The organism is Calyptranema fuscum S582, assembly GCF_055793305.1.
This window is the reverse complement of sequence record NZ_JBSLYH010000023.1, coordinates 57672-110324: the sequence shown is the minus strand read 5'-3', so window position 1 is coordinate 110324 and position 52653 is coordinate 57672. Positions and strand designations below refer to the sequence as shown.

The 52653-nt window shown below is 47.9% G+C and carries 40 protein-coding genes and 1 tRNA gene; 26 read left to right on the top strand and 15 right to left on the bottom strand.

Annotation, left to right across the window (positions count from 1 at the left end; all coding sequences use genetic code 11):
* The 8 genes from ACR6Z4_RS16840 to ACR6Z4_RS16805 form a co-directional block, all read left to right on the top strand.
* Positions 1 to 2345: NACHT domain-containing protein (locus tag ACR6Z4_RS16840; protein WP_479718456.1), on the top strand; the 2345-nt coding region annotated here is incomplete at its 5' end.
* A 77-nt stretch (positions 2346 to 2422) separates the two neighbouring features.
* Positions 2423 to 3970 (top strand): type I restriction-modification system subunit M, encoded by a 1548-nt coding sequence (locus tag ACR6Z4_RS16835; RefSeq protein ID WP_479718455.1) that lies wholly within the window; start codon positions 2423 to 2425, stop codon positions 3968 to 3970.
* 9 nt (positions 3971 to 3979) lie between these two features.
* The gene (locus tag ACR6Z4_RS16830; RefSeq protein ID WP_479718454.1) at positions 3980 to 5125 is read left to right on the top strand and encodes a hypothetical protein; all 1146 of its coding nucleotides are present in this window, start codon (positions 3980 to 3982) and stop codon (positions 5123 to 5125) included.
* Between the two features lie 23 nt (positions 5126 to 5148).
* Complete coding sequence (locus tag ACR6Z4_RS16825) at positions 5149 to 5715, top strand: Uma2 family endonuclease (protein WP_479718453.1); 567 nt, start codon at positions 5149 to 5151, stop codon at positions 5713 to 5715.
* 9 nt (positions 5716 to 5724) lie between these two features.
* Positions 5725 to 5991, top strand: a complete 267-nt coding sequence (locus tag ACR6Z4_RS16820) for a hypothetical protein (RefSeq protein WP_479718452.1) — start codon at positions 5725 to 5727, stop codon at positions 5989 to 5991.
* Positions 5988 to 6341 (top strand): type II toxin-antitoxin system PemK/MazF family toxin, encoded by a 354-nt coding sequence (locus ACR6Z4_RS16815; RefSeq protein WP_479718451.1) that lies wholly within the window; start codon positions 5988 to 5990, stop codon positions 6339 to 6341. The genes ACR6Z4_RS16820 and ACR6Z4_RS16815 overlap by 4 nt, the downstream gene beginning before the upstream one ends.
* 33 nt (positions 6342 to 6374) lie before the next feature.
* On the top strand, positions 6375 to 6548 hold the full coding sequence (locus ACR6Z4_RS16810) for a hypothetical protein (protein ID WP_479718450.1): 174 nt from the start codon (positions 6375 to 6377) through the stop codon (positions 6546 to 6548).
* Entirely contained in the window at positions 6541 to 7134 is a 594-nt protein-coding gene (locus ACR6Z4_RS16805; protein ID WP_479718449.1) for a restriction endonuclease subunit S, read from the top strand. The genes ACR6Z4_RS16810 and ACR6Z4_RS16805 overlap by 8 nt, the downstream gene beginning before the upstream one ends.
* Positions 7135 to 7139: 5 nt before the next feature.
* Here ACR6Z4_RS16805 and ACR6Z4_RS16800 read toward each other — a convergent pair whose 3' ends face one another.
* The 4 genes from ACR6Z4_RS16800 to ACR6Z4_RS16785 form a co-directional block, all read right to left on the bottom strand.
* Positions 7140 to 8354, bottom strand: coding sequence for an IS256 family transposase (locus tag ACR6Z4_RS16800; protein ID WP_479718460.1), 1215 nt, complete (start codon positions 8352 to 8354; stop codon positions 7140 to 7142).
* Between the two features lie 103 nt (positions 8355 to 8457).
* A complete protein-coding gene (locus ACR6Z4_RS16795) occupies positions 8458 to 10407 on the bottom strand; it encodes a transposase (RefSeq protein WP_479718448.1) in 1950 nt (649 codons plus the stop codon).
* A 311-nt stretch (positions 10408 to 10718) separates the two neighbouring features.
* The gene (locus ACR6Z4_RS16790) at positions 10719 to 11432 is read right to left on the bottom strand and encodes a hypothetical protein (protein ID WP_479718447.1); all 714 of its coding nucleotides are present in this window, start codon (positions 11430 to 11432) and stop codon (positions 10719 to 10721) included.
* Entirely contained in the window at positions 11351 to 12787 is a 1437-nt protein-coding gene (locus ACR6Z4_RS16785) for a pentapeptide repeat-containing protein (RefSeq protein WP_479718446.1), read from the bottom strand. Before ACR6Z4_RS16785 ends, ACR6Z4_RS16790 begins: the two co-directional genes overlap by 82 nt.
* Positions 12788 to 13079: 292 nt before the next feature.
* Here ACR6Z4_RS16785 and ACR6Z4_RS16780 point away from each other — a divergent pair, with 292 nt between their 5' ends.
* Positions 13080 to 18833, top strand: coding sequence for a LamG-like jellyroll fold domain-containing protein (locus ACR6Z4_RS16780; protein ID WP_479718445.1), 5754 nt, complete (start codon positions 13080 to 13082; stop codon positions 18831 to 18833).
* 34 nt (positions 18834 to 18867) lie between these two features.
* Here ACR6Z4_RS16780 and ACR6Z4_RS16775 read toward each other — a convergent pair whose 3' ends face one another.
* Positions 18868 to 20328, bottom strand: coding sequence for a TIR domain-containing protein (locus ACR6Z4_RS16775; RefSeq protein ID WP_479718444.1), 1461 nt, complete (start codon positions 20326 to 20328; stop codon positions 18868 to 18870).
* Between the two features lie 249 nt (positions 20329 to 20577).
* On the opposite strand from ACR6Z4_RS16775, the gene ACR6Z4_RS16770 reads away from it, so the two are divergent.
* Complete coding sequence (locus tag ACR6Z4_RS16770) at positions 20578 to 24036, top strand: two-partner secretion domain-containing protein (RefSeq protein ID WP_479718443.1); 3459 nt, start codon at positions 20578 to 20580, stop codon at positions 24034 to 24036.
* A gap of 86 nt (positions 24037 to 24122) precedes the next feature.
* Here the strand turns inward: ACR6Z4_RS16770 and ACR6Z4_RS16765 are convergent, their stop codons facing one another.
* From ACR6Z4_RS16765 to ACR6Z4_RS16750, 4 genes are all read right to left on the bottom strand, one after another.
* Complete coding sequence (locus ACR6Z4_RS16765) at positions 24123 to 25289, bottom strand: zinc-dependent alcohol dehydrogenase (protein ID WP_479718442.1); 1167 nt, start codon at positions 25287 to 25289, stop codon at positions 24123 to 24125.
* A gap of 413 nt (positions 25290 to 25702) precedes the next feature.
* Complete coding sequence (locus ACR6Z4_RS16760; RefSeq protein ID WP_479718459.1) at positions 25703 to 26425, bottom strand: SRPBCC family protein; 723 nt, start codon at positions 26423 to 26425, stop codon at positions 25703 to 25705.
* A gap of 71 nt (positions 26426 to 26496) precedes the next feature.
* Positions 26497 to 27597 carry a DJ-1/PfpI/YhbO family deglycase/protease gene (locus ACR6Z4_RS16755; RefSeq protein ID WP_479718441.1) on the bottom strand — a complete coding sequence of 367 codons (1101 nt, stop codon included), beginning with the start codon at positions 27595 to 27597 and terminating at the stop codon, positions 26497 to 26499.
* 271 nt (positions 27598 to 27868) lie between these two features.
* Positions 27869 to 28402 carry a hypothetical protein gene (locus ACR6Z4_RS16750; protein ID WP_479718440.1) on the bottom strand — a complete coding sequence of 178 codons (534 nt, stop codon included), beginning with the start codon at positions 28400 to 28402 and terminating at the stop codon, positions 27869 to 27871.
* A 58-nt stretch (positions 28403 to 28460) separates the two neighbouring features.
* Between ACR6Z4_RS16750 and ACR6Z4_RS16745 the strand changes: the two genes are divergently transcribed.
* Positions 28461 to 28604: a hypothetical protein gene (locus ACR6Z4_RS16745; RefSeq protein ID WP_479718439.1), complete on the top strand. Its 144-nt coding sequence runs from the start codon at positions 28461 to 28463 to the stop codon at positions 28602 to 28604.
* Positions 28605 to 29084: 480 nt separating this feature from the next.
* Positions 29085 to 30083 (top strand): alpha/beta hydrolase, encoded by a 999-nt coding sequence (locus ACR6Z4_RS16740; protein ID WP_479718438.1) that lies wholly within the window; start codon positions 29085 to 29087, stop codon positions 30081 to 30083.
* A gap of 484 nt (positions 30084 to 30567) precedes the next feature.
* Here ACR6Z4_RS16740 and pntB read toward each other — a convergent pair whose 3' ends face one another.
* Together pntB and pntA are read right to left on the bottom strand one after the other, a co-directional pair.
* Positions 30568 to 32007, bottom strand: a complete 1440-nt coding sequence (gene pntB / locus ACR6Z4_RS16735) for a Re/Si-specific NAD(P)(+) transhydrogenase subunit beta (protein ID WP_479718437.1) — start codon at positions 32005 to 32007, stop codon at positions 30568 to 30570.
* A gap of 46 nt (positions 32008 to 32053) precedes the next feature.
* Positions 32054 to 33679, bottom strand: a complete 1626-nt coding sequence (gene pntA / locus ACR6Z4_RS16730; protein ID WP_479718436.1) for a Re/Si-specific NAD(P)(+) transhydrogenase subunit alpha — start codon at positions 33677 to 33679, stop codon at positions 32054 to 32056.
* Between the two features lie 725 nt (positions 33680 to 34404).
* Here pntA and ACR6Z4_RS16725 point away from each other — a divergent pair.
* Positions 34405 to 35649 (top strand): MFS transporter, encoded by a 1245-nt coding sequence (locus ACR6Z4_RS16725; RefSeq protein WP_479718435.1) that lies wholly within the window; start codon positions 34405 to 34407, stop codon positions 35647 to 35649.
* 138 nt (positions 35650 to 35787) lie between these two features.
* Here ACR6Z4_RS16725 and ACR6Z4_RS16720 read toward each other — a convergent pair.
* Positions 35788 to 35861 (bottom strand) — tRNA-Arg (locus tag ACR6Z4_RS16720).
* 34 nt (positions 35862 to 35895) lie between these two features.
* On the opposite strand from ACR6Z4_RS16720, the gene moaC reads away from it, so the two are divergent.
* Both moaC and msrP read left to right on the top strand, forming a co-directional pair.
* Positions 35896 to 36450, top strand: a complete 555-nt coding sequence (moaC, locus tag ACR6Z4_RS16715; protein ID WP_479718434.1) for a cyclic pyranopterin monophosphate synthase MoaC — start codon at positions 35896 to 35898, stop codon at positions 36448 to 36450.
* Positions 36451 to 36690: 240 nt separating this feature from the next.
* On the top strand, positions 36691 to 37665 hold the full coding sequence (msrP, locus tag ACR6Z4_RS16710; protein ID WP_479718433.1) for a protein-methionine-sulfoxide reductase catalytic subunit MsrP: 975 nt from the start codon (positions 36691 to 36693) through the stop codon (positions 37663 to 37665).
* A gap of 207 nt (positions 37666 to 37872) precedes the next feature.
* Here the strand turns inward: msrP and ACR6Z4_RS16705 are convergent, their stop codons facing one another.
* Positions 37873 to 43182, bottom strand: a complete 5310-nt coding sequence (locus ACR6Z4_RS16705) for an nSTAND1 domain-containing NTPase (protein ID WP_479718432.1) — start codon at positions 43180 to 43182, stop codon at positions 37873 to 37875.
* Positions 43183 to 43510: 328 nt separating this feature from the next.
* On the opposite strand from ACR6Z4_RS16705, the gene ACR6Z4_RS16700 reads away from it, so the two are divergent.
* The 9 genes from ACR6Z4_RS16700 (at position 43511) to ACR6Z4_RS16660 (ending at position 48643) form a co-directional block, all read left to right on the top strand.
* Positions 43511 to 43633 (top strand): DUF6888 family protein, encoded by a 123-nt coding sequence (locus tag ACR6Z4_RS16700; protein ID WP_479718431.1) that lies wholly within the window; start codon positions 43511 to 43513, stop codon positions 43631 to 43633.
* 70 nt (positions 43634 to 43703) lie between these two features.
* Positions 43704 to 43922: a DUF6887 family protein gene (locus ACR6Z4_RS16695; RefSeq protein WP_479718430.1), complete on the top strand. Its 219-nt coding sequence runs from the start codon at positions 43704 to 43706 to the stop codon at positions 43920 to 43922.
* A 505-nt stretch (positions 43923 to 44427) separates the two neighbouring features.
* Positions 44428 to 45627 carry a glycosyl hydrolase family 28-related protein gene (locus tag ACR6Z4_RS16690; protein ID WP_479718429.1) on the top strand — a complete coding sequence of 400 codons (1200 nt, stop codon included), beginning with the start codon at positions 44428 to 44430 and terminating at the stop codon, positions 45625 to 45627.
* 236 nt (positions 45628 to 45863) lie between these two features.
* The gene (locus ACR6Z4_RS16685) at positions 45864 to 46181 is read left to right on the top strand and encodes a DUF433 domain-containing protein (protein WP_479718428.1); all 318 of its coding nucleotides are present in this window, start codon (positions 45864 to 45866) and stop codon (positions 46179 to 46181) included.
* Positions 46182 to 46189: 8 nt separating this feature from the next.
* The gene (locus ACR6Z4_RS16680; protein WP_479718427.1) at positions 46190 to 46540 is read left to right on the top strand and encodes a DUF5615 family PIN-like protein; all 351 of its coding nucleotides are present in this window, start codon (positions 46190 to 46192) and stop codon (positions 46538 to 46540) included.
* Between the two features lie 117 nt (positions 46541 to 46657).
* Positions 46658 to 47320, top strand: coding sequence for a competence protein CoiA (locus tag ACR6Z4_RS16675; RefSeq protein WP_479718426.1), 663 nt, complete (start codon positions 46658 to 46660; stop codon positions 47318 to 47320).
* A gap of 184 nt (positions 47321 to 47504) precedes the next feature.
* Positions 47505 to 47777: a hypothetical protein gene (locus ACR6Z4_RS16670; RefSeq protein ID WP_479718425.1), complete on the top strand. Its 273-nt coding sequence runs from the start codon at positions 47505 to 47507 to the stop codon at positions 47775 to 47777.
* Positions 47778 to 47954: 177 nt separating this feature from the next.
* Complete coding sequence (locus tag ACR6Z4_RS16665) at positions 47955 to 48287, top strand: DUF433 domain-containing protein (RefSeq protein WP_479718424.1); 333 nt, start codon at positions 47955 to 47957, stop codon at positions 48285 to 48287.
* A 5-nt stretch (positions 48288 to 48292) separates the two neighbouring features.
* Positions 48293 to 48643 carry a DUF5615 family PIN-like protein gene (locus tag ACR6Z4_RS16660; protein WP_479718423.1) on the top strand — a complete coding sequence of 117 codons (351 nt, stop codon included), beginning with the start codon at positions 48293 to 48295 and terminating at the stop codon, positions 48641 to 48643.
* A 206-nt stretch (positions 48644 to 48849) separates the two neighbouring features.
* On the opposite strand, the gene ACR6Z4_RS16655 is transcribed toward ACR6Z4_RS16660, so the two are convergent.
* A complete protein-coding gene (locus ACR6Z4_RS16655; RefSeq protein WP_479718422.1) occupies positions 48850 to 49323 on the bottom strand; it encodes a hypothetical protein in 474 nt (157 codons plus the stop codon).
* Between the two features lie 243 nt (positions 49324 to 49566).
* Positions 49567 to 49788 carry a hypothetical protein gene (locus ACR6Z4_RS16650; protein ID WP_479718421.1) on the bottom strand — a complete coding sequence of 74 codons (222 nt, stop codon included), beginning with the start codon at positions 49786 to 49788 and terminating at the stop codon, positions 49567 to 49569.
* On the opposite strand from ACR6Z4_RS16650, the gene ACR6Z4_RS16645 reads away from it, so the two are divergent.
* On the top strand, positions 49787 to 51112 hold the full coding sequence (locus tag ACR6Z4_RS16645; protein ID WP_479718420.1) for a glutamine synthetase family protein: 1326 nt from the start codon (positions 49787 to 49789) through the stop codon (positions 51110 to 51112). The two genes, ACR6Z4_RS16650 and ACR6Z4_RS16645, sit on opposite strands and share 2 nt — an antisense overlap.
* A gap of 53 nt (positions 51113 to 51165) precedes the next feature.
* Entirely contained in the window at positions 51166 to 52305 is a 1140-nt protein-coding gene (locus ACR6Z4_RS16640) for an amidohydrolase family protein (protein WP_479718419.1), read from the top strand.
* Positions 52306 to 52653 lie beyond the last annotated feature (348 nt).

The window sequence follows — 52653 nt, the reverse complement described above, 5'->3', positions numbered from 1 at the left end:
TCAAAGCTGATGCCGAATTGCGATCGCTTCTTGACACCGAGCTTTTAGAAGAAATCGCCCGGAACACAACCCAACTGTCACCGGGTTTCGATGTTGCTAAATACCGAAACAGTTTGCAGTGCAGCTATGGCTATCTGAAGCTGTACATCCTCGACAGCACGGATCGCGCCGATACCATCAAGCTGTGGAACATGTTCATTGAGCAGACGGTGAGAGAGGCATTGCCACCGATGCGCTATGAACTACCTTTGGACTTGAAGCGACAACTGCAAGAACAGGGACAACTGGATGATTTATCGCCTGAAGCATTAGAACACTATCGACGTGAGTATTTTGAACAGCCAGCCCGGAAGGTATTAGAGGCAGTCGCAGAGGCTCAACATGCGGTAATTCTGGGTGATCCGGGAGCAGGGAAGTCTACTCTGTTGCAGTATCTTGCATTGGATTGGGTGGAGGGCAAAACGGAAACCTTGCCGTTATTGATTGAGTTACGGGAATATGTGCTGGCTCAATCGGCAAACTTTCTGGAGTTTCTGCATCGTGGGCGTGGGGCAGACTGGCAGTTTGACCAGCAGCAGCTCCATCAGCATTTGTTGGAGAACCCCACGCTTTTTATGTTTGATGGGCTGGATGAGGTGTTCGATCGCCCCACTCAATCTACAGTGATCGATGACATTATTCGCTTTGCCCAACAGTATCCCCAAGCCAGGGTTTTAGTTACCTCGCGGATCATTGGCTACAACCCAGAACGCTTTCAACATGCTGGGTTCCGTCAATTTACCATCCAATCCCTTGATGAAACCGAGATTCATGAGTTTATCGATCGCTGGTATGACCTGGCAATGGGCAGTGATTTGGATAAGGCACGATTGAAGCAGCGATTGAAGAATGCGATCGCCAATTCCAAAGCCATTGAAAACCTTGCCGACAATCCTCTGCTATTAACGATGATGGCAATCCTGAATCGACGGCAGGAGTTACCGCGCGATCGAGCAGATCTCTATGACCAGGCTTCACGGGTGTTGTTATACCACTGGGATGTGGATCATAAGCGGTTACAGTTGCCGATGGATGCGATCGGGCGGCGAGAAAAGCAGGAGATGCTGCGCCTGATTGCCTATGAAATGCAGGCAGGGGAGGAGGGACTGAAGGGAAATTTAATTGGTGTCGATCGGTTGACGCGGATTCTGACGGATCATCTACGCGATCAGGGCTTTAGTGAACCTCGTGAGAAGGCTGATCGGTTGATTCAACAATTACGAGAGCGTAACTTTATTCTCTGCTATCGAGGTGCGGATACTTACGGATTTGTCCATCGCGCATTTTTGGAATATTTCTGTGCTTCGGAGATTGTAAATCGATTTGAGAAACAGCGATTGATCAGCTTTGAACAGTTACGGGATGAGGTGTTTGGGAAACACTGGCAGGACGAAACTTGGCATGAAGTACTACGGTTAATCTGTGGAATGATTGATGCGAAATTTGTGGGGGCAATCGTCGAATTTTTAAGATGGCATCATTTGGGAGAGAAAAGAGGTTTTGCTAACCTATTTCTAGCAGCTTACTGTCTTGGAGAAGCCGGTAATTGCTTAGATATTCAAGATATCTCACGAAAGCTTCTAAAGCATCTACAGTGGATGCGTATGTACATCAATCAATATGTGAAGGATACGTATACTCTCTTTTATGAGGGAGATGAGGAAGACATAGATTACGATAGATTAGAGTGGGCATCGAACACTATTATTGAGTTTATTGAAATCATTGCTGAAATATGGAGAGGAGATTCGGAAGCTTATTTTTGGTTAAAAGATTGCATTTATTATGATTATTATGATGGACTCAGTTCGGTTGATCAGTTCGCAGGATCGAAGTGGACAGCTGTGCAAATGCTTGGGAAGTATCATTCCAACCATCCCGACTTACTACCGTTTCTAAAAAAATTACAGCGAGATGCCTATACCTATTTACGAGAAGTAGCTATTTGGGTAATGGCTGAGAATTACCAAGATGATCCTGAAACTTTACTTCTACTCAAAAATTGTTTGAAGAATGAGCATGAGCATAGCGATATTAAAGTGGTATCTGTGAGTGCATTAGCTCACTTTTTTTCAAGTGATCCCGAAGTATTTGAGCTACTACATAGCGCTGCTAAAAATGACTCATTTATTTCCGAAAAAGATGGAGAAGATAATCCGCGTAAAACTGTACTAGAGTCTTTGCTCAGAAATTATCCTACCTACCCAAAAACGATCGAACTCTTACACGATCGCGCCATCAACGATCCCGACGAGCAATTGCGGGAATGGGCACAGGAGCAGATTAAGAAGCTGGAGCAATCTTGAAGAATTTTGATAGATGGAGGTTTTGGGCGATCGCCTATGCTTAATTGGAAAGGTTAGAAGCGGCTACGTTAGGGAAAATGGCGAAACTCACACTTCCTCAACTGGAACGGCATCTATTTGCGGCGGCGGATATTCTGCGGGGCAAGATGGATGCTTCGGATTTCAAGGAGTACATTTTTGGGATGCTGTTCCTGAAGCGGGCTTCTGATGTGTTTGAGAAGCGGTATCAGGAGATCATTCAGGAGAATTTGACACGGGGACGCAGTGAGGAAGAAGCCAGGAAGCGGGCAGAGAGTGCTTTGAGCTATCGAGAGACGTTTTTTGTGCCAGAGAAGGCACGGTGGGCATATATCCGGGATGAGGTGGGACAGCGATCGTCTGGGGTAAGTGATGGGCTGAACAAGGCTCTGGAGGCTTTGGAGGAAGCGAATCAGTCCTTGGCTGGGGTGTTGGGGCATATTGACTTTAATCGCCAGATGGGAAAGAGCCGCATTTCCGACCTGAATTTGAAGAAGCTGATCAAGCATTTCAACAAATATCGTCTGCGAAATGAGGATTTTGTTTTCCCAGATTTGTTGGGGGCGGCATACGAGTATTTGATTGCGGAGTTTGCCGACTCGGCAGGTAAGAAGGGCGGAGAGTTTTATACGCCGCGTGAAGTGGTGCAGTTGATGGTACGGCTGGTGAAGCCGAGGGAAGGGATGTCGGTGTATGATCCCTGTGTCGGGTCGGGTGGAATGCTGATCCAGTCGAAGCAATCTGTGGAGGAGTGTGGCGGTAATTCTGGCAATTTAGCCCTGTATGGGCAGGATAATAATGGCGGGGTTTGGGCAATCTGTAAGATCAATATGCTGTTGCATGGGATCCGGGATGCCCAAATTGAGAATGATGACACCTTAGCCAATCCCCTGCATGTGTCAGATGGGGAGTTGATGCGGTTCGATCGCGTCCTCAGTAATCCGCCCTTTTCCCAGAACTACAGCCAGGAGGGCATGGAGTTCCAGAACCGCTTCACCCACGGATGGTGCCCGGAGAGCGGCAAGAAGGCAGACCTGATGTTTGCCCAGCATATGCTATCGGTACTGAAGTCGGATGGGATGATGGCAACGGTGATGCCGCATGGGGTGCTGTTTCGGGGTGGGGAGGAGAAGAAGATCCGCCAGAGCTTGATTGAGCAGGATCATCTGGAAGCGGTGATTGGCTTGCCGCCAAATCTGTTCTATGGCACGGGAATTCCGGCTTGCATTCTGGTAATGCGTCCGAAAGGGGCGAAGGCAGCAGAGCGGCAGGGGAAGGTGCTGTTTATCAATGCGGATGCTGAGTTTCATGCGGGTCGTGCCCAGAATTATCTGCGTCCAGAACATATCGAGAAGATGGTCTATGCGTTTGAGCAGTTTCAGCCGATTCCGGGCTATGCGGCGGTGGTAGAGAAACAGGACTTGAAGGACAACGACTACAACTGCAATATTCGCCGTTATGCTGACAATGCCCCACCTCCAGAACCGCATAATGTGCGATCGCACCTGTTGGGAGGCATCCCCAAAGCTGAGGTCGAGGCAAAGTGTCAGTTGCTCACGGCACATGGGCTTGACCCGGAACGGATTTTTGTGGAACACGGGTTTTAAAAGAACAAGATGAACGAGTATCTAGATTTCGCCTTAAACATCACCGATCGCGCCCAGATTAAACCCTTGATTGAGACTGATCCGGGAGTACAGGCACAAGAAGGTAAGCTTTATGGGGCGTTTGAACGGTGGTGGACGAATCACTCGTCGGGATTGCAGCTATTGCCAACCAGCCATGCCGTGATGGAGTTACGAACTGAATTGCTGGGTTCATTTGGGCTGGTGTTGGAGCCGATCGGGTTGCTCGATCGCTTCAAGGTGTCGGGGGTGGTGGCGAGTTGGTGGGATGAAGTGAAGTATGAACTACGTACCCTCTCAGAATCGGGCTTTGGTGGTTTGGTGGATAGCTGGGTGGATACGATCGCTGATGCCCTGAAGCCGGAGGAGGATGACGAGGGCACGACGAAAAGCAGTCGAGAGAAGTTTGACCCGTTGAACCACAAGCTGGTGTTGCAGCTTTTGCCCGATTACCTGGAGGAGATTGCCAACGCGGAGGCAACGATCGCGGAGTTGGAGCAGCAAAAAGAGGCGTTTGAGCGGGGTGAGGATGATGAATCTGAGGGCGAAGGGTCGGAGGAGGAAGAGGGCGAAGCGGTGAATGTGGTGAAGGAGTTGGAGCATCGGCGCAAGCAGTTGAAAGCGTCGATTAAGGACTCTCAGCAGCGGATCAAGTGGCTGAAGCGGGGAGCGAGTGTGAAGGATGGCGAGTCGATCGCCGCTCTGAAGAAGTTGGGCAAGGATACGACGGTGTTGGAGCAGGAGTTAGCAGAGTTGGAATTGGGAATTGCTCCGGTGGAGGCAGAGATTGCCGAGATTGAGGCGAAGCTGGAGCCTTACAACGAAATCAAGAAGCAATTGTCAGAGGCGAAGGGTACGCTGAGACGGTTGAAGGAGGAGTTGATCGATCGCCTGAAGCAGAAACGGCAGGCATTGGCGGAGGCAGACTGTCAGGAGACGGTGCTGGTAATTTTCAAGGAGGGGTTGCGATCGGAACTGGAGCGGTATGTGGTGGCGCATCGGCAACAGGTGATTACGGCAGTTGAGAACTGGTGGGATAAGTATCGCGTGACGCTGCGAGACATCGAAACAGAGCGAGATGCAGCTGCGAAACAGCTCGATCGATTTTTGCAAGGGTTGGGATACGCTGAAAGGTAAAGGCATGGATGAGGGACAACGAAATGAGCACAGTCCTGGATTTATCACCCATCACTCAACTGACCCGTGAGCAGTTTTATCAACTGTGCATGGTAAACCGTGATATTCCATTAGAACGATCGCCTAGAGGAGAGTTGATTATCGTGTCCCCAGTTGGTGGAGAAAGTGGTAGTTGGGAAGCCAATTTAATTGGTGATGTGATTATTTGGAATCGTCAAACTCGATTGGGTGTAGTGTTCAGTTCGTCTACCATTTTCAGCTTGCCGGGTGGGGGCGATCGCTCTCCCGATGTGGCTTGGGTGCGGCGCGATCGCTGGGAAGCCCTAACGCCAGAGGAACGGGAAACGTTTCCGCCAATTTGTCCCGATTTTGTGATCGAACTGCGGTCTAGAACCGATCGCATCAAACCTCTTCAGGAGAAGATGCAGGAATATCTGGATAGTGGTTTGCAATTGGGGTGGTTAATTAACCCACAGGAGCAGCAGGTAGAAATTTATCGCCCTGGACAGCCTGCGGAGGCGGTGGCGATGCCTACGGTGTTGTCGGGTGAAGCGGTTTTACCGGGTTTTAGATTAGAAGTGGAGGGATAAGGAGACGCCATGCGATCGATCGAAACTACCGTAACCGTCTCGGCTGATGGCAAACTCACGCTTCAGTTGCCTGCGGATATTCCACCCGGTCAACACCGAGTTGTGCTGGTCATTGATGAGCGAATTGATTCGCCAGTGTCCTCTACCCATGAAATTGACGCTGCCTTTGCCGAGATGGCAGATGATGCAGAGTATCAGGCAGAGGCACGCCAAATTGAAGCAGAATTTGCACCGGCTCAATGGGAGGCATTACAGGCGATCGAGGCTGAGCTATGAAACGGGGAGAGGTCTATGATGCTCGCCTTGATCCAACAGAAGGGTCAGAACAAGCAGGAACCCGTCCAGTGATTGTTGTTAGCCGAGATGCCATCAATGCAGCAAGTTCCGTGATTCTTGCAGTTCCCTGTACAACCTACCGCTCAGGTCGGCGGATTTATCCCAGTCAGGTATTGATTTCCGCACCCGAGGGCGGGTTAGCCAACGATTCGATCGCTCTGGCTGAGCAAGTGCGTGTACTGGCAAAAACTCGGCTGTTACGTCACAGGGGAACATTATCCAGTGAGACACTGGTGCAGCTTAATCAAGCATTGGCGATCGCGTTGGATTTGGCTGGTCACAGTTCCTGAGTAGTAAATCCTTCAAACAGAGGTAGAAATGTGATGGATGAGGAGATGGAACTGGAGCAGTATGGGGTGGCACATCGGCAACAGGTGATTGCGGCAGTTGAGAACTGGTGGGATAAGTATCGGGTGACGCTGCGAGATATTGAGGCAGAGCGGGATGAGTCAGCAAAGCAGTTAGATACGTTTTTGAAGGGGTTGGGGTATGCCTAAGACCCGTAACCAAATTAAAGATTTTAAGAATACGCCTATCGGTGAGTTCCCCTCTGATTGGGATATTGTTTCGATTGATGAGATCGCTGTTCATGTAGGCAGTGGTTTAACTCCTAGAGGAGGAAGCAATGTTTACAAAGAAGAGGGAATTCTTTTTATCCGTAGCCAGAATGTTACTTTCAACGGATTGATTCTGAATGATGTAGCACATATTGATGAACGAACACATGAGAGCATGAGTCGTAGTGAGATTTTTGCTCATGATGTACTGTTGAATATTACAGGTGCATCAATAGGTCGCTGTTGTCCAATGCCAGAAGGGCTTGGCATTGCTAATGTAAATCAGCACGTCTGCGCGATTCGGTTGCCTAATCCCTGCCACGAAGATGCTATTTTCTTATCCTCTGTGCTATCTTCACCAATCGGGCAGTCACAAATAGATAAGCTAAATGCTGGTGGTAATCGTGAGGGACTGAATTATGAGCAATTGCGTGGTTTTCTAATTCCTTTCCCGCAACCAAGTGAACGTGCTGGAATCGCCAATGTTTTTACGATGAGAGTGTTCTATTTTTTGTGTAAGCCTTGAGATCGTCAATAGTTGAAGCGTCCTGGAAATAGGATAGCAAAATGTGACAAGGCTGCCTTCCAATTTTTAATCGGTCGGTTCCATCGCTTGGCAATGTTGTTCATTGCCAAATACATCAACTTGAACACAGACTCCTCATCTGGAAACACTGCTTTAGTCTTAATTACCTTGCGCAACGAGCGATTCAGCGACTCAATCGCATTGGTGGTGTAGATGACTTTGCGAATATCCATTGGATAGTCAAAGATAGGAATAATGTTCTCCCAATGCCGAATCCAAATCTGGCTAATCGCCGGATAAAGGGCATCCCATTTAACCGAAAACGCATCCAGGGCCGCTTCTGCCTCCTCAAGCGTGGCGGCTTGATAAATCGGCTTGAGGTCTGCTGCTACTGCCTTGGAGTCCTTCCAGGGGACGTAGCGCAGGCAGTTGCGAATCAGATGCACGATACACAGTTGCACCTGAGTTTTGGGATACAGTGCCTCAATCGCCTGGGGAAAGCCCACCAGTCCATCACAGCAGGCAATCAGAATATCCTTCAATCCTCTGTTCTTCAAATCTGTCAGTACTTTCAACCAGAACTTGGCTCCTTCGGCTTCGGCCTCTCCAATCCACAACCCCAAAAGCTCCTTGTTGCCCTCGCAGTTGACGCCCAAAACCACGTACACGGCTCGTTTACTGACACGTCCAGAAACTTTGATATTGACGTACAAAGCATCCAGGTAAAGGATGGGGTACACCTCATCTAAAGGACGCACCTGCCAGGCTTTCACTTCGTTGCTGACGGTGTCAGTCACCTCACTGATGAGAGCAGGTGAGATGTTGACACCATAGAGTTCTTCCAACTGAGCACTGATGTCTCGAGTGCTTAACCCTCGCGCATACAGCACCAGAATCTTCTCATCGAGTCCGGCTAACCGTCGTTGGTGCTTGGGTACCAGGACGGGTTCAAACTCGCCGTTACGGTCTCGTGGGATCGCTAAGTCCATCTCACCATGGTCTGACTGGATGGTCTTCTTGGAGTAGCCATTACGGCTATTACTCCGAGGTGGGCTCTCTGGTTCTGGGTCGTCAAGCTCACTGGTCTCGGACTTGAGGTGGTGGTTCAGCTCCCCCGCTAAGGCTCGTTCAATCAGCCGTTTGCTCAGTTGTTTGAGTAAACCCGATTCGCCCAAAATATCCTCTGGAGTCTGGCAGTCTGCCAACAACTCATCAAGCATCTCATCCACGCGATTGGTCTCTTTTTTCTTCCGTGCCCTGATGCGGTCTCCTGAATTACTGGGATTTTAGACCGCTTACACAAAATCTTGAACAGTCTCTAGGCTACCAGTTATCTTCTAAAAGTTGGTTCCAATCGTAAGCAACAACATTCGATGCGATCGCTTGATTCGCTGGTTGATGCATAGACTTTACAACGCTAGTTTCAGGTTCATCGATAGTCAGAGTCGAATCTTCCAGATTATCCGGCTGATTCTCAAGAACAGCATCTTGAACAGTAAGGATTAGATCTTCTAGATTATCCGACTGATTCTCAGGAACAGCATTTTGAGGAAATAGTTCAACCACTTTCGATTCATTAGTCTTTTGATTACGCTGTTCCTGAGCTTTCCTACGACGTTGTCTCTTAGATTTTCGCTTCTTCTCAATACAATCATATAAACCCAGTCGTTCAGCCCAAATGGAGCTATTGTCAACCGCTTGTCCTCGTTCACGCAGTTTTCGCTTCAGCCATTCCAGTTCTTCTAGAGAAACCTGATCATCTTTTACATCTCTTGCACAGACGACACCAATGAACTCTCCTGGTCGATCACGTTTAGAGAGTGTGTAAGCCAAAAGCGCCATGATGTTGCGCTGGTCATATTTGAGAGAAATTTCATCTCCTTCATAGTCTACGAGACAGTCTCCCTGATACACTAACCCTTTAAAACGAACACAGCCATACTTTTCAACTTTGCGATGGGTTACTTTCATTAAACAGATATCGAGTTCACGTTCACTCAATATTTCCGGTTCCATTAGTAGTCTTGCCTTCCACCGCTCAAATCGCTTTTGATTTGCTATCCTCGGATAATCATGTTGATTGTAATGATCGACAAAATATCGCACCAATACTTTTTCTAGCTCATCCAATGTTAGAGAGGCTTGCTTCTCAGCTTCTTTAGGGCGTCCCGCAATGTTCGAACCTGTATAACCTGGAAGATGAGATAGAACCTCTTTATTAATTTTGTCGAAAATAGTTTCAACCAAACCTCCGGCTGAGGGAAAAGCTCGTAAACGTCGCTTGAAGCCGACCTGCATTGAAATTTGCTTCAAGTGATTGGACTTAAATTCTTTCGCTCGATCGGTCAACCAATACTCTGGTACTCCGCAAACATTCCATTCTTCCTGAAGCCCGTATTCTGATCCATAATGCTTAGGCAATATAGCATGACGCAGTGCTAAACCCACTTCATGAGAGCCTGCGGCTTCAAATCCCAAATGAAACCCCGCAACACAACCAGAATAACTATCCATGATCAAAGTGATATAAGGACGACCGATAATATCCTGTGTCTGGTCGTCCCACTGCAAAATCACTTCCCCTTCTCCATCAACCAGCAAAATATCAAGCTTGGTATGGTCACATTGCCAAACCTGATTGCTGTGAGTCAGTTCTATAATTCCTTCAGTAGTTTGAATAACTTGCCCTTCAGCAGGTGAGCCAGGATGACGAACCTTCTTATTTTTTTGTTCAAGATAAAAATTGACAACTTTGTAAACAGTTACATGAGAGGGATGTTTTCCCTTAACTAGATCTTCAAGGACTTCTGGGAAACCTTTGAAGCAATCGGCATATTTCTTACCCTGCAATGCTTCTCTTTGAGACGCCAGAGCGACTAGATGAACATAAACACCATTGATATTAATCCGAGAACCGTCACGCCGTCCCCACTCATAAGTCTTCACAATAAACTTAAACCATTGATCAGAAATGCGGAATTGCCCTTCGTCTTTACGACCAACTCCAAGAGCGGCAACTCCCTCCTCTTTGACCTTATTCATCATTGACCGAATGGTGCGGGTCGTTTTGCCCAACGTCTCAGCAGCATGAAGAATGGCTGCTCTACGTGCTTGTTTATCAGGTGCTTGGAAGATTGCATCGATCAGATCGATCTTCTGCTGGACTTCTGGCGAAACTCCATTGAGGAGAATAGAGGGACTACTCTGTTGCACCTTTAGCAATTCTGAAACTTCAAGGGGGGAGCCAGTTTCTGAGACAGTTAGCGTAGACATAACAACTTTCCTACAGTCGTTCGAGAAAAGTGAAGTAGTTTAATTTAAATAATACAGGAGTACTGGCAAATTTGTGAAGCTATTAAATTTAAGGATTTCTCGGAGAATAAAGCAACAGAGGATAGCCTCGAAATCCTTGCCAAGCAAGGATTTCGAGGTTCTTATTGAGTTCTATAGAAAGTGAAGTTTTTAATTTAAATTGGAAATTAACTATTTAAATGGACAAAAACTATAGCGCTTCGCGCCTATGTAGACCACGTTTACTGAGAGAGAGCCGCGCTCCAAGCGGCTCTCTCTTAGTAACTTATGCTTTACGCCCTTGAGCTTAGTTGTACCAATACAGCTCGAATTGCTGTGGCGATCGCCCCTTTCGGTAAACTTGCCAAAATTTGCTGCCCCTGAAGTAGTAAAAAGGATTTGAAGATAGCATCATCTTCTGCTTCTTTAAGTAAAAGTTGCTGTAATAATTCGACTTGCGTCAAGGCAGTGGTAGCAACCTGGGTTTCTTGAAACTGCTTGATCAACCCCTTTAAACCCTCAATAAATTGGGGTGGATTTTGATTCTTGGCGACGACACTACGAATTTGCTGTGCTGCTTCGGTATAGGTAAGGGTACCAGACCCTGCCAGGTTGGTAATCGTGCCACCCGAAATATAAAAGTTATTACCAAACGGTTGCTTGCTGAGATTCTTTAAAGCTTCGGCTTGCACTTCAGAAATGCCTGCTAATCGTCGAATCAATTGTTCGCTGTCTGCCAAGCGTGCTTTGGTTTCTTTGTATTCTTTGTAAATTGAATCTTTAATGGTAGCTTCTAATTGTTTTTCGCGATCGCTAGCTTGATATGCCTCTGTCAATCGTTGTTCCAATAACTTCTCGATTTCAGGATTAGTGCTGATTACTTTCACAATCCACAAATCACCTCGTTGTTCAATGCCGTTTAATTTCAATTGCAAATCGGGTTCATCCGTCTGCAACTTGTAGAAAGCAAGGCTGAGTGCGTTGTAGTTAAAATCGCCCTTAAACACAGTTCTAATTCATTGGCGGGTTCTTCAAACAGTGCGGCAAACTCACCCGGCTCAAAATCTCGTCCAGTGGGATAGCGCCGCATCGGTTCGCCTGTTTCATCCAGTTCTCGATAGATATAGTCACAAGTAACCTGTTTAAAACACGTCTGCTCATTCACACTCCAATCTTTGATGCAGATACCTGTGAGCCTGGCGTTCGTAAAATTAGTTCCCATGACCAGCGATCGCGCCAAAATTGCACCTCGAAGATCGGCATTGGTCAAATCGGCATCAGTCAAATCTGTATCGATAAAGGACATGCGCCGCAAATCTGCACCCTGGAGGTAGGCACCCCGCAAAACCAATCGATTGAAATTTTGTTCTTTCGAGCATCCATGCGTCAGCAATTTCTGAACCTTCATCTCTTCCAGATCCAGATATTGGCTATCGACCCGAGCACGTTCCAGTCCAATCACACCTTGAAAACAAGTCTGGTGCAGCGTTTTTGCCCGCAGATCCGTATTGGTCAATACTGCCCCTTGCAAGTTGACGTGACTCAAATCTAATCCTCGAAATGAAGTACCCTGCCAGGAACCGATTGCCAGTGCCAGCGTACGAATGAAACTGATTTGTTCTAAAGGTACACCCCGACGAATATTCGTTAGCCATGCACTCCAGGCAATACCCAGGTTTACCATCAAGCCAACCAAAAGGGCTACTGTTTTGATCTGAGCTTGTTGAGGGGCAGGCAAATTAAATAGAGCTTGACCGGCAAGCGAGGCTTTGTCAGAGAGGATAGTGAGTGAACCTAAAATACCTCCCATCCACAGGACAACTATCCCCATGCCTTTAAACAATCGGATAGAACCAAATAAAACATCCATCAGGGCGATCGCAAACCGAGTTATCAATCCGCTGAGATTGCTCAGCAGTAGCCCCAATAGCAGAGTAATGAACAGGGTAATGGCAAAGGCGGAGGTTGGTTGAAACGCTGGCGGTAGGACATGGAACTGCCCCAGAATAAGAGCAACAAGGGTCAATATGCCTGTGCTTACGAGAATCGCGACCAGTGTTTCATACCAGGGCTTATAGATTGACGTGACCGTACCCACTATGACTACGAAGGTCATCAGTACCCATTCCAGAGATGCTAACGAGGCGGTGATGCGGATGTTGAGGTAGGTTGTACTGCCCAGAAAACTGGCAAAAAATCCCGCGATCGCCAGTAGTACTCCAACAAATAACGTTAATGTCAGTTTACCAACTCGCGTATGACCTGCGATCGCACATCGCAGATCGGCAGTGAGCTGATCCTGCCGAAAGCGTTGACCTCTGATATCGTGAGGGCTGGATTGAGAGGATGGATTCGCTTGCATGCTTGATTTAGCCTTTAAGAAATCATGCAAACACTACATTTTGCAACATGGGGTGTGGGCTGCGTTCCTAGCACCTTCCAAACTTTTGATTTGGTGTACTAGGTTGTATGATGCTACGCACTCAAACCCAGGAGGGTAGTGTATTAATGCACAACCCAGCCTGACTCGATTACGTAAGGCTATAGTAAGCCAAATTTTGATTTAGGAAATGGCAAAATGCCATTGTCTAACCCTGCACATTCACCCATAATTAACAGCAACATTGCTCTTAATAGCGGCAGGTGTGCATCCTATGACTCTTCAACCTGATGATGCTGGGCACCGAAGATCCGAATATTGGTTCTATCACGGCAATTTTTCAATTGGTCATTTTCGCGTTTCTACCATTGGTGAGGTGAGCGATCGCCTTGAGACAGCACCAGAAGATATTGCGAAGATCATGGCGATCGTGGATAAGCGGCAACGGGCTCGACAAAACACCTTGGTTAGTGTTGTCATCGATGAACCTGATTTTGAACCCGTCTCTTTTCTGCAACAGGGCAGTCGTCAAGCGTTAGCCGTTTGTCGATTGGCACGAGAGTTTTCTCTCAGCGACTTTTCTAGCTTTATTGAAACAATTCAACTTTCTGAAACGATCAGTCTGGAAAATTTCAATTCGATTGCCAAGCTCAAGGAACTCTTTTCCATTCCAACGGACGTTGCTGATGTCATTTTGGCGGGTGATAGGATTTGGACATCGCTTCAGAAACGGCTTGAAGATTTGACTGACATTGACAAATTGAACCTTTCAATTTTCCCATCCTCTTCTATCTGGTCTCAGGCAATTGATATCATCTCAGACACCACAGCCGACGGCAAAAAAGCAATTAATCCTAAAAAGCTGCATTCTGTTGACACCATAGCCACTGCCCTCAAACAATCCCCACAAGAGATCTGCTTAAACAAGCAGTCAATCAATGAGCAGCAGATCAATGAGCAGCAAATTAATCAATTGGCGAATGAGATTTTTCTCTGGGGATTTTTAGGAGCGCTTAAAAACATTAGCGACAACGATCTGATCAAACTCAATCCGATTCCGATTGGCACTGGTTTTTTGGTTTCTAACTTCTATTTGTTAACTAATAACCATGTGATTCAAAGTCCCAAAATTGCGGAACAGTGTATTGCTCAATTCAACTATGTGCAAGATGAATCGGGTGTAGTTCAGCAATCTGATGATTACCTCCTAGATCCACGCAGTCTCTTTATCACCAATCCATATCTCGATTACACCCTGGTGCAACTGAAATATGACAGATTAAAACGGCATCCGGGATACGAATTTGGCTGGGTGCAACTCATTGAGGATGAGGAAAGCGCCACGCCGGAACTATTCTGGCTGCAAGTCGAAAAGAACCAGCCAGATGCAAACAATACACTGCTCTTTGCTCTGAAATCCTTGCCCAGTAGCAAAGACTATGTGATCAGGCAAGGGCAAACACCGGGTCAGAAAACAGTATTTGTGATTCAACCTTCCAAAGGACGTAAAGCCAGCGAGATCGAGAAACTCAAACAGGAGATTCAGCAATCGAAGGAACTCAAAGATACTTTCAACGAGATATCGGGCGATCCCGTTTTTATTGTCCAACACCCTAAGGGACGACATAAACAGGTAGTTTTAAATGATAATCGAATTATTAATGGTGGGCTATTTAGGGATTTCTTGAGATATCGGGCAGACTCCGATTATGGCTCGTCAGGTAGCCCCGTATTTAACGATAAATGGCAACTCATCGCTCTCCATCACGCCGCCGTAGCCCAAGAAGAACCATCGTCTTCTAGTGCAGGGGTTGTCATTACGGCGCAACAAGGCATCAGAATTCACCGGATTATTGACGATCTGAAGCAAAAACGGTTTGAACAACCCAAACTCAAAGATTTCATCGCTGATTATGTGATCACAAAGGAGCAGCTTAACTATCCACCCTTCCCGTGTGGGTTAGAGTTTGATGGGGTCAGCGCCTACGTCAATGCCGATGCTGGAATTGAGGGGGAAGAAGATGAAATCATTGCCTTTGTCAGCGCCAGCCAGGATGGCATGATTAAAGCCTGGAGTCAGGGTGGCTTAGAGGTCAAATCTTTTGCCGTGGACGATAGTCCTTTGATTTGGGTGGACTACCTTGATAACATCCTGATTTATGCCACAGGTGGATACGGAACGATTGGGTTGATTGACCTGAATGCACCCGATGATAAGACGGGTAGCGCAATTCCAGCCAGCGATATTTGGGTGGAATGGGGAGCTGCGATTACCAGTATCAGCTTTGAACGAGACCACAATATATTAGCGATCGTGAGTGATGGCGAGAGTGAGGATGGGTCGGACTGTAGCGATGTAATACTGTTGCAGATCACTGCCGATAAGCCAAAAGCTGAAAGCCTCAGCGATCGCTACACCAGCAAGGTTTTGTGGCAACAAAGCTACCCGTCTACTGTGCAGAGTGTCGCTTTAAGTCAAAGCTCCAGCAATTATCTTTTCGTGGTGATCGGTCTGCCCGATGGAACCGTTGATATGTTTTATGGCATAGACTCAAAAAACTTAAATAATCTCAAACTCCATAACATCAAACTCCATAACACAACGTCATCAGCCGTAAAGAGTTTGGGTTTTGCCAATTTTGAGAGCAGCAATGGTCAGTCAACGTTACTTTTGGCTTCGGGACACGAAGACGGCACCCTCAACCTTTGGCATCTCAACGATATTAGTGCCAACGATGGGTCGTGGAAGCAACAGGAAACCCGTTATGAGACAACATCTGAAGATCCAGACGTCAACCATATTGCGTTTAATCGGAAGGCCCCTCTGGCGGCGACTGCCCATGAGGATGGTACAGTTCGTCTCTGGCAAGTAGTCGATGGAGATGAACTACCACGGTTATCCCATAACGCGACGCTGCAAGGTTCTATGGATGCCGTTAATCATGTTGAGTTCAGTCCAGATGGTCAGATATTAGCAACCGCCACCAGTGATGGTTTGTTAAAACTTTGGAAAGTCGAAAAAGTCGAAAATGAGAGCTTTTACACGCTGAATCCCATCACGTTTTTAAATCAAGATGGATATTTAAGCAATATTCGGTTTAATCCCTCCATCTCACCACTGTTACGGAAGAATGACCCATTCTCGTTATGGAACGCCACTGCCAGCCTCATTAGCCTTAAGCCACTGACGATTGAGGCTTGGGTCAACCCTCACCCCGATGGAGTAGGGGGCACAATTCTCAGCAAGCTGCACCAAGGAGTAGAAGGCGAGTACATTTTTTACATCACCGATGATAATCGTGTGGCTTTTTCCATTGTTTCGGATGATCCCAATCAAATTTCAGCGCCAGCCGAAACGGAGCAAGTATTGCCTTTTGATGAATTTAGTCATGTTGCGGTTACGATCAATCCTAAAATTCCCTCGGATGCCAAATTCAGTGAAGATTGTAATGTCATAACGATCTATATCAATGGATCAAATGGGTCTGATGATAGTCCTTCTAGTCCTATACCTGTCAGAACCGAACTTAATTCCAATCAACCTGCACCCCCCCTTTTGATTGGAGCATTTTTGGGCGGTATGAACTTTTCAAGTGGGTTATCGCAACACGGCAATTCAGGTAAGAGTAATCAGGAGAGTAGCTTTAAATCTGATTATAGTTCTTCGTTACTGGAAGATAGCTGTGCTGGCTTCTTTAAAGGGGCGATCGCAGAAGTCAGAATTTGGCGAACTGCCCATGAGCAAGCTACCATTCGCAAAAACATGCATCGTCGCCTCAATAGTCAAGACGAGGAGGATCTGATCGGCTATTGGCGGTTTGAAGAAGGCATTGGCAATAAAGTCTATAACCTTGCCGCTAGCAATCTAGCGAACCGCTCGGAGGCTTCAACTCAAGGAAAATTAGTCAGCAAAGACTATGGCATTGTCTCGGGTGCCACCTGGATTACGCAGTATTCGCCAGCCCTACCCTTACCTTTTGCGGTTTACTTTGATGGCGTGGATGATTGGATTGAATGTGGAGACGTTTCAGATCTCACAAACGCGATCACGATTGAAGCCTGGATCAAGCACACGCTGGATAATGGTTGGATCGTCCATCGACTTGATTCCCAACAAGGGGGCTATTGTCTGGAATGGTATGAGGGTAGACTTCGCATTACCCTACAGCAAGCCAATCAAAAGCCCATCATTTTTGATACACAAAATTATGCCCCCAGTGACCAGGCATGGCACCATGTGGCGTGTTGTTGGTCATTGCCTGAACCCTCTAGCAATCAATCGGAAGATTTAACTGGGGAACTGGAAATCTTTATCGATGGCGATCGCCAAAATGTTGTTACGGTGACGGGGCAATCTAAAAGTGTTTTAATTAGCGGACGCTATAAAACGTTTGGTCTGTTTGCAGGACCCCTGGGTACGCCAGAGCAACCGCTCAACATTGGAGGTGGGCATGCTGAAGATGAGGCTGTGCATCCTTGGTTTAATGGCGCGATCGCCGATGTCCGGCTCTGGCAAGTCGCCCGCACCCAAACCCAGATCCGGAAAGCCATGTTTTATCGATTGCAGGGTAATGAGCCAGATCTGGTGGGCTATTGGCGGCTGGATAAAGCATTAGAACCTGTAGGACACGCAACCCAACTGCGCAATCGAGTGACTCAATCTGGTCGAGTAAATGGAGGAGTCACCTGGTTTCCAATTCCGACCCAGGATTCGATAGGGAGCCATTCACCCCTCATTGTGCAACCTACTATCGTATTAACCGACATTCAAGATCATTGGGCACGCGACTTTATCCAGGGGTTGGCTGATTTAGGCTATGTGACTGAACTGCTCAATCCCACAGGTATCACACAGGATCGCTATGAACCAGAGGAAACCGTCAACGCAGCGCAGTTTGCCGCGATGCTGATGACCATCCTCAATCAAGCGGATTTGAGGAAAGCCGCATCACTGGAGGTGAAACAATCAGCTATCGAGTTTTCTGACGTCAAGCCAGCATTTGAATGGGCATATCCGGCGATTCAAAAGGCATATCAATATGGCTTTGTACCGACATCTGAAGATGGCATGGTTTGTCCGGGTCGCACCTTAAACCGGATTGAAGTCTGGCGCAACCTGGTCAATGGCTTTGGCTTTTCTAAGAATGAGACTAATGTTTTGAAGATTTACCGCGATCGCAACCAACTCAAGTCAAGCGATCAGTCTGTGGTAGCTATCGCCACCCATCTTTCCTGGATCGTCAACTATCCCGATGTTCATCAACTCAACCCCAACCAACCGATTACCCGCGCCGAAGTGGCTGCCGTGTTCTACCAGATCTTGGTTAGCTTAAAACAAGCAAAGGCGATCGCGTCTCCCTATATCGTCAGCCCAGCAACTCCTGCGGCTCCTAGTTTTAGCGATATTCAAGGGCATTGGGCATTGGATTTCATCAATGAGCTGGCAGCGTTACAAATCATCCAGGGTAGCCATAACAAAATCTTCCGACCAGACGATCAAACAAACGCAGCAGAATATGCGGCAATGGTATGCAGTGCCATCAAACATACCAATTGGGCGCAAGTCATGGGCATTACCAAACAAATGCCACCCAAATTAATAGATGTCAATGCTCAACATTGGGCACGACAGGCACTTTTAGAAACGTGCCAATATGGGTTTGCCTTTCCTTCTTCTACCCAACATATCTATCCAGACCAGGCACTGACTCGCATTCGGACAATTACCTATCTGGTCAGTGGTCTGCGGCTACCCCTCGAAAGCCCAACCCGTACGGCACAGATCCTCAAGGTTTATCCTGCCGCGTGTGATGTGCATACCTTTGATGCCAGATTTAAGCAAATCGTTGCCACTGCTACAAAGGCTGGGTTGATAGTCAGTTGGCAAGGAATACTACAGATGCAGTTTAAATCAGCTATTAGTCGAGCTGAGTTGGCAGCGATGCTGTATCAAGCACTCTTGCTGAAGCAGGTCACAGGAATTAATAAAATCTCTTGTCCCAATATCATCAAGGAGATAACGTCCTAGCATCAGTACAGCGTTGCCAAACACGGAATTACTCCTATCTTAAAGCTAGTCGCTCAGCTACTTTGCGGATGGCTTTAGCCACATCCACAAAGGCTTCATCTTGATTACTCCAGGTGGTAATGGGTTGAGCATTTTTAGGAAAGGCCTGCAACTTGCCAAATAGACTACTTTGCCAATCAACTGGACGCAAAATGATGGGCATGACAAAAGCTTCTCTGGCTTCATGACGCTCCATTGCTCGTTTCATCTCGATATCAAAGCAATAGTTGGATGCCATAAAATCGGGGCTGATCAGCAACAGAATCAATTGGGCTGAGTTGAGATGGTTATCAATTTCCCCTGCCCATTCCATGCCAGCTCCGATGTCCCGGTCATACCAGGCAGAAATGACTTTCTGGCTTTTTAATAAGCTCAGGTGTTTTGCCAGTTCATCCCGTAGGGCTTCATCTCGATGGGAGTAGGAAAAGAAAACTTCGATCGGTCGTGTGGGTTTGGGTTGTACGGGAGATGAAGGGGATGGAGGGGGTGGGGGAGATGGGGAAGAAACAAGGGTGGGAATGGGGAAATCGAAGTCTGATGAAGGGGCAGAGGTAGGGATGGAAGGTGGTTGAATGTTTTGCACCAGTTGTCGAATTTGATTGGAGGCTTCCTGATAATTCATTGCCCCTGACCCGGCAATATTGCCAATGGTGCCGCCTGAGATCTGGAAGCTGTTAGATGATGCAGGGCTTGGGGCAGAAATCGGTGGCACGGGGACGGGAACGGAGGACAGGGGATAGCGAACGATCGCCATTGTGCCACTGGAGCCAAGTCCAATCGCTTCATATCCAGTGCCCTGCAAGTAAGTGCGAACTGCACTCAAGAGGCGATCGCTTGTAATTACTCCAGTGATATCGGCATTTTCTGGAGCTAAGCTATGGAGAATCGCAGCTGCAAATGGATGGCGATCGCTTGGTAGACCTGATTGGCTGCGACAGACTGCAATCAAGCCATAATTAGGTCGAGTTTGAAACACTGTCAATGTTTGCTCAATCAACGCTCGACTGATTGCATAGATGCCATAGTCAATATCCAAAATCAGAAGCAACTGGTTGACGGTGGCTTTGCGAATTAAATCATTCAAACTATCCAGAGCAATTCCATGCTGTTGCCAGATTAGTTCTGTCCCTTCTGCTTCAACCGTGCAATCAGAAGCGGCTAAATACCCCTTCAGTTCTCCTAAGCTATCGGCAACCGTAATACCGTAGCCGCTGATATAAATTATGGCTTCACCTTGAGGACATTGTTCTAATAACAGGTGTCGTAGTGCTTGCCCCAAGGCTCTGCCAGACAGGTTTTCAGTACCCGAGTCAGGCAATCGTTGCACCTGTGGCACTTGGGCATAGCGTTCAAGCTGATGGGCGATCGCATCTGCATTTAAGATCGCTTTTTCCAACGGGGGTAAGGCGCGATCGGTATAGTTAGAAATGCCAACCACTAAAGCACAACGATTCATAAGGCACCGTCTGGATGCAAGATTTGATGTAAGAACAGTACAACATGTCTCAAGTCAGCAAGGTAAAGCTTATGGTTGGAGAGCTGCGCTCCGCGCAGCTCTCCAACCATAAGCTTGTTTTATCAAAGCATTCAGCACTCTAGTATGAAGTGAGGTATCAACGCTATCCTATCATCGGTAGGATTGAGTGCAACAGGCGATTCTTTAGATCTGCAATGTCGGTCATCACCATACTGGAGAAAAAGCAACATGAACAGATGGCACTCTCATGCCGGGGCTTTGATCGGGTGTACATTGGGCTTTGTGGCTTCCGTCCAACCAATCGCCGCTCAAGTTATTCCTGATGCTACGTTGCCAGCCAGAGAGCGATCGCAAGTTTCTGGCAATCCCCATGTGCAGATTGACGGTGGAGCAAGGCGAGGCGCTAATTTGTTTCATAGCTTCCGCCAGTTTTCAATCCCCACGGGCGGATCGGCTTACTTCAATAATGCGGCGGATGTGCAAACTATTTTTGCTCGTGTCACAGGCAGAACCCGCTCCAACATTAATGGTGTGCTGAGCGCTAATGGTACTGCCAATCTGTTTTTGCTCAATCCCAATGGCATTTTATTTGGACCCAATGGATCACTTAATATAGGAGGTTCGTTTGTAGCGAGTACAGCCAGTAGCATTGAGTTTGCCGATGGCACAGAGTTTAGTGCTGTGCATCCATCCACTTCATCCCTGTTAACCATCAGCGTACCTATCGGCTTGCAGTTTAATGGTTCCGAAGGCAACCTTGTCGCCAGGAGTGGTAGACCGGACTCTGTGCCGCCCAACAACCCGCTTCTAGAAGTGGAAGATGCAGGGCAAACTCTAGACACCAGTCAGAGTGTGAATAGTTCCTCTTCCGGGACAGGCTTCGACGCGATTTCTGGAATGCTGTCTGATGTCAATGATGTGGATATGTACAAACTCTCTCTGACGGCGGGTCAACCCTTTATGGCAACAACTCTGGGTCAGACGGGGGTCGATACCCAGTTATTCATCTTCGATGCCAGAGGGTTTGGTCTTGTCACTAACGACGACACAGGGGGAACCTATCAATCTAGAGTGCCAGTCAATGAGCCATTTATACCGAGTGTATCTGGCACTTACTACCTGGGTATATCCAGTTTTGGCAACGATCCCGTCAGTCCACGCGGTGCCATCTTTTCAAACCTTGGTGAACAGAATAGACCCGGTGTTGAATCACCTTTCAGTGATTGGAGTAACACGGGTGAAGACCTGGGAGATTACACCATCCGTCTGTTTAACTCGCGCAACAGTTTTTCTGGAGGACTCCGGGTTCGAGCGGGTAGAACGCTGGCGTTGATTGGGGGCAGGGTGGACATTGAGGGTGGACAGTTGGTAGCACCAGGGGGTCGGATTGAGGTAGGAGGTATAGCAGCAAACGGCACCGTTGGGCTTACGGTTAGAGGCTCGTCTGTTCGTTCGCACTTCCCGTCGGGGGTATCACGCGCCAATGTTGTTCTTGGCGATAGTACTCTGGTGGATGTCCGGGCAGATAACGGCGGCAGTATCGCCATCACGGCTCGGAATTTGAGGACTGGGTTCGACACGCGGTTGCTAGCGGGAATAGCCCTGGAGAGCGGTTTTGCGGGTGCCAGGGCAGGAGAGATTGACCTGAATGCAACAGGTGCCATGAGGGTTGAAGGTAGTTCGATTGCAAACACGGTGGCGGCTGGAGGTGTGGGCGATGGTGGCGATATCAACATCACCACAGGTTCGCTGTCTGTCACCAGTCTGGCTGAACTGTCTGCCTATACCCGAGGGCGGGGCAATGTGGGCGACGTGAATATCCATGCGCGTGATCGTGTTTTGTTTGATGGCACTTATTTGTATAACAACGTGCGACCTGGCGCGGTGGGTCGGGGTGGCGATATCAACATCACCACAGGCTCACTGTTTGTTACCAATGCGGCTCAATTGGCCGCTGCCAACATCAATGGACGGGGCAATGCGGGCAACATTAATATTCTTGCTCGCGATACCGTTACCGTAGATGGAGAAACGGCATACTTCTTTCCCAGTTCGCTCTGGAGCTTTGTGGGACGAGGTGGGATTGGTAATGGTGGCAGTATCAATATCCAAGCAACACACCTCACCCTGACCTCAAATGCTGCGCTCATCGGTGATGTAGAGCCGACTGCACGCGGACAGGGAGGAGACATTAATCTGGATATTAGCGACACGATTTTGCTGCGGGGTGGAACAACGGCTAGTACTGGAGAATCCGCCAGAATTACTCTGGGAGTGGAGCCAGACGGGATCGGTTCTGGTGGAACCCTTCACATCCGTACAGGATGGTTAGTCTTACAAGATGGCGGTCTGATCAAAGCCAGCACGCAAGGGCAAGGGGATGCCGGGAATCTTGACATTAGAGCAAACGGAGTCGATATTTCGGGTAGCGTTCCCAGCAGTGGGTTGCCCAGTGGGTTGTTTACCAGTAGCGATACCAGCGGTGACGCGGGAAATATTACCATCCAGACTCAAACATTTCGGATTGCCGATGGAGCCGCTTTGAGTGCTCGCAGTCGAGGGAATGGGGTGGGAGGAGACATTACCATTAATGCTGCTCGTACCGTTGAAGTCCTTGACGGTGGACAGCTCATCACTACCTCCTTTGGGCAAGGGGAAGCAGGCAACATCACGGTCAATGCCGGAGAGCAGATTACGATCGCAGGAAGTGACCCTGACTATACCGATCGCATTGCTAGATTTCCGGATCCGATTGCACCTTTCGTTGCCAATGCCATTACTGAAACTGGCCCTGCTAGTGGCTTATTTGCTAATACTGAACCTGGTTCAAGCGGACGCGGCGGTGATATTAGAATCACAACCGGACAATTTAATATTCAAGATCAAGCCGAAGTAACAGTCAGCAGTTCGGGTCGAGGTAGTGCCGGTTCTTTGTTTGTGAATACCGATCTGATCTTGCTCAACAACCAGAGCAGCATTCGAGCTGATACGTCGGGTGGTGGCGGCAATATTAATGTGCGATCGCCCTTCATCCTTTTGCGCAATGGCAGTAATATTTCAACCAATGCGACGGGCAGTAACATTCCCGGTGGTAATATTGCCATCGACACCCGCTTTCTTGTGGCAGTGCTAAACGAAGATAGCAATATCAGCGCCAACTCTGAAGATTTTCGCGGTGGTAATGTCAGCATCAGTGCTGTCTCTCTCTTGGGTATCCAGCCCAGTTTGACTTCCACCCCCTTGAGCGATATTACTGCTACTGGAGCGACGGCTGCCTTAAGTGGAGCGATCGATGTCACGACCGCAGGGCTTGACCCTACAGCAGGTTTAGTAGAATTACCCGCTGACTTAGTAGACTCTTCCCAGTCAATTGCCAGAGGTTGTCCCGCTGATCAGGGCAATTCCTTTATTGTCAGCGGTCGGGGTGGCTTACCACCCAACCCAGAGCAACAATTGGACGATAATGCCGATTGGCAAGACCGTCGCAGACTCATGGTGACACCGTCGTCATCCAGCCATCCCTTACCACCTTCTACCCCTCAGCAATCCATCACCCCTCAAACTGAGGCAACGGCATGGCAAATAGATGCCAGTGGGCAAGTCGTTCTGGTTGCAGTAACGGCTAATCCAGTTGTGCCAGATCCTTTCAATCAACCCATGAATTGCCAGGAAATGGGGGTGTTCTAAAGTAGTCCTGTGAAATGAGTGCCGCATGGAGCGCGGCACTCATTTCACAGGTCATCGTTGAGTTGAGCCGTGCCGAGAATCTCACGTCAGGGCTTCAGAACAATCTTGATACAGTTATCTCGTTTGTGTTTGAAGATTTCGTATCCATGAGCGGCTTCATCGAGAGGTAGTGTGTGAGTGATGACAAACGAGGGATCAATTCTGCCGTTTTGAATGTGGTCTAACAACGGTTGTAAATATCGATGGACGTGTGTTTGACCCATCTTAAAGGTCAACCCCTTGTTAAAGGCAGCTCCCATGGGAATTTTGTCAAGAAATCCCCCATAGACTCCAGCTAACGAGATGGTGCCCCCTTTGCGACATGCCACCATAATCTGCCGCAGTGCTGTAGGGCGATCGGTTTCTAGCCGCACTGCTTGTTTGACTTGGTCATAAAATGCCATGGCATCGGTGCCGTGAGCTTCCATACCAACCGCATCAATACAAGCATCGGGACCGCGCCCACCTGTCATCTCTCTAACCGCTTCCCCGGCGTCTATTTGTTCGTAATCAACAACTTCTGCTCCCGCTTGCTTTGCCATCTCCAATCGTTCCGGTATGCGATCGAACGCAATGACTCGCTCGGCTCCCAACAGGAAAGCACTCTTAATCGCAAATTGTCCGACTGGTCCACATCCCCAAACGGCAACGGTATCGCCGGGTTGAATGTTGCAGTTTTCGGCTGCCATGTAACCAGTCGGAAAGATGTCGGTTAAAAACAACACTTGCTCATCAGTTAGCCCGTCTGGAATCTTGAACAAACCCACATCGGCAAAGGGAACACGGGCATATTGAGCCTGTCCTCCGGCATATCCCCCAAACATATGAGAGTAGCCAAATAGTCCGGAGGGAGAGTGTCCCATCATTTTTTCTGCCATCCAAGCATTGGGGTTGGAGTTATCGCATAATGACCACAAATCACGGTTGCAGAAGAAGCAGTTGCCGCAAGAGATGGTGAAAGGAACGACGACGCGATCGCCAATGCTGACGTTTGTCACTCGTGAACCGACTTCAACGACTTCTCCCATAAACTCATGACCGAGAATGTCGCCCGACTGCATGGTGGGAATGTAGCCATTATAAATATGGAGGTCAGACCCACAAATGGCTGTAGAGGTAATTTTGATAATGGCATCACGTGGATTGATGATTTTAGGATCAGGGGCGTTGTCTACGCGAACATCATTTGCACCATGCCAACACACTGCTTTCATGAATGATTCTCCAATAGTATGAGGATTGAAATAGGGAAAAGTTGCAACGAAATTTTCAAGTGCAATGGAGTCAGGTGTGGCTAGACCTCTTGCAAATTAAGTTTTTGGGATTAGTTTGGGCGGGGGTGAAGCCCCCGCCCAAACTGATCTGCAAGAGATCTACTGCTTTCATAGGAATGGCTGACTCTTTCAATCCATGCCATTACTCGATTAATTCTTAGAACTCTTACAAAACAAATCTGATTCACTTTTTTGAGAAGGCGTGGCTCCGCTACGCCTTCTCAAAAAAGTTATGGATTTTGCTTGAGCCACAGTTTTTTTGTTGTTTGCCGCGCTCCATGCGGCACACAACAAAAAAACTAAACATACTCAAGCGCGAAGCGCTGTAGTTTCTCAATCGATCCGATTGATTGTTAGCCCTGACAGGAGGATTGCCCTTTAGTGGTAGCAATTTCCCCAGTTTCCATTAGTTGCTTAAAGCGCCACAGATCATCACCGATTTGCTGCTCAGGTTCTTCGCCAAAAAACTTGGCGAGTACTGCCGTTAAAGCACCACCCGGTGGAGCGTATTCAATCACAATTTTGACTTCAGTACCGCGATCCGTAGGAGCCGGATGAAAGCGGACAAATCCAGAGTTTTCAACATCTGCTTCGGCTGCTGACGTCCAGGCAATCAAATGATTTGGTTCAACTTTGATAATCTCGGCGTCCCATTCAACCGTCTGATCCATCGGAGCTTTAGCCACCCAGTGCGATCGCCGATTATCCAGCACAGTGACGGATTCTAGGTGCTTCATAAAGTGAGGCAAGTTCTCAAAGTTAGACCAGAAGGTATACAATTCCTCCGCCGACTTATTGATGGTGACTGTTTTTTCGACTCTGATTGCCTTAGTGATGCCGGTTGCTTCACCGATCTTTTCTGCCACTCCACTGACTTTATCAGTGATGCTGCTTTCACTGGTTGTACCGTGGTAGATCATGCTGCCTCCGGCGATCGCCATTAGCACACCCCGGAGCGAGCGATGTTGCAATCCCATCAATACCATCGCCCCACCGCCAACGATAGATGCCCACTTTTCTGAATCACTTAGAGGGGTGACTTGACCTGGCACCGATGAGGATTGAGGGGGAGTGATCCGAGAAAAATCCTGTCGGTCTTGATTTACTATTTCTTCCACAGTTTGATTCCTCAACGGTTTGATGTGATCTAAGCGGTAACTGCTGCACCTGTACTGGGGTGCGGAGGTTGCATCGGGTCTTCGAGCAAGCGGGCTTGATACAGATCGGCTACCTGTTGTTCGTGTTGGGCAGTCTCTACTTCTATCTGATCAAAGATTTCAACGGTAGTTGGGTCGGTCAACTTATTGCGCAAGTTATAAATATCAACGACACCAGTTTGTAACTCACCCAATACCCGTTGCAGGACTTCAATATCACTGTTGATGGATTGTAGCCATGTCTTTAAATCGGCGTAGGCACCGCTGGTGTTAGCTTGCAAAGATGGCTCTTGATTAAACAAATCCAGCCGATTTTCGAGCATGATGATGTGTTGAGCTTTGCTGTCCCGAATCCCTTCTAAAATAGAAATGACTTCGGAGTCAGAAGTTTTCCGGGAATAGGTTTCCAGGGCTTCGCGCGCATAACGTTCACCGGCGATCGCTGTATTCAGGGCACTAACGATTTCGCGTTTGCTGGAGCCACCCCATTCTTCTGCTAACTTCCACCATCCTGCACCCATATCGGAAACGTCTGGCAGGGTTGTGTCAGGAATAGTTAATTCCAATACCTGTAGAATAGCTGTTGTGAAGATGGGGAGATCGCCGGGTCGGCGGGAGGTAATCAAGTTATCATCGACGACTAACGGCTGATCCACAAATTCAGCTCCGGCATTTTGCATATCTTTGCGAATCGCTCGAAATCCAGTCGCTTCTTTGCCCTTGAGTAAATCTCCCTCAATCAAGACTTGAGGACCATGACAAACAGCGGCAATCCAGATTCCTTGAGCCATAGCATCTTGTACAAATCGCACCGTCTTCATATTGGTGCGCATTTTGTCGGGAGCAAATCCACCAGGAATGATGATTGCATCAAAATCATAAGGACGGGCTTCTGTAGTGGTGCCATCTGCTTTAATCGACAGCTTGCCTTGTTGACCTTTGTAGTCTTCATTGATGCGAGAACCCAACACAACAATTTCAGCTCCGGCTTTTTGCAGTGCGTTGTAGGGAATTTGGAACTCGACATCCTCAACTTTTTGTTCAATTAAAATTGCAACTCGCTTTCTAGCAGTCTGACCGTTGACTGTCATCGGACTTCTCCTGTGTGAGGCAATCGACTTGTGCGATTCTGTCTGCCTCAGCTTATGTCGGGCGATCGCAATGCTCGTCAGTCTTGAGGTGGATCAGACCCTATGCTGCTGGGAGGGTGTTGTCAAAATAGTTTGCACTTAAATAATGGATGAGAGGTGGCGCGGGCAAAGCCCGCGCCACCTCTCATCCATTATTTAAGTAGCATGACGTATAAATTATCGTGAGAGAACCGCAATCGATCCCGCCATGCAGGGCTATAGGACTGCTATACTATTCCGGCTGAATTGGATTGGAAAGCAATCCAGTCCGTTTCATGATATTTTCCCGATCTTCTTTACCTATCTCAACCCATTGCTCAAAGCTAGCGCTATCAGAGTGAGTTTCAAACCATCTCTTTAAATTGGCAATATTCCTTCCTGTACTCCAATTTTTGGGATGTCGAACAATCATTGTTTCAAAGTATGGAATATACCATCGCATAAATACTTCTCCAAATAGATCGGGAACCATACTATTGATTAGTTGTTTATGTTTAATCACAAACCAAAGGCGTTGATAGAAGTGAATAACATTCCAAATATGAGAATATTCGTCTGGTTCTAGAAATAAAGAGAACTGGTCATAGGTTTGATCCATATACTTGGCAAAAACTTTATCAGCAGGTCTTCTCGACTTGAGAACTTCTCCTGAATTAAATTCTCGATGCAGCTCAAGAGTCGTTTGCATCTTGGCATGTCTATCAGACGTTAACCAGGCAATAAATGAGCCAAGAAGTGTTCCAAGAATGCCAAATAATGCTTCCATCGCTTCCAATACTAAATCTTTGGTTTTATTAAACCACGATCCTTACAGTGCTTCGCGTGTGGATATGTTTAGTTTTTTGATTGTGTGCCGCACTCCACACGGCACGCAACAAAAAAATGTGGCTGAAGCAATTGAATATTGCTGTTCTATCGTTGCCCTGACGGGGGTGGCGATCGCTAACAGTCTAACCAAACGCTCTTGAGTGAGGGGCAGCTGTATGATGCTGAACTTTAGTTGCACGCTGGCTACCAACTAAAGTTGGAGTCAGCCCTCCACTCAAGGTGGGGAGATTACTCAATCAAGTGATTAGGTGAAACTGCCAACTCTAAGTTGACGACAACCTCAAGTCGATTATCTATAGTAAATTCAGTCAAACCCAAGTAAGTATTGATATCGTTCTCTATGACGCTATGATTCAGCGCCTTAATCAGTAGGTTAACCTCCAATCTCATCCAGAGCTACTTCATTGTGCTATACAACTCGAAGCCTTGCCTACCAGTTGGCGCGACTACTTTCAAGAGCAACGCTATCGTCAGGCTAAGCTTCAGCAAGGCTGAAATAGCGAACGTGTTGTGATGGTGTGGAATAGGGCGATCGCATCCCACACCATCACATTCAATTCATTCCGTTTCACCGTTTTGATTTAACCGATTGTTCACATTCATCAACTCCAGGAAACTATATGTTGAGCCAAGCCGAATTGCAATCCAATCGCATTCTAGAGGTCGCAAGCGATACTCGTCTTTCTCGTGAAGTAAAAGCATTTTTGAAATTGCTGAATTCTGGAGATGGACCGCCGTTAGAAGCCTTATCGCCATTGGAAGCCCGTCAAGTATTGGTAAATGCGCAAGCATCGGTCAACGTAGACCTTTCAGGTATTGACGAATCTGAAAAAACGATTACCGCTGATGGATATTCAATCACCCTCAACATTGTCCGACCTGAAGGGGTCAAAGGCATTCTGCCCGTGTTCATCTTCATTCATGGTGGCGGTTGGGTGCTGGGCGATTATCCGACGCACAAGCGTATGGTTCGTGATCTCGTTGTCCTGTCAGGGTTTTCAGGAGTCTTTGTCAACTATACGCGCACGCCAGATGCTCAGTATCCTCAAGCAATCAATGAAATCTATGCGGCAACCAAATGGGTGGCTGAGCATGGTGAGGAAATTGGGGTTGATGGCAAAAATCTAGCCATTGTCGGTAACAGCGTCGGTGGTAATATGACGGCTGTAACGACGCTGATGGCAAAAGCACATGGGGGTCCTAAGATTAAGCTGCAAATTTTGATGTGGCCTATCGTCGATGCCAATTTTGAAACGGAATCGTATCAACAGTTTGGTGAGAAACGCTTTTTGACTACACCGTTGATGAAGTGGATGTATGACATGTACATTGCTAGCCCAGAAAAACGCAAGGACATTTATGCGTCTCCTCTACAAGCAACGACTGAACAATTGCAAGGATTACCTCCGGCACTGATTCAAGTGGCAGAAAGCGATGTGTTGCGCGATGAAGGTGAAGCCTATGGACACAAGCTTGATGAAGCGGGAGTACCTGTGACCACGGTGCGCTATAACGGCATGATTCATGACTTTGGTCTGTTGAATGGGTTAGCGGAGCTTCCGGCAGTGCGATCGCTGTTTGTCCAGGCTGCCGCTGAGTTGAAGAAATATCTGCAATAGGAAACACCCACAGGTTCTCTATATCCTTGTCCTGATTGAGCTTTGGCGATCGCACTGTGTTAGTAGCATAGTGCGATTGCTTGCTGTCGGGGCGGATGATTGTATGTTTCATCCATCGATCACAGAGAACTTAAAAGCAAGGATGCGATCGCACTTACATCGTGTCATTCTAGTGCTTTGTCAGCGTTAAATTTTAGAGTTGCCATCTCTGATCGCGCTCCCTAAGACCTCGGAGGTTTGGAAAACCTCCGAGGTCTACGTCTACTTATTACCCTACGTCTGAACGTTGACAAGGCACTGGGTGCAAACCAAAAGATATCGATCAATGCGATTTGAATGGGGTGTTGCTGAATCCTGGCATGAAGTTGCATGGGACGATGCTGTGATGCTTAAAAGAGGGGGGCAGGGAGCAAAGCTCCCTGCCCCCCTCTGCAACCTAAATTAAGGCGTATCTTGCCAAATTTAGTATTTGCAACACTAGACTCTACTTCGCACCGACCAAAACTTTGGCAGGGGCTTCTCCGGTTTCTACATCTTGCATATGATTCAGCAAGGCACTGATATTTTTCTTGGCATCACCAAACAACATACGGGTGTTTTCTTTGTAAAACAAAGGATTTTCCACCCCGGCATAACCACTTGCCATGCCGCGCTTGAGAACAATCACGGTCTTGGCATTCCAGACCTCTAGCACAGGCATCCCGGCAATGGGGCTATTGGGGTCTTCCATCGCACTGGGGTTGACTGTATCGTTAGCACCCACAACCAGCACCACATCAGTTTCAGGGAAATCTTCGTTGATTTCGTCCATTTCTAAAACGATGTCGTAGGGCACGTTGGCTTCTGCCAGCAACACATTCATGTGACCCGGCATCCGTCCGGCAACGGGATGAATCCCGAAGCGAACATTAGTTTTTTGCTTGCGCAAAATGCTGGTAACTTCAGCGATCGGGTGTTGTGCCTGGGCGACTGCCATGCCATAACCGGGGACGATAATGACGCTCTTAGCATTGAGCAACAGATCGACGGTTTCATCCACAGTGGTGGGGGTGACATCGCCGGTAACCTGGCTGGACGATGAAGCCGTGCCAGTACCGGCACCAAAGCCACCCAAAATCACACTGATGAAGGAGCGGTTCATGGCTTTGCACATGATGTAACTGAGGATGGCACCACTGCTGCCCACTAGCGCTCCGGTAATGATCAGCAAATCATTGGACAACATGAAGCCAGCGGCGGCAGCTGCCCAACCCGAATAGCTATTGAGCATGGAAATGACCACAGGCATATCGGCACCGCCGATTGCCATCACCAGATGAATACCCAAAATGCAGGCGATCGCCGTCATTGATAGCAATGGGATCAGCCCATCTGGACTTTCGACTGCCATAAACTGCACGCCCAGCCAGACGCAGCCAGCCAGCATTGCCAGGTTAAGAAAATGGCGAGCAGGCAGCATTAACGGCTTACTGCTGATCAATTCTCGCAATTTGCCGAACGCGACGATGGATCCCGTAAATGTCACCGCTCCGATAAAGACACCGACAAAGATTTCGATCTTGTGGATGGTTTCTTCAACACCGACAAGCGGTTGCCCCGTTTGCAAATAATTGGCGATACCCACCAGCACGGCTGCCGCACCGACAAAGCTGTGCAGCATCGCAACTAACTCAGGCATCGAGGTCATGGCTACGCGTGACGCCAAAATCGAGCCTACGATAACGCTGGGCAAGATCACAGCCACCAAGGTGCCGTAGTTGGTCACGGCTGGACTGAGAGCGGTTGCCACAAACGCGATCAACATCCCGGCAATGCCAAACATGTTGCCTTTTTTGGCAGTTTCCTGGTCAGATAATCCTCCCAGGCTGAGGATAAATAAAGCACTCGCCGCAATGTATGCGACCGTCAGCAGATTATTGGACATAGAGTTGGGGAAATAGGGGATAGAGAATTGGATGTCAATGGAATGGTTATCGCTGGAACATCTTCAACATGCGTTGGGTGACCAGGAAGCCGCCGGAAATGTTGACGGTGCCGATGAGAACGGCGATCGCGCCCAAAATAGTAGTGGGTGACGTTAGGTCGCCCGAAATCTGCAACATCCCGCCAATGATGATGATGCCGCTGATGGCATTGGTCACACTCATCAAAGGGGTATGCAGAGCGGGTTTGACATTCCAGATCACCTGCCAACCGACGAAACACGCCAGCACAAATACGGTGAAGTGAGATAGGAAGGAAGAAGGCGCACCAATGCCGATGCCAACCAGGGCTGACCCTGCCAATACAGGAAACAGAATGCTGTTGATGTTTTGTTTGGGTTGAGTGGCGGCTGGCGCAACTGCAACAGCGGCGGCTGGGGTGGTGAGTTGTGGAGGGCTGGGAGGGGTGGCAGGTTTCGGGGGTGGATAGGTGACATCTCCGTTGTGCAGCACTAACGCTCCTCGAATCACCTCATCGTCCAGGTCGATCCGGTAATTGCCAGAGCCACCCATATCACTTAACAAATGGCACAGGTTTGTGCCATACAGCTGGCTCGATTGCGCTGCCATGCGACTGGGGAAATCGGTCAGACCGACGATCGTGACACCGTTATAGCAGTAGACTTCACCGGGTTTTGTCACCTCGCAGTTGCCACCTTGCTCGGCTGCCATATCCACCACGACGGAGCCCGCTTTCATGCTCTCTACCATATCGCGGGTGATCAAAATTGGCGCTCTTCTGCCGGGGATCAAAGCCGTGGTGACAATGATATCCACTTCTTTTGCCTGTGCCGCAAACAACTCCATTTCTTTTTTGATGAACTCGTCGCTCATCACTTTGGCGTAGCCGCCTTCGCCGGAGCCATCTTCAGCAAAATCGAGTTCTAAAAACTCGGCTCCCAGACTTTCGACTTGTTCTTTCACGACCAAGCGGGTATCAAACCCTCGCACGATCGCACCTAAGCCTTTGGCAGCCCCGATCGCTGCTAAGCCTGCAACCCCTGCCCCAATCACCAACACTTTGGCAGGTGGAACTTTACCCGCTGCTGTAATTTGTCCGGTAAAAAACCGTCCGAAGTTATTAGCCGCTTCGATCACAGCCCGATAACCAGCAATGTTAGCCATTGAACTGAGCGCATCCATTTTCTGGGCGCGGCTGATGCGGGGAACGGCATCCATGGCTAAGACAGAGGCTTTACAGGCAGCCAATTGCTGCAACAGGTCGGCATTTTGAGCCGGGTAGATAAAGCTAATCAGCGTTTTTCCGGCAGTGAGTAACTCTGCCTCATGTATCCCAAGTTCCGTATGGGTCGCCGGGGGACGCACTTTCAAAATAATATCGGCAGCATCCCAGAGCGATCGCGCATCGGCAATAATTTGGCAGTTGGCGTGTTGATAACTCTCGTCAGAGAAACTTGCGGCTGCCCCTGCCCCCGTTTCTACTAACACGTCAAACCCCATCTTTTGTAGAGTTTTGGCAGTGTCGGGGGTGGCAGCAACTCGACATTCTCCCGGAGAAATCTCCTTAGGAATACCGATTTTTAAGCTTGGTTTCGGTTGAGCCTCAGCCGTTTCAAGGGTACTGGCTTCAGCTTTGTCAGCAGCTATGGTCATGGACTCTCCTTAGGTTCGCTGAATTTGGAATTGTCGATAGGTACTGGGGCTGCGTTGTAAAGAAAGGTAAATTGACGACCTTTGCTCAAAAGGGTCTAAAACGGAAAAAATGGGAGGAGTAGATGGGCGCGATCGCAAGCGATCGCATGACCCTAATTGGTTTAAACGTGAGGATAGATGGAGTCAAACACGCAGAAGAGAGCGGTTCTTTTGTGTATCGATTGAAAGGGGGAGGCAAACTCATGCAGAAATTTTGCTCTCTTTACCCTTACCCGATTAGCAACACAACAGGAATAAATCGATGGAAATCTCTATACAAGTTCAAGAATTTTTACGCTCCTTGAGAGTGACTCGGGTTAACTACGTGTAGTTCGCTTTGCATCCTAAAGTGATCCCTCCCCACACATCAGGATCTTCAACTTGTCTTAGGATTGCAGCCTGAATACACCCGAAAGTTGACGGTTAGAAGTCTGATAAAAACAACGTGAACAACTTTTTGGGAGAGTGCGGCTTCGCCGCACTCTCCCAAAAAGTTCTGGGTTTTTAATTTGGTCAGGATTTTTAGCAGCGCTGCGTTGCCAACTGCCATCCCCATTGAACGATCAGGGGGCGTCACACCTCCCAAGTTTCTCACACTCGCATGGGCATGATAATGAGATAGGGGTTCATCTCGTGCGATCGCACAGGGTGTCCTGGGTGAGATTCGATTGGCTGGGGTTAAAGCTTTGAACGTTTTTGCAACACTTCCGTCAGAATGCAAGCGTAACCTGCTGGTTTTATTTATCGCAGGTCTTCTCTTCTGGTCGGCTCTGGCATCGTTGTTACCGACTTTGCCGCTCTATATTGCCGAGATGGGCAGAAACAGCGAAGAAATCGGTATCATCATGGGTACCTTCGCCATTGGGCTGCTGGGGTTTCGTGCCTCTTTAGCACGGCTGGCAGACCGGCGGGGGCGCAAAATTGTGTTATTGATTGGCATGACTGCCGTGGCACTGGCTCCGATGGGCTATTTGCTAACTGAATCAATGCCGCTATTGATTGGGGTGAGAGCGTTTCATGGCATCAGCATTGCTGCCTTTGCGTTGGCATATAGCGCTCTGGTGGTCGATATTTCACCTCCCGGCAGTCGTGGCGAATTGATCGGCTATATGAGCCTGGTGAATCCAACCGGGATGGCGTTAGGACCGGCAATGGGCGGTTTTTTGCACGAATGGTTTGGCTTTACCCCGGCGTTTCTGGCAGCTACCGCCGCTGGCTTGGTCGGGTTAGTCTGCACGGCTCAAGTGTATGCTCCGGCGGAGGTCACCCTGGCGGCACAGTCAGACTCAGGACAGTTTTGGCAAATGTTGGGCAATCCCCGCATTCGGATTCCGACACTTGTGCTGTTGTTGGTCGGGCTGGCGTTTGGTGCGCTGGTGACGTTTGTGCCGTTGCTGATGCAAGAGGCAAAGACCTCGTTAAACGTCGGGCTGTTTTATGCGGCAGCGGCGATCGCCAGTTTTGGGATTCGGCTGATTGCGGGGCGGGCATCGGATCGCTATGGACGGGGTCCGTTTATTACCTTTAGCCTGATCCTCTATGGGCTGGCGATGGTGCTGCTGTGGCAAGCCCAAAGTGCGTCTGCCTTTTTGTTAGCAGGGCTGGTGGAAGGCTGTGGCGGCGGTATTCTGATTCCGATGATGGCAGCCCTCATGGCAGATCGATCGCACCCCAATGAGCGCGGTCGCACCTTTAGTCTGTGCATGGTGGGGTTTGATCTGGGAATTGCGATCGCAGGACCTCTATTTGGGGCGATCGCCAACCAGACCAACTATCGCTTTATTTTTGGGGCATCGGCTGCCCTTGTGTTTTTAGGATTGCTGGTGTTTGTCACCTTATCGGGCAAAGATTTAGCCCAGTCGTTTGGCTTTGCCATCGGTCGCAGCCCAGATATGTATGCCGTAGAAGAATTAACCGTCAAAAGCCACTGATCCCTAACGGGTGGGGTAAGGTGTCGGCACATGGTAGACGCGTCACTCCACAGGTTGACAGTCAATATCAGCCCAAACGCCCTAAAATCAGCCAAACTAAAAAAGGAGATGGCGATACGCCATCTCCTTTGATTCGAACGGGCTAGGAGGGATTCGAACCCCCGACACCGTGGTCCGTAGCCACGTGCTCTAGTCCACTGAGCTACAAGCCCTTGACCAAGATTTTTATCCTAACACAACTGTGACATGGTTCAAAGACCTTTTTCAAAAAATCTCGACTCTTCTGAAAAAAAACTGACCCATCTCGACTCAGATGGGCAGGCGCAGATGGTTGACGTTTCTGCAAAAACCGCAACCGTTCGTCGGGCGATCGCCACGGGTCGAGTTCGCATGCAGCCTGAAACCTTTGCCACCATTGAGGCGGGTAATGCACCCAAAGGAGATGTCTTGGGCACTGCCCGACTGGCAGGAATTATGGCAGCAAAACAAACCGCCAACCTGATCCCCCTCTGCCACCCCCTGCCCCTGCAAAAGGTCGAAGTTCGCATTTTCCCGGATGCCGACTTACCGGGCTACCAGATCGAAGCCGAGGTCAAAACCAAAGCGGAAACAGGGGTTGAAATGGAAGCGTTGACAGCGGTTTCTGTGGCAGCGCTGACCCTGTATGACATGGCAAAAGCCCTGGAAAAATCAATCCAAATCGAAGCCATTCAGCTCAAACACAAAACAGGCGGAAAATCGGGCGATTATTCGGCTGAATCTACTCGCATGGAGCAGGATACTGATTTGAAACCTGAATAGACCCAATATTTTTTGAGCGCATGACAAAGTCATGCGCTCAAAAAATATCTGTCCACTGCCTTTTGGTTAGCCATCAATGGCGATCGCGCTATGTAGCGCTTCGTACCTAGATAGATTACGGTTGTTGTGTGAGAGCCGCACGGAGTGCGGCTCTCACACAACAGCTTGTACTTCACGCGATTGAGAATTGCTATATATTAAGTTTTGTACAGGAAATGAGAAGAGGCTTGTTGTGCTGCCATGCCATTCATCCACGTGCCCGAACCCTGGCAATTACCAGAAAAATTAGTTACTCCAGAAGCTGCCTTTCTCAATCGACGGAAATTTCTCCAAGGATTGGGGTTGAGCATCGCTGGCACAGCTTTGCCCTTAATGGGGTGCCAAAAGCAAGTGACCACCGAAGAACCGCTGCAAGGAACCATTGCATTAAACCCCACCCCCAACGCTGCCTTTACCGATGCGGGGCGTCCGTTGACCAATGAGATGCTGGCAGGAACTTACAATAATTTCTATGAGTTTGGCAGTTCTAAGGGGATCTGGAAAAATGCGCAAGCACTGCCCACCGATCCCTGGACGGTCGAGGTGACAGGATTGGTCAACAATCCTAAAACCTATGATCTGGATGACCTGCTGCATCGCTTTCCATTGGAAGAACGCATCTATCGATTTCGGTGTGTTGAAGCCTGGGCAATGGTGGTTCCCTGGTTAGGGTTCCCCATGAATGCCCTGATCAAAGAAGTGGAACCCACGGCGGCGGCAAAATTTGTCCGCTTCACCTCGTATTTCGACCCCAAAGTCACCAAAGGCCCGACATTTCCACCCTCTCAATTTCTGCCTTTTCCCTATACCGAAGGGTTACGGCTCGATGAAATGAACAATGATCTGGCATTTTTTGCGGTGGGTCTTTATGGGCATACCTTACCCAAACAACATGGTGCGCCCATTCGTGCAGTAATTCCCTGGAAATATGGATTTAAAGGCGCAAAGTCGTTAGTCAAAATTGAGTTTGTGGAAACCCAACCGGCAACGTTTTGGAATACGTTGAATGCGAATGAATATAAGTTTGAATCGAACGTTGAACCAGACGTACCTCATCCTCGCTGGTCGCAAGCCACAGAACGATTAATTGGACCGAGTGATGAATATCGCTGGGAGAGAGTTCCGACCGTAAAATACAACGGCTATGGAGATTATGTTGCTCGTTTGTATGAATGATGCTGAATAGTATCGTGCTTAATAGCAGGATGAATGTGACCGTAAACCTTTTGGGTTTACGGTCACATTTATCCCCCAATCAGCAATGCCCAACTGAGGATCACAAATTAAATAAAACCCGGAAGTTTATTGTTGGAAGCGCGGCGTCGCCGCGCTTCCAACAATAAATCTTCGACTTTATTAAATCCACGATCCTGAGGAAGTTTATCAGTTGCATAATTTTTTCTCAGTTGGTGCAATATTGGGATTGTGTTCTAAGTAAGAATGCAGGCGATCGCAACCTCGCTTTAATAAATCCTCCAGATTCAGATCCCAGACTAAAACACCGCCGGTTTCGCTGGCACTGATCAGTGTTTTGCCATCGCCACTGAGGGTGATATTGCGAACGGTATCAGTCTGTCCCAGTAAGGTTTTAATCAACGTACCCGTATCGGGATTCCAGAGTTTGATGGTTTGATCGGCACTACCCGACATTAAAGTATTGCCATCTGGACTGAATGCGAGACTGGTAACGCCATCTTGATGCCCAGTCAGAGTGTGAAGTAACGTACCATCGCTGACACGCCATAGGGTAATTGTGTTATCCCAACTGGCAACCGCTAATGTCTTACCATTGGGATGAAATGCGATCGCAGATATTCCTAACCCATGTCCCGATAAGGTTCTCACAAGCGATCCATCAAGCGATCGCCATAGCTTGACGGTATTGTCATAACTACCGGATGCAAGTAAATCACCGTCGGGACTGAAGACGACGGTACTAACACTATCTGTATGCCCCGTTAGCGTTGTCATCAGCGAGCCATCGCTGGGATGCCAAAGCTGCACCGTTTTGTCTTCACTGCCGGAAGCCAGCAGGTTTGCTGAGGGATTGAAGCTGAGACTGGTAATTTTTCCCTGATGTCCGGTGAGCGATCGCACCAGGGTTCCATTTACCGAATTCCAGAGATGGATCGTGCTATCGTCACTGCCCGATGCCAGAAGTTGACCATCGGGTCTGAAGCTGAGAGCAGCGATCGGCTGTGTTTGTGGGGGGAATGAACGGGTTTCAGTGGGGCGATCGATCGATCCGATCTGAATCGTGCCATCCCATCCAGCCGCCGCAAAGGTGGTGCGATCGGGACTGAATGCCGTGACCAACGCAGACATCGGCTGTGGGTGAATCTGTTGAATATCCCAGAGACGGACACTCTTATCGGCTCCAGCCGATATCACCATCTGTCCATCCGGACTGAATGCCGCATCCAATACGTCTGAACCCTGTCCGCGAATCATCTTGAGCAATGCCCCATCAGGCACCGACCACAGCCGCAATGTATCGTCGGCACTGGCGGAGACGAGATAACGCCCATCCCGACTGAATTGCACATGATTCACGCGATCGCTATGTCCCTCCAGAGATTGTACCGAACCATCGGCGATCGCCCACAATCGGATTACCCCATCTTCTCCCGCCGATGCCAGAAATTTACCATCAGGACTGAAGGTCACACTGCTGACCCGTCCTTGATGTCCGCTCAAGGTGCTTACAGCGTTACCATTGGCAACGGTCCATAGGCGTACGGTGCCATCTTCCGAAGCAGATGTCAGCAGTTGTCCATCAGGGCTGAAGCTGACCTGATTAACCCAGCCGGTATGACCTGTCAGAGTTCTGAGCACCGTACCATTAGCAGGATTCACGAGTTTAATGGTTTGATCTCGACTGGCGATCGCCAGTACTTTACCCTCTGCACTCCAGGCAACATCGGTGATCCAGGTGCCTTCCGCGATCGCTTGCAGCTTAGACTGATTCATTGCATCCCACAATTGCACCCCCTGATTGCTGGCGATCGCCAGAATCTTGCCATCCGAGCTGAAGGCAACGGCTGTCATGCGATTGGGCTGATCGTCTAGAGACGCAATCAGAGTGCCATCTGGTTGCCACAAGCGCACCGTACCATCATCACTGGCGGATGCGATCATCCCCCCATCAGCACGGATACTGACCCGATTTACTCGTTGGCTATGTCCTTCCAGGCGATTGCGTTCCTGTGTTTCTTCAACTGCTTGCTGCAACGTGGCGATCGTTTGAGTGCGAACATCAGACAGGGTTTCTGCCCCAATCCCCCAGCCCTTTAATCGGTGCAATAATTCGGCGGATTGCACACTCGTCGTCAAAGCTTCAAGCTGATGATTCGCTAAAAACTGCGCCTCAGACAATGCATTCAATGCACGAATTTCGTTGAGTTGTGCCTGCTGTCGTTGTAAATATGCTGCTCCCCCCAACATTGTCGTAACGATTCCCAGTCCGCTAATCAGGGCGATCGCCACTTGTGCCCGTCTCAGTCGTCGTTTTGTTTGATCTTGCTCCTGCGATCGCTGCTGAATACACGCTTCAATAAACTCCTGCACATCCTGCGAGAGTTCGTCTGTATAGTTGACATATAACTCTTCCGCTGCGTCCAATCGTACGCCTCGCAACAAGAAATCTGATTGTTTTCCACCTTGCTTCCACTGCTGCGCCGCTTGCTCAATCTGACGTTGCGATCGCAACCGTGCCCGATTCTCCTCCAACCACCAGCGCAACGTAGACCAATGCCGAATCAAGATCTCATGGGCAACCTCGACGGTTACGTGGTGGCTATTTGTTATTAGCTGTTGGCTATTAGCTGTTAGCTGTTGGCTATTAGCTATTAGCTGCTCCCCATCTCCCGTCCGGCTACGCTCACGGCAAAGCCCATCTCCCCGACTCCCCATCCCCTCACTTTCCCATCCCTCCTGCTCCTCTTCCACTCCCACAACTACCAACTTTGCTACAGTCAGGGCGTGTAATGTCTGTTCCACCAGTTCCCTAGAGTATTTAGGTACCACCAGATCGGATTTAAAGACACGGCGACGGGTGTCTTCCGTGCCTTCACCCAGTTGCGTCAGGGACAGGAAAATCCAGCGGGCACAGGCTTGGGCATCCGCATCCAGGCTATCGTAGACTGATTGAGCCTTCCGTTCTAATGCTCCACGCAAGCCGCCAATTTGCTGTTGGTAGACTTGCAAAGTCAGGCGTCCAGGCTGGCGTTGTTCCCAGACTTGTTGCAGAACGAATTCCAGTAAGGGCAAATCTCCAGCCCCTTGGCTCAGTTCATCCAGTAAGACTTCTACCAACTCTGATTCAACGGTTAATCCAACCCGCTCAGCCGGGTCAGTGATGATCTGGCGATAGTCATCATCATTGAGCGTTGGCGGCACCAGTAAGCTGGAGCGTTGCAAATGGTGTGCCAGTGAGGGTACTTCCAGGCAAGGTGCCACAAAATCTGTTCGCAATGTAATCACGACTTTGAAGCGATCGCCTGCATGTTCCACCGCTCCTAAGATTAAATCGAGAAAGCGCTGCCGATCCTCGTTTGCTGCCAGAGTAAACAGTTCTTCGAATTGGTCAACAATCAATACCAGCATCGGTTCTGGACGCGATCGCAACCAATAAACAAAGCTTTCAATCCCCTGATACAAAACACCTTCGATTTGCATCTGTTGCAGCGATCGCTCTCGCTCACTACCACTGTCTACTAATCGTTTTGCCAGGGCATCCAAAGGATGAGTGTCCGGTCGCAAGCTGCGCACCCACCACGATTCACTGCCTGGAACTTGTTTGCCAGCCCGCAATTGTGCCATCAAGCCAGCATGAACCACCGATGATTTACCACTACCAGACGCACCCACCACTGCTAGAAATGATTGCTGCATTACCGCACTGAGTAACCGTTGAATCAGGCGATCGCGTCCAAAAAAGAAGGGAGCATCATCTTCACCAAAGGCTTGCAACCCCATGTAGGGACAGAGTCCCAAATCAAAAATAGATGCGGTATTACTACCAATTGTCCCTGTTTTACTTGGCAATACTTCAATCACCCCCTGACTGCCCGACAACCAGACCTGGGCAATGATTCCAGATTCTGCCAGAATGCTTTGCAGTTGAGCAATCCAGCCCGCTGCGGATAAGCCCGTTTGCGTATCCGTTTGGGTCAAAGTATCAAGTAATGCTGTCGCAAATTGGTCGGGATTGTCGTGACTTGCTGCCGCTGCAATCAAGCATTGTCCGCGAGCAGGATCGATTTGTAAATCATCCACCCAATCGGCTAGATGCTCTGCTTCAGGACAATCCAAAATAATCAATTGTTGCGACAGGGGCGATCGCCGCAATTCCTGCCGCAACCAGGATCGACTGATCTGCACCTGATTCTTAAACGTCAGCAATGCCTCACCTGTTTCGGTTTGTTCGACCCGTCCCCGCAAATAGAGTAAAGCGGTCGTAGTTTCCGATGAAGAGTGGGAATGTTCCTTACCCGATTGCAAACAGGTTTGAATTGCGTCCCTGACCCCCGTCCACTCCTTCCCTGCTTTAGGAAAGTAGCTAACATCAAAGTAACCCAAATTTTGTAAAACTTTGCTCAGATCGAGACTGCTTTGACTACTGCCCAACCCGTCTACCACCAGTGCTTGCCGGGGATGGGAATCTTGTGCCTGACTGGGACGTAGCCCCAGAATCAATTCGCCCACCCCTTCTACAATCCGCTTGGGGGTTTGTAACGGATATTCAGGTTGCAGTTGCGTTTCGCCACGTCCGCGTTTTTGTTGATTGATCAGGCGCAACTGCTGATTGGTTTTATCAATATATTGTAGCGTTTGATAGTACACATATTTGTAAAGTGTGTCTGCTTCAATAATATTTTGGGCGTCCGCTGCTTCGCCCAACAATCCGCGCATCAAGTAGTACGTAAAGACGCCATGACCCAGTTCTGGAAACTCCCACGATTGTTGATTTTGATCGCACGATAGTAGAGCATAAAATCCCTTACTTTGCGCAGCTCGTTGGCGCAACAATTCCATTAATTGCGGCGTCGGATTTGCTAAGGGTTCCGTTTCCACCTCGCCTTTTGCCACGCGAAAACTCATGCCACCACTATGACAGGCATCTAGCCAAACCAATTGCTGATGGGCAGGACATTGACTCAGCAACGTTAACAATTCCTGCACACCCAACCCAGTGTCTAGCAAACGATCTTTATAAGTATCTGCCAAACACAAAACCGCTTGCTGCGTATCAGTGGTCAGCACCCCATGCCCTGAAAAATAAAACAACACCGTATCTTGAGGATGGGCGTGTGCCACGATTTGTTTCAGGCTGGTACGAACAGTGTCTAAGCGTGGAACCTGAGCAGGTAAGCATCTCAACTTTGCCAGCGTATCTATCGTTATGGCTCCCGTCGCTGCAACCTGGGCAGGCAAATGCCGCATTTGAGGGATCGCAGATGCATCAGACGGTATGCCAAAATCATGGTGCATCAACACCGACTTTTGCGGAAATGTTTGGGTCGCAATGGCGATCGCCTCCCCTAACCCCTGACAATCCAACGCCGAATAGGACAAAGTCGGAAACCGCGCATCATCATACTGATTCACCCCCACCAGCAACACCCAGAGTTTTGCCTCTCCCGTTTGTAGAGCGCGGGTCGAACGACTGGTACCAACACTGACTGGACACATATACTCTACCCGTTTGCAGATATCTATGGATACATCATGGATTGCAGGCGATCGGAAAAGTTAGCGAGATAGTATGGGTTAGATTTGCGTCGGATGGGTTAGCCCCAGCGTAACGCATCCAGCCCTTGGGGAATCGTGTGTTACAGTTGCACCTCCCTCGCACTAGAATGCTTCATAAAAAGTTAGAATTAGCCCACCTGCCACAGACGCGATCGCACTATTGAATCATAGGGTGATCCTTTGGGTTCTATGCACTTTGCCAGAGACTAATGGGATCTCAATCATGAGCTAACGGAAACACTTGCTACAATAAGCAGCAGATGGTGTGATGTGCTTACCTGAAATGCCTCCTACTGCTGCTCAACTGATGAGTTTGTATCGTATTGGCTATCAACTGACCTTTACGATGCTTCAGCCTATTCATTTAATGTGCCTTGATGCGCGCACCTGAAATGTATATGTTCTGGCTGGATATGACGAAGAGTTAGAGTTCTAAATTTTGCCTGACGGAGAGTTATCCGATGAGTCAGATTGATTATGGTGCCATGTCTGATGCTGAATTGAAGCAGTACTTTCTCAAACATCGTGGAGATCAAGCTGCTTTTCAAGCTTATTTAGATAGAGTTAATCAACGTCCCCGCAGGATTATTGCTAGTCTCGATGATCCTAATTTTGATGAAAAAGTACAAGCTGCAATTCGGCAAAAATTAGAAACAGCAAGACGTCGAAACAGCCAATAGGCTAATCCAAATACAGCAGAAAGCGATCGCCATCCATGAATCAGTCAAACGTACATTGATTGAACCTTCTCATTTGGCATTTACCCAAAAACTATTGCATACAAGCGATCGCACTATTGAAGGTTTTCTTTGAAGTTGATGGATAAGCAATGTCAATTGACACAGAGAATTTCAACCCATAGCTATTGCTCCGTGTCCCCGTGTCCCTCCCTCACCGCGTAATCTTCTCAAAAATTAGATATATTTCCTATAACTTTTTTCAGTGGATCTGAAGATTTACTGAAACTTTCCCATCGATCGGTTTGAGAAAAGCTATAGTGACAAAATATTTTCTGCCTAAGATCTCATTTCGGGTAGATAGACAGAAAAATTCTGTCTAAGATCCTAAATTGGGTAAATAGACAGAAAATCTTCCGCCTAAGATCCTCTATAAGGTAGTTAGATAGAATTTTTCCGCCTAATAACGAGTTATGCCGCTTCCACAGTCCTAGTCAAAGGAACAACTATGACCAAATTTCATATTTTTAATGTAACCACTTTTGGCGCGGTTGGGGATGGCAGTGTAAATGATAGTAGTTTTATTGATAAAGCTATCAAAGAACTTTCCGCAGCAGGGGGCGGAGTTCTCTATTTTCCAAAGGGGAAATACTTGACAACTACTAAGCACACAATCTCCAATGTTCCTTGCAGAATCAAAGGTGATGGAGTTGGACTGAGTGCAATCGAGTGGGATACCAGTGATGGTGGCTTCGAGTTCAAAGGAGGTGGATTTAATGGAAACTACATTAATAGTTTGCATGTTAGTGATCTTGCTTTTGTTACCAGAAAACGCTTAGGCGGAACAGCATTATTTATGAGTTGGGATGACGGAAATAAGTCGGTTATCCAACACTTTGTACTCGAAAATATTCAGATTAAGGGTGCTGGTTTGTATACGGGTAGTGATCACATATGGACTCGTGGAGTTCACTGTAGACACGCATACAATAGTGTTATGAGAAATGTACAAATCATTGGATCTAGCTTTGTAGTCAATTCGGGCGATGCTTTACAAACAGAAGCCCTATTTCTTGAAAAAGCTGCTAGTTCGGAGACAAGGTCTACGCAGTATCTAATTTCAGATTTCTATGTAAACTTTTATGGAACAGCGCTCCGCTTCGATAGTGTTGAAGGCATTTATATGGCTAATTTTGAACTTGTGCTCAATACTATAGGCATCCAAGGAAACAATGTTTACGTTGCTGCCTTTTCTAATGGACACATTGATTATCGTCGTAGTGGTTTCATTATTGAGAACTCCTCATCTGTTCGTGTGACGGACTGCGATCTTAAGCACGCCGCTCGTCGTCCAGATGGCTCTTCTGATAGTAATCCTATAAGGGTTGCTAATGATCAAGGAAATGCAATCAACTTTGTTGAAAGTCTTGACGTTACAGTCAGTGGTTGTAGCATCAAAGGTCCAGGTGATAGAGCCATACTTCCAGATGGAAAACCCTTTCATGCTAACGGTGTAATAATAGGGGATGTACCCCCTGAACCTCAACTTGAACACGCAATCATCACTGGTAACTCATTTAAATGGTTTCCTGACCAAGCCGTTTGGCTGAAAAAAAATACAAGGGAAAATAGAGTCACAAATAATACATTTGAGGCAATTCGTGCCAATAAAGTTTTAGATCAAGGTACAGGAAATATAGTAGATTAGCCTCTCAGCCAACCGTAAAGTAGAAACGCGACATAACAAACCTACTGCACTGGAACGGCATTTTTTTCTGGTTAGGATGCAGAGGTTATCTCTGTCCGGTGAGTGGGAACGTTAGCGCGATCGCTTGCCCTTGAGTAGAATGTATTAGCTGCATCCTATGCAAGAGACTGATAAGTGCCATCGCCGCCCCCATTAAGCTTGTCTATAATTGAGATAGTTAGCGTTGAGATAAATGTATGCCAGTCCTAACCCCTAAATCTTATGTGGAGTATCGAAACGATGCTTATTGGGTAGAGGGGACTCGGATTTCTCTGGACTCAATTGTCTACGCTTTTCGAAACGGTCTCTCACCCGAAAGTATTGTTCAGTCTTTTCCATTACTAACTCTTGAACAGGTTTATGGGGCGATCGCCTTTTACCTTGCTAATTGTCCTGAGATTGATGCTTACCTGGTAGCTGAGGAAGAGGCATTCGATTCTATGCCCCAACCTCTACAATCCATAGATCCTGATTTGTATGACAAACTTATGGCAGCTAAAGCCGCGAAGCAGTAAGTATAACCATGACTGTTCGTTATCAAGCTGATGCTGATTTGAATCAGGCGATCGTAACAGGTGTTTTACGACGCGAACCTACAGTTAGTTTTCAAACTGCTTTGGCTGCTGGGTTAGAAGGCGTTAAAGATTCAGGAGTCTTGGCGATCGCAGCGCAGCAGGGACGTGTTCTTGTCAGCCATGATCGCAAAACGATGCCATCGGAGTTTGCTGAGTTTATCATTAGCAATCAAAGTTCAGGAGTTATCATTGTTTCCAGAAGACTACCAATTGAGCTTATCATTGACGAATTATTGCTGATTTGGGCAGCATCTAGTTCAGAAGAATGGATAAATCGAATTGCTAAGCTACCCCTTTGACACAGTCTAAAAATACTCATGCATCTACTCGTTAAGGGTTATCTGTTTGGCGTCCAAGGATATCTGCGTCAGATGAGGGGCAACGTTAGACTTCTATCTTCTGAATCATAAAAGATTATGCAGTTTGCTTATATTGGAAATGTTCGTCAAACGCCTGCTAAGGGACTGACAGGGCTATGTCCTTGTTGTAGCAGTATAGTAATTGCTAAGTGCGGAGAATTTGTCACCCATCATTGGGCACATAAGAAAAACTCAGAGTGTGACCCATGGTGGGAAAATGAATCAGAATGGCATAAAACCTGGAAATCTTATTTTCCACCAGAGCTTCAAGAGTACCTCTTCAAAGACAGTATCACAGGAGAAAAACACATCGCTGATGTGTACTCTATTAAAAATGTAGTTATCGAACTACAAAGTTACCCCATCAAATCTGACGAAATTGAAGCCAGAGAATCTTTCTATCATAAACATGGCAGAATGATTTGGCTTATTAATGGTTTAGCAAATAAGTTGGACAAGGTATACTTTTTTAATTTAAGCATTACAGAGATAGACTCAAATGATCCGACAATAATGAACTTCAGGTGGTGTGGCAAAAGCAAATTATTTGAAAAGTGGTCAAAAGTACGCAGTCATGTTTACATTGACTTCGGAGATCCTTTCATATTACATCTAAGGCAATACGACTCGAAAACAAAAAATGGTCAAGTAAAATGCTATCTCAAAAAGGAGTTTGTTCACTTTTTTGGGGGACTCTGGACAGAACCAAAAGAAGAATGACATAGAAGTTTCATAACTTTTAATTTATCCACAACAAAGTGCGATCGCCACTTCTACTTTTTGAAGTGAATCAGAGAGTTGATTAAAATGAAGTAGTGCGATCGCCAACAAGATTTGCAAGTTTGTTATAGGGGCGATCGCCTAGATTAAAATGGAAGAGCAAGCTGAAATGAGGGCAAGCTCAATGAACGTTCGACAGCCTCGCTACAGCAAAGAAGAATTTTCTCGACGTGGCGATGAAATTTATGAGAGTCAGATCCGCTCTCAAGTTGAAGCAGGCAATCATGGCAAGATAGTGGCGATCGATCTTGAAACCGGAGATTTTGAAGTCGATGCGAGTGAAATAATTGCGTGCGATCGCCTTGAAGTTTGCCATCCAAACGCTCAAATTTGGATGGTTCGGATTGGTTCTCGGCATATTCGTCATTTTGGTGGACGCATTAGGAAACCAGGATGATCACGGGTGTGGTAAATGCGGAATTTGAACCCATTATTTCACTCTCAATCTGTCGATTAGATAGAACAGTTTTTATACAAGATGCGATCGCAAACACAGGATTCAACCGAACAACAGAGCAATTGCATACTGAGTTAAAATGTGGTTATTCTGTTATAGCTTCAGGGAAGTCGGTTTATGAGCCTTGTTCTGGAATGCGAAACACCACCTTTGCGAGAAGACGAAACTGGAGCGATTCGGGTTGGGAATTCCAGGGTTTTATTAGAGACTGTAATTCGATCGTTTCAGGATGGTGCATCCCCAGAATCTATTGTTCATCGATACACAACGCTATCGTTGTCTGACGTCTACAGCACAATTGCATACTATCTCAGACATCAAGATACTGTAGAAGCGTACTTAAACCAGAGAGAGCAGTTAGCTGAATCAGTCCGGCAACGTTTATCCAGTATTCAACCTGATTTAAGCCTAATCCGCACTCGCTTATTATCTCAACAGAGTCAACATTAAAGGTGATGTTGCGTTTATTAAGCGATGAGAACTTTAACGGTGACATTGTTCGAGGGCTGTTTTTGCGTCAGCCTAATCTTGATCTAATTCGAGTTCAAGATGTTGGTTTACGAGAAGTAGACGATTCTGCAATTTTAGCGTGGGCAGGAATGAATGAACGTATTCTTCTTACTCACGATCGCGCAACAATGCCAAATTTTGCTTATGACCGATTGGCGAGAAGAGAAGTCATGGCAGGGATTTTTGTTATCAATGATCGAATGCCAATTCGACAAGCAATTGATGAGTTATTGCTAATTAACGAAGGTAGTCAGCAAGCAGAATGGAAGGGAATAGTGTTGTACTTGCCTTTGTGAAAGTGCGTCGCCACTTCCACGTTTTGAAGTGAATCAGAGAGTTGATTGAAATGAAGTAGTGCGATCGCTGGCAAGATTTGAGAGTTGGATATACTCAGGCTATTTGAGTACCCCGGAACAGGTATTAAAAAATCCCGACTTTGGCATACTGTGGCTAAACTGCACAACACCATCATCGGGATTTGTTTTTTATTTTTAATGTCTAACTACCAAAGTGCAGGGACGGGACCTGGCGCTCTAGGCGAGGTTGATGAACCTGGAGGTAGGGGGAAGTAGTAGGGCTGTGCCGGAGGAATAGGGCTGGGTTCGTAGGGTGGCAATAGTTGTAACGAGGTATCGTAGGGGCTGGTCATATCTGGTGTGCGAATGTAGGGATCGCTTTCACCTTGCTGCTCCATCACGACGCGATAGAGGCGATTAACCGCACTGCCATCTTCCATAATTTCGTTTTCCGGAAAGGGGCCGGTGATCCAGGTCAGATTTCGAGGAGGTCGGCGGTTTTCATAGAAGGTTCTATCCCTGGTATAGAAAGCATCTAAGAATGCATCGTCGATCGGTTGCGCTTCCACTGTGCTCGGTGCTCTTCGATTGGCTTCTTGAGCGATCGCAGCATCGATTAACAGTGTGGAAGAAACGGCTAGCGCCAGTGCGCCAAGCAATGCTTTAGACCTCACGCCCATAGTTTTTGACCTCAAACTTTGCGAATATCCTAACTCATAATCCGAGACTTGGATCAAGATAGCAGAAATTCTTGATTAGACTCTTTATAGTAGTAGATCTGAGCCATAAAATTCAAAATTTTCCGCAGATTTTCCCCTCCCATCGATTGATTTTTAAGATACAGCACGGTCTCAGTTGACGAGGTACAAAAAACGGGGTGCAGGGGTGGAACCTCTGGCTGGGGGCAACGCTCTCACCTCGCCTCATCCTTCATGAATATGAAATACGCTGTAATCAAAGGCGATCGCAAAACGGTTTATCGGTTGCAATTCCAGATCGGTTCTTTTTAAAGGGTTATCAGTAGATGAACAGAAAGAATGACTGACCGGATTTTCAGGACGTGCGCACCAAAGGCGCGCACGTCCTGAAAAGAGATGATTGATTTTGTCTAGATATTTATTCCACCATTCATCGCACAATTCCATGGGCAATCAATTAGCAAAAACGCTGGAAAATCAAGGTATCCGCTTTGTTCGGATTCTGTGGTGCGACAATGCCAATGTCATTCGCGGCAAAGCATTTCATACGTACTTTCTGACCGAACATCAAGATCAAGGCATTGGCATTTCTGTCGCTCAGCAAGCCATTCCCGTTATGTATGACGCCGTCGCGGAGGGGAGTGGGTTAGGGCCGGTTGGTGAGGTGTGGTTGGCTCCCGACTGGTCTACGCTCAATGCATTGCCCTATGCGGCTAGCCATGCCCGTGTGATGGGCGATATCGTTACCCGCGACGGTGCGCCCTGGGCATTATGCCCCCGTGGATTTTTGCGGCGAATGATTGCCCAGGCAGACCAATTGGGGCTGACAATTAAGGCGGCGTTTGAAAATGAGTTTTATTTGCTGCGACCGGATAACCTGACCCCGGCGGATCAGACGGTCTTTGCGGCAACCTTGGGCATGGATTTGCACCATCCAGTCATCAATGATATTGCTGAAGCTCTGTTTCGGCAGGGTATTCCGGTTGAACGCTACTATCCTGAAGCGGGACCAGGGCAGCATGAACTCTCGATTCGTTATACGGATGCGTTGCAGGCAGCAGATTGGCAAATTGCTTTTCGTGAAACAGTGCGGGGAATCGCCTTGCAGCATGGGTTACGAGCCTCGTTTTTACCCAAACTCTTTGCCAATCACGCAGGAAGTGGGTGTCATTTGCATCTCAGTGTGTGGCAAGCGGATAACAATTTGATTCCCGATCACCAGGGTGGCTTGTCTGAAACGGCGCGTGCGTTTGTAGCTGGCATATTGCAGCATCTACCCAGCTTAATGGCGGTGACAACGCCCAGCAGCAATTCCTATCGACGCTTGCAGCCCCATTTTTGGAGTGGCGCGTTTCGATGCTGGGGGATGGATAATCGCGAAGCAGCAGTGCGGGTGCCCAGCAATCCGGGAACTCCCAGCCCAACCCATATTGAGCTAAAAACGGTGGATGCTTCGGCAAATCCCTATTTGGCGTTAGGAGCCGTGATGGCAGCCGGGTTAGAGGGCATTCAGCAAAGCCTGACGTTGGGCGATCCGGTGCTGACCGATCCGGGGCATTTATCGGCAGAGGAACGACAATCCAACGGCATTGACCGCTTACCAGAAAATTTGGCAGAGGCGATCGCCCATCTACGGCACGATACTTTATTATTGGATGCCCTGGGTTCTGAACTGGCACAGGCATTTTTAGCTGTTCGTACAGCGGAATGGGAGTTTTTTAAGGAACGAGGGCTAGATGATGAAGTCACTCTTTTGTTAGACCGTTATTGACAGACAATCCCTGTTGCCAGCGTCCTGCTGACAAACCCTTTAGGATCGTTTTTATGAGTCTGATTGCAACGCTCAATAGCATTCCTGTGGTCGATCACCACGCCCACAATCTGGTGCGCCCAGAGGTGATGGCACAAACTCCTTACACGGCAGCATTTACCGAAGGCTATGCGGATGGCATCGTCAACCATCACGCTCGCCACACGCTCTGTTTTCGTCGCAGTTTAAAGGAGATTGCTGCATTATTGGAATGTGAAGCAACTGAATCTGCCATTTTAACCAAACGAACTGAATTGGGCTTGGAAGCGTTAACTCAGACATGTTTCACCGCTGCCAATCTGGAAGCAATTTTGATGGATGATGGCTTTTTGCCCAATCAGATTTTGCCATTGGCTTGGCATCAACAATTTGTCCCCACTCACAAGCTACTGCGCTTGGAATGGTTGGCAGAGCAAATGATTGCTGAAGTCGGTCGATTTGATGTGTTTTTAGAATGGTTTCGCAGTGAATTAGATCCACCCCCGCAAGGGGTGATTGGCTTCAAAAGTATTGCGGCGTATCGCACTGGCTTAGACATTTACCCGGTTTCGTTGGACATTGCAACCGATTGTTTTTATGCCATTAAGGATGCTGCGGGCGATCGCCCGATTCGTCTATCTCATAAACCCTTGATTGATTTCTTAGTGCAAGAAGCATTGGCGATCGCCGCTCAATATCAGCTTCCTGTACAGTTTCATACAGGCTTTGGTGATCCGGATTTAGACTTGCGTTTAGCCAATCCCCTGCACTTGCGACCGTTGCTAGAAAATCCTCGCTATCAAGCCGCACCTATTGTTTTACTTCATGCATCTTATCCCTTTACCCGAGAAGCAGGCTATCTGGCAGCCGTCTATGCCAATGCCTATGTTGATTTTGGGTTAGCGATTCCGTTTCTCAGCAAAACTGGCATGAGACAAACCCTTGAGATGCTGTTAGAACTAAGCCCCACCAGCAAGCTACTCTATTCTTCGGATGCCCATCTGATTCCAGAGCTGTATTATCTGGCTGCCAAATGGGGACGGCAAGTCTTAGCTGAGGTGCTAGAAGCAGCGATCGCGTCTGGAGAATTGTCAGCTGTAGAAGCAGAGGCGATCGCCCAGCAAATTTTACGGCAAAATTGTGTCGATCTCTATCCTTTAGGATCGGGGATTTAATAAAACCGAATGTCACTGAAATAAGCAAAAACCAGCCTCTTAAATCCTCTAAATCTGGTGAACTTCCGATCCGGCTCCCCCAGATTTGGGGGTTGGGGGGCGGTTCGGATCGTTAAGTCAGTGCCATTCCGCTATAGTCAGTATGTCAAAATGTCACTAATGCCAAACAGGGCTGCCTTTTTTAGTTGGAAATCATAAAATGGTAGGGTCACGAAATTTTCGCCCCATCCCACTAAGGATCGTGGATTTAATCAAACCCGATTCTTTTTGAGAGAACGGCGGCTCCGCCGCCGTTCTCTCAAAAAGAATTACAGGTTAATGAATCTGTGATCCTAACCAAGTAATAGT

What these genes read in the sequence shown, in the direction of transcription:
- ACR6Z4_RS16835 (WP_479718455.1), top strand. Translation starts at nt 2,423, where the DNA reads ATGGCGAAACTCACACTTCCTCAACTGGAACGGCATCTATTTGCGGCG.
- ACR6Z4_RS16830 (WP_479718454.1), top strand. Translation starts at nt 3,980, where the DNA reads ATGAACGAGTATCTAGATTTCGCCTTAAACATCACCGATCGCGCCCAG.
- ACR6Z4_RS16825 (WP_479718453.1), top strand. Translation starts at nt 5,149, where the DNA reads ATGAGCACAGTCCTGGATTTATCACCCATCACTCAACTGACCCGTGAG.
- ACR6Z4_RS16820 (WP_479718452.1), top strand. Translation starts at nt 5,725, where the DNA reads ATGCGATCGATCGAAACTACCGTAACCGTCTCGGCTGATGGCAAACTC.
- ACR6Z4_RS16815 (WP_479718451.1), top strand. Translation starts at nt 5,988, where the DNA reads ATGAAACGGGGAGAGGTCTATGATGCTCGCCTTGATCCAACAGAAGGG.
- ACR6Z4_RS16810 (WP_479718450.1), top strand. Translation starts at nt 6,375, where the DNA reads ATGGATGAGGAGATGGAACTGGAGCAGTATGGGGTGGCACATCGGCAA.
- ACR6Z4_RS16805 (WP_479718449.1), top strand. Translation starts at nt 6,541, where the DNA reads ATGCCTAAGACCCGTAACCAAATTAAAGATTTTAAGAATACGCCTATC.
- ACR6Z4_RS16800 (WP_479718460.1), bottom strand. Translation starts at nt 8,354, where the DNA reads ATGCTTGATGAGTTGTTGGCAGACTGCCAGACTCCAGAGGATATTTTG.
- ACR6Z4_RS16795 (WP_479718448.1), bottom strand. Translation starts at nt 10,407, where the DNA reads ATGTCTACGCTAACTGTCTCAGAAACTGGCTCCCCCCTTGAAGTTTCA.
- ACR6Z4_RS16785 (WP_479718446.1), bottom strand. Translation starts at nt 12,787, where the DNA reads ATGCAAGCGAATCCATCCTCTCAATCCAGCCCTCACGATATCAGAGGT.
- ACR6Z4_RS16780 (WP_479718445.1), top strand. Translation starts at nt 13,080, where the DNA reads ATGACTCTTCAACCTGATGATGCTGGGCACCGAAGATCCGAATATTGG.
- ACR6Z4_RS16775 (WP_479718444.1), bottom strand. Translation starts at nt 20,328, where the DNA reads ATGAATCGTTGTGCTTTAGTGGTTGGCATTTCTAACTATACCGATCGC.
- ACR6Z4_RS16770 (WP_479718443.1), top strand. Translation starts at nt 20,578, where the DNA reads ATGAACAGATGGCACTCTCATGCCGGGGCTTTGATCGGGTGTACATTG.
- ACR6Z4_RS16765 (WP_479718442.1), bottom strand. Translation starts at nt 25,289, where the DNA reads ATGAAAGCAGTGTGTTGGCATGGTGCAAATGATGTTCGCGTAGACAAC.
- ACR6Z4_RS16755 (WP_479718441.1), bottom strand. Translation starts at nt 27,597, where the DNA reads ATGACAGTCAACGGTCAGACTGCTAGAAAGCGAGTTGCAATTTTAATT.
- ACR6Z4_RS16750 (WP_479718440.1), bottom strand. Translation starts at nt 28,402, where the DNA reads ATGGAAGCATTATTTGGCATTCTTGGAACACTTCTTGGCTCATTTATT.
- ACR6Z4_RS16740 (WP_479718438.1), top strand. Translation starts at nt 29,085, where the DNA reads ATGTTGAGCCAAGCCGAATTGCAATCCAATCGCATTCTAGAGGTCGCA.
- pntB (WP_479718437.1), bottom strand. Translation starts at nt 32,007, where the DNA reads ATGTCCAATAATCTGCTGACGGTCGCATACATTGCGGCGAGTGCTTTA.
- pntA (WP_479718436.1), bottom strand. Translation starts at nt 33,679, where the DNA reads ATGACCATAGCTGCTGACAAAGCTGAAGCCAGTACCCTTGAAACGGCT.
- moaC (WP_479718434.1), top strand. Translation starts at nt 35,896, where the DNA reads ATGGTTCAAAGACCTTTTTCAAAAAATCTCGACTCTTCTGAAAAAAAA.
- msrP (WP_479718433.1), top strand. Translation starts at nt 36,691, where the DNA reads ATGCCATTCATCCACGTGCCCGAACCCTGGCAATTACCAGAAAAATTA.
- ACR6Z4_RS16705 (WP_479718432.1), bottom strand. Translation starts at nt 43,182, where the DNA reads ATGTGTCCAGTCAGTGTTGGTACCAGTCGTTCGACCCGCGCTCTACAA.
- ACR6Z4_RS16700 (WP_479718431.1), top strand. Translation starts at nt 43,511, where the DNA reads ATGTGCTTACCTGAAATGCCTCCTACTGCTGCTCAACTGATGAGTTTG.
- ACR6Z4_RS16695 (WP_479718430.1), top strand. Translation starts at nt 43,704, where the DNA reads ATGAGTCAGATTGATTATGGTGCCATGTCTGATGCTGAATTGAAGCAG.
- ACR6Z4_RS16690 (WP_479718429.1), top strand. Translation starts at nt 44,428, where the DNA reads ATGACCAAATTTCATATTTTTAATGTAACCACTTTTGGCGCGGTTGGG.
- ACR6Z4_RS16685 (WP_479718428.1), top strand. Translation starts at nt 45,864, where the DNA reads ATGCCAGTCCTAACCCCTAAATCTTATGTGGAGTATCGAAACGATGCT.
- ACR6Z4_RS16680 (WP_479718427.1), top strand. Translation starts at nt 46,190, where the DNA reads ATGACTGTTCGTTATCAAGCTGATGCTGATTTGAATCAGGCGATCGTA.
- ACR6Z4_RS16675 (WP_479718426.1), top strand. Translation starts at nt 46,658, where the DNA reads ATGCAGTTTGCTTATATTGGAAATGTTCGTCAAACGCCTGCTAAGGGA.
- ACR6Z4_RS16670 (WP_479718425.1), top strand. Translation starts at nt 47,505, where the DNA reads ATGAACGTTCGACAGCCTCGCTACAGCAAAGAAGAATTTTCTCGACGT.
- ACR6Z4_RS16665 (WP_479718424.1), top strand. Translation starts at nt 47,955, where the DNA reads ATGAGCCTTGTTCTGGAATGCGAAACACCACCTTTGCGAGAAGACGAA.
- ACR6Z4_RS16660 (WP_479718423.1), top strand. Translation starts at nt 48,293, where the DNA reads ATGTTGCGTTTATTAAGCGATGAGAACTTTAACGGTGACATTGTTCGA.
- ACR6Z4_RS16655 (WP_479718422.1), bottom strand. Translation starts at nt 49,323, where the DNA reads ATGGGCGTGAGGTCTAAAGCATTGCTTGGCGCACTGGCGCTAGCCGTT.
- ACR6Z4_RS16645 (WP_479718420.1), top strand. Translation starts at nt 49,787, where the DNA reads ATGGGCAATCAATTAGCAAAAACGCTGGAAAATCAAGGTATCCGCTTT.
- ACR6Z4_RS16650 (WP_479718421.1), bottom strand. Translation starts at nt 49,788, where the DNA reads ATGGAATTGTGCGATGAATGGTGGAATAAATATCTAGACAAAATCAAT.
- ACR6Z4_RS16640 (WP_479718419.1), top strand. Translation starts at nt 51,166, where the DNA reads ATGAGTCTGATTGCAACGCTCAATAGCATTCCTGTGGTCGATCACCAC.